This window comes from Bartonella sp. DGB1 (assembly GCF_041345015.1).
In the GTDB taxonomy this organism is placed as follows: domain Bacteria; phylum Pseudomonadota; class Alphaproteobacteria; order Rhizobiales; family Rhizobiaceae; genus DGB1.
In genome coordinates this window covers 1,321,231-1,378,901 of sequence record NZ_CP166769.1, presented here as the reverse complement: position 1 = coordinate 1,378,901, position 57,671 = coordinate 1,321,231, and the positions used below count along the sequence as shown (strand labels likewise).

At 31.7% G+C, this 57,671-nt stretch carries 50 protein-coding genes and 1 pseudogene (2 of these 51 only partly in view); 34 read left to right on the top strand and 17 right to left on the bottom strand.

Features of this window, described 5'->3' with window-relative positions:
- Positions 1 to 1,206 carry the 5' portion of an acetate--CoA ligase gene (gene acs, locus AB6T46_RS06850; protein ID WP_370931393.1) on the bottom strand. 744 nt of this gene lie to the left of the window's left edge, so only the first 1,206 of its 1,950 coding nucleotides appear in the window; it begins with the start codon at positions 1,204 to 1,206; its stop codon lies off the left edge, out of view.
- Positions 1,207 to 1,298: 92 nt separating this feature from the next.
- A complete protein-coding gene (locus AB6T46_RS06845; RefSeq protein WP_370931392.1) occupies positions 1,299 to 1,967 on the bottom strand; it encodes a YggS family pyridoxal phosphate-dependent enzyme in 669 nt (222 codons plus the stop codon).
- Between the two features lie 80 nt (positions 1,968 to 2,047).
- On the opposite strand from AB6T46_RS06845, the gene leuS reads away from it, so the two are divergent.
- The 9 genes and pseudogenes from leuS (at position 2,048) to AB6T46_RS06800 (ending at position 14,912) form a co-directional block, all read left to right on the top strand.
- Positions 2,048 to 4,663, top strand: a complete 2,616-nt coding sequence (gene leuS, locus AB6T46_RS06840; protein ID WP_370931391.1) for a leucine--tRNA ligase — start codon at positions 2,048 to 2,050, stop codon at positions 4,661 to 4,663.
- 14 nt (positions 4,664 to 4,677) lie between these two features.
- Positions 4,678 to 6,915 carry a primosomal protein N' gene (gene priA, locus AB6T46_RS06835; RefSeq protein ID WP_370931390.1) on the top strand — a complete coding sequence of 746 codons (2,238 nt, stop codon included), beginning with the start codon at positions 4,678 to 4,680 and terminating at the stop codon, positions 6,913 to 6,915.
- A 145-nt stretch (positions 6,916 to 7,060) separates the two neighbouring features.
- Positions 7,061 to 7,636: an ATP synthase F1 subunit delta gene (gene atpH / locus AB6T46_RS06830; protein WP_370931389.1), complete on the top strand. Its 576-nt coding sequence runs from the start codon at positions 7,061 to 7,063 to the stop codon at positions 7,634 to 7,636.
- On the top strand, positions 7,636 to 9,165 hold the full coding sequence (atpA, locus tag AB6T46_RS06825) for a F0F1 ATP synthase subunit alpha (protein ID WP_370931388.1): 1,530 nt from the start codon (positions 7,636 to 7,638) through the stop codon (positions 9,163 to 9,165). The genes atpH and atpA overlap by 1 nt, the downstream gene beginning before the upstream one ends.
- Positions 9,166 to 9,182: 17 nt before the next feature.
- Entirely contained in the window at positions 9,183 to 10,097 is a 915-nt protein-coding gene (locus AB6T46_RS06820; RefSeq protein ID WP_370931387.1) for a F0F1 ATP synthase subunit gamma, read from the top strand.
- An 86-nt stretch (positions 10,098 to 10,183) separates the two neighbouring features.
- Positions 10,184 to 11,605, top strand: a pseudogene (gene atpD, locus AB6T46_RS06815) (F0F1 ATP synthase subunit beta); the annotation flags it as partial.
- A 25-nt stretch (positions 11,606 to 11,630) separates the two neighbouring features.
- The gene (gene atpC / locus AB6T46_RS06810) at positions 11,631 to 12,074 is read left to right on the top strand and encodes an ATP synthase F1 subunit epsilon (RefSeq protein WP_370931386.1); all 444 of its coding nucleotides are present in this window, start codon (positions 11,631 to 11,633) and stop codon (positions 12,072 to 12,074) included.
- 619 nt (positions 12,075 to 12,693) lie between these two features.
- Entirely contained in the window at positions 12,694 to 14,229 is a 1,536-nt protein-coding gene (locus AB6T46_RS06805; protein WP_370931385.1) for an MFS transporter, read from the top strand.
- A gap of 2 nt (positions 14,230 to 14,231) precedes the next feature.
- On the top strand, positions 14,232 to 14,912 hold the full coding sequence (locus AB6T46_RS06800) for an HlyD family secretion protein (RefSeq protein ID WP_370931384.1): 681 nt from the start codon (positions 14,232 to 14,234) through the stop codon (positions 14,910 to 14,912).
- Positions 14,913 to 14,939: 27 nt separating this feature from the next.
- Here AB6T46_RS06800 and AB6T46_RS06795 read toward each other — a convergent pair whose 3' ends face one another.
- The 4 genes from AB6T46_RS06795 to tkt are packed head-to-tail and all read right to left on the bottom strand — an operon-like array spanning position 14,940 to position 20,204.
- On the bottom strand, positions 14,940 to 15,947 hold the full coding sequence (locus AB6T46_RS06795; RefSeq protein ID WP_370931383.1) for a class I fructose-bisphosphate aldolase: 1,008 nt from the start codon (positions 15,945 to 15,947) through the stop codon (positions 14,940 to 14,942).
- A 25-nt stretch (positions 15,948 to 15,972) separates the two neighbouring features.
- Positions 15,973 to 17,163, bottom strand: coding sequence for a phosphoglycerate kinase (gene pgk, locus AB6T46_RS06790; RefSeq protein WP_370931382.1), 1,191 nt, complete (start codon positions 17,161 to 17,163; stop codon positions 15,973 to 15,975).
- Positions 17,164 to 17,181: 18 nt separating this feature from the next.
- Positions 17,182 to 18,195 carry a type I glyceraldehyde-3-phosphate dehydrogenase gene (gene gap / locus AB6T46_RS06785; RefSeq protein ID WP_370931381.1) on the bottom strand — a complete coding sequence of 338 codons (1,014 nt, stop codon included), beginning with the start codon at positions 18,193 to 18,195 and terminating at the stop codon, positions 17,182 to 17,184.
- The gene (tkt, locus tag AB6T46_RS06780; protein ID WP_370931380.1) at positions 18,195 to 20,204 is read right to left on the bottom strand and encodes a transketolase; all 2,010 of its coding nucleotides are present in this window, start codon (positions 20,202 to 20,204) and stop codon (positions 18,195 to 18,197) included. The genes gap and tkt overlap by 1 nt, the downstream gene beginning before the upstream one ends.
- 206 nt (positions 20,205 to 20,410) lie before the next feature.
- Here tkt and AB6T46_RS06775 point away from each other — a divergent pair, with 206 nt between their 5' ends.
- Both AB6T46_RS06775 and AB6T46_RS06770 read left to right on the top strand, forming a co-directional pair.
- Entirely contained in the window at positions 20,411 to 20,686 is a 276-nt protein-coding gene (locus tag AB6T46_RS06775) for a DUF4164 family protein (protein WP_370931379.1), read from the top strand.
- Positions 20,687 to 20,704: 18 nt separating this feature from the next.
- The gene (locus tag AB6T46_RS06770; RefSeq protein WP_370931378.1) at positions 20,705 to 21,034 is read left to right on the top strand and encodes a cell division protein ZapA; all 330 of its coding nucleotides are present in this window, start codon (positions 20,705 to 20,707) and stop codon (positions 21,032 to 21,034) included.
- A gap of 1 nt (position 21,035) precedes the next feature.
- Here AB6T46_RS06770 and AB6T46_RS06765 read toward each other — a convergent pair whose 3' ends face one another.
- The 3 genes from AB6T46_RS06765 to AB6T46_RS06755 all read right to left on the bottom strand — a co-directional run bounded on the left by AB6T46_RS06765 (position 21,036) and on the right by AB6T46_RS06755 (position 23,751).
- A complete protein-coding gene (locus tag AB6T46_RS06765; RefSeq protein WP_370931377.1) occupies positions 21,036 to 21,464 on the bottom strand; it encodes a DUF1036 domain-containing protein in 429 nt (142 codons plus the stop codon).
- 468 nt (positions 21,465 to 21,932) lie between these two features.
- A complete protein-coding gene (locus AB6T46_RS06760) occupies positions 21,933 to 22,619 on the bottom strand; it encodes a DUF1013 domain-containing protein (RefSeq protein ID WP_370931376.1) in 687 nt (228 codons plus the stop codon).
- Between the two features lie 133 nt (positions 22,620 to 22,752).
- A complete protein-coding gene (locus AB6T46_RS06755; protein ID WP_370931375.1) occupies positions 22,753 to 23,751 on the bottom strand; it encodes an NAD(P)H-quinone oxidoreductase in 999 nt (332 codons plus the stop codon).
- Between the two features lie 80 nt (positions 23,752 to 23,831).
- Between AB6T46_RS06755 and purE the strand changes: the two genes are divergently transcribed.
- From purE to AB6T46_RS06725, 6 genes are all read left to right on the top strand, one after another.
- Positions 23,832 to 24,335, top strand: coding sequence for a 5-(carboxyamino)imidazole ribonucleotide mutase (purE, locus tag AB6T46_RS06750; protein ID WP_370931374.1), 504 nt, complete (start codon positions 23,832 to 23,834; stop codon positions 24,333 to 24,335).
- A 5-nt stretch (positions 24,336 to 24,340) separates the two neighbouring features.
- Positions 24,341 to 25,405 (top strand): 5-(carboxyamino)imidazole ribonucleotide synthase, encoded by a 1,065-nt coding sequence (locus AB6T46_RS06745; protein ID WP_370931373.1) that lies wholly within the window; start codon positions 24,341 to 24,343, stop codon positions 25,403 to 25,405.
- Between the two features lie 106 nt (positions 25,406 to 25,511).
- Positions 25,512 to 25,637 (top strand): type B 50S ribosomal protein L36, encoded by a 126-nt coding sequence (gene ykgO, locus AB6T46_RS06740; RefSeq protein ID WP_370931372.1) that lies wholly within the window; start codon positions 25,512 to 25,514, stop codon positions 25,635 to 25,637.
- A gap of 384 nt (positions 25,638 to 26,021) precedes the next feature.
- Positions 26,022 to 26,843, top strand: coding sequence for a TIGR00282 family metallophosphoesterase (locus AB6T46_RS06735; protein ID WP_370931371.1), 822 nt, complete (start codon positions 26,022 to 26,024; stop codon positions 26,841 to 26,843).
- 5 nt (positions 26,844 to 26,848) lie between these two features.
- Positions 26,849 to 27,430: a 5-formyltetrahydrofolate cyclo-ligase gene (locus tag AB6T46_RS06730; protein WP_370931370.1), complete on the top strand. Its 582-nt coding sequence runs from the start codon at positions 26,849 to 26,851 to the stop codon at positions 27,428 to 27,430.
- 455 nt (positions 27,431 to 27,885) lie between these two features.
- Entirely contained in the window at positions 27,886 to 28,632 is a 747-nt protein-coding gene (locus AB6T46_RS06725) for a YebC/PmpR family DNA-binding transcriptional regulator (RefSeq protein WP_370931369.1), read from the top strand.
- A 396-nt stretch (positions 28,633 to 29,028) separates the two neighbouring features.
- On the opposite strand, the gene rpmE is transcribed toward AB6T46_RS06725, so the two are convergent.
- A complete protein-coding gene (gene rpmE / locus AB6T46_RS06720; protein WP_370931368.1) occupies positions 29,029 to 29,250 on the bottom strand; it encodes a 50S ribosomal protein L31 in 222 nt (73 codons plus the stop codon).
- A gap of 113 nt (positions 29,251 to 29,363) precedes the next feature.
- On the opposite strand from rpmE, the gene AB6T46_RS06715 reads away from it, so the two are divergent.
- A complete protein-coding gene (locus AB6T46_RS06715; RefSeq protein WP_370931367.1) occupies positions 29,364 to 31,109 on the top strand; it encodes an ABC transporter ATP-binding protein in 1,746 nt (581 codons plus the stop codon).
- A 27-nt stretch (positions 31,110 to 31,136) separates the two neighbouring features.
- Here AB6T46_RS06715 and AB6T46_RS06710 read toward each other — a convergent pair whose 3' ends face one another.
- The 3 genes from AB6T46_RS06710 to AB6T46_RS06700 all read right to left on the bottom strand — a co-directional run bounded on the left by AB6T46_RS06710 (position 31,137) and on the right by AB6T46_RS06700 (position 33,207).
- Positions 31,137 to 31,919 carry an inositol monophosphatase family protein gene (locus AB6T46_RS06710; protein ID WP_370931366.1) on the bottom strand — a complete coding sequence of 261 codons (783 nt, stop codon included), beginning with the start codon at positions 31,917 to 31,919 and terminating at the stop codon, positions 31,137 to 31,139.
- A 20-nt stretch (positions 31,920 to 31,939) separates the two neighbouring features.
- Positions 31,940 to 32,503, bottom strand: coding sequence for an elongation factor P (gene efp / locus AB6T46_RS06705; RefSeq protein ID WP_370931365.1), 564 nt, complete (start codon positions 32,501 to 32,503; stop codon positions 31,940 to 31,942).
- A gap of 62 nt (positions 32,504 to 32,565) precedes the next feature.
- Positions 32,566 to 33,207 carry a thiamine phosphate synthase gene (locus AB6T46_RS06700; RefSeq protein ID WP_370931364.1) on the bottom strand — a complete coding sequence of 214 codons (642 nt, stop codon included), beginning with the start codon at positions 33,205 to 33,207 and terminating at the stop codon, positions 32,566 to 32,568.
- 63 nt (positions 33,208 to 33,270) lie between these two features.
- On the opposite strand from AB6T46_RS06700, the gene AB6T46_RS06695 reads away from it, so the two are divergent.
- From AB6T46_RS06695 to glmM, 12 genes are all read left to right on the top strand, one after another.
- Positions 33,271 to 33,741: a DUF1465 family protein gene (locus AB6T46_RS06695; protein ID WP_370931363.1), complete on the top strand. Its 471-nt coding sequence runs from the start codon at positions 33,271 to 33,273 to the stop codon at positions 33,739 to 33,741.
- A gap of 4 nt (positions 33,742 to 33,745) precedes the next feature.
- Positions 33,746 to 34,249 (top strand): crossover junction endodeoxyribonuclease RuvC, encoded by a 504-nt coding sequence (gene ruvC / locus AB6T46_RS06690; RefSeq protein ID WP_370931362.1) that lies wholly within the window; start codon positions 33,746 to 33,748, stop codon positions 34,247 to 34,249.
- Positions 34,246 to 34,839, top strand: coding sequence for a Holliday junction branch migration protein RuvA (gene ruvA, locus AB6T46_RS06685; protein ID WP_370931361.1), 594 nt, complete (start codon positions 34,246 to 34,248; stop codon positions 34,837 to 34,839). The genes ruvC and ruvA overlap by 4 nt, the downstream gene beginning before the upstream one ends.
- 25 nt (positions 34,840 to 34,864) lie before the next feature.
- Positions 34,865 to 35,896 carry a Holliday junction branch migration DNA helicase RuvB gene (gene ruvB / locus AB6T46_RS06680; RefSeq protein WP_370932061.1) on the top strand — a complete coding sequence of 344 codons (1,032 nt, stop codon included), beginning with the start codon at positions 34,865 to 34,867 and terminating at the stop codon, positions 35,894 to 35,896.
- 112 nt (positions 35,897 to 36,008) lie between these two features.
- The gene (gene tolQ, locus AB6T46_RS06675; protein ID WP_370931360.1) at positions 36,009 to 36,761 is read left to right on the top strand and encodes a protein TolQ; all 753 of its coding nucleotides are present in this window, start codon (positions 36,009 to 36,011) and stop codon (positions 36,759 to 36,761) included.
- A gap of 1 nt (position 36,762) precedes the next feature.
- Entirely contained in the window at positions 36,763 to 37,188 is a 426-nt protein-coding gene (locus AB6T46_RS06670) for an ExbD/TolR family protein (RefSeq protein WP_370931359.1), read from the top strand.
- Between the two features lie 12 nt (positions 37,189 to 37,200).
- On the top strand, positions 37,201 to 38,622 hold the full coding sequence (locus tag AB6T46_RS06665) for a hypothetical protein (RefSeq protein WP_370931358.1): 1,422 nt from the start codon (positions 37,201 to 37,203) through the stop codon (positions 38,620 to 38,622).
- A gap of 86 nt (positions 38,623 to 38,708) precedes the next feature.
- A complete protein-coding gene (locus AB6T46_RS06660; RefSeq protein WP_370931357.1) occupies positions 38,709 to 40,022 on the top strand; it encodes a hypothetical protein in 1,314 nt (437 codons plus the stop codon).
- A 16-nt stretch (positions 40,023 to 40,038) separates the two neighbouring features.
- Positions 40,039 to 40,494: an OmpA family protein gene (locus AB6T46_RS06655; RefSeq protein WP_370931356.1), complete on the top strand. Its 456-nt coding sequence runs from the start codon at positions 40,039 to 40,041 to the stop codon at positions 40,492 to 40,494.
- A complete protein-coding gene (gene tilS / locus AB6T46_RS06650) occupies positions 40,491 to 41,807 on the top strand; it encodes a tRNA lysidine(34) synthetase TilS (RefSeq protein ID WP_370931355.1) in 1,317 nt (438 codons plus the stop codon). Before AB6T46_RS06655 ends, tilS begins: the two co-directional genes overlap by 4 nt.
- Before the next feature lie 75 nt (positions 41,808 to 41,882).
- Entirely contained in the window at positions 41,883 to 43,814 is a 1,932-nt protein-coding gene (ftsH, locus tag AB6T46_RS06645) for an ATP-dependent zinc metalloprotease FtsH (protein WP_370931354.1), read from the top strand.
- Between the two features lie 163 nt (positions 43,815 to 43,977).
- A complete protein-coding gene (gene glmM, locus AB6T46_RS06640; RefSeq protein ID WP_370931353.1) occupies positions 43,978 to 45,345 on the top strand; it encodes a phosphoglucosamine mutase in 1,368 nt (455 codons plus the stop codon).
- 16 nt (positions 45,346 to 45,361) lie between these two features.
- Here glmM and prmC read toward each other — a convergent pair whose 3' ends face one another.
- From prmC to AB6T46_RS06620, 4 genes are all read right to left on the bottom strand, one after another.
- Positions 45,362 to 46,225 (bottom strand): peptide chain release factor N(5)-glutamine methyltransferase, encoded by an 864-nt coding sequence (prmC, locus tag AB6T46_RS06635; RefSeq protein ID WP_370931352.1) that lies wholly within the window; start codon positions 46,223 to 46,225, stop codon positions 45,362 to 45,364.
- Position 46,226: 1 nt separating this feature from the next.
- Entirely contained in the window at positions 46,227 to 47,300 is a 1,074-nt protein-coding gene (gene prfA, locus AB6T46_RS06630) for a peptide chain release factor 1 (RefSeq protein WP_370931351.1), read from the bottom strand.
- 455 nt (positions 47,301 to 47,755) lie between these two features.
- Positions 47,756 to 50,032 carry a phosphoenolpyruvate--protein phosphotransferase gene (gene ptsP, locus AB6T46_RS06625; protein WP_370931350.1) on the bottom strand — a complete coding sequence of 759 codons (2,277 nt, stop codon included), beginning with the start codon at positions 50,030 to 50,032 and terminating at the stop codon, positions 47,756 to 47,758.
- Positions 50,033 to 50,064: 32 nt separating this feature from the next.
- The gene (locus AB6T46_RS06620; RefSeq protein WP_370931349.1) at positions 50,065 to 51,336 is read right to left on the bottom strand and encodes an aspartate kinase; all 1,272 of its coding nucleotides are present in this window, start codon (positions 51,334 to 51,336) and stop codon (positions 50,065 to 50,067) included.
- Between the two features lie 122 nt (positions 51,337 to 51,458).
- Here AB6T46_RS06620 and ubiG point away from each other — a divergent pair, with 122 nt between their 5' ends.
- The 4 genes in view from ubiG to addB are tightly spaced (at most 19 nt apart) and all read left to right on the top strand, a layout consistent with a single transcriptional unit that may run on beyond the window.
- Positions 51,459 to 52,205 (top strand): bifunctional 2-polyprenyl-6-hydroxyphenol methylase/3-demethylubiquinol 3-O-methyltransferase UbiG, encoded by a 747-nt coding sequence (gene ubiG / locus AB6T46_RS06615; protein ID WP_370931348.1) that lies wholly within the window; start codon positions 51,459 to 51,461, stop codon positions 52,203 to 52,205.
- A gap of 8 nt (positions 52,206 to 52,213) precedes the next feature.
- Positions 52,214 to 54,397: an ATP-binding protein gene (locus AB6T46_RS06610; protein WP_370931347.1), complete on the top strand. Its 2,184-nt coding sequence runs from the start codon at positions 52,214 to 52,216 to the stop codon at positions 54,395 to 54,397.
- A complete protein-coding gene (gene tsaE / locus AB6T46_RS06605) occupies positions 54,378 to 54,791 on the top strand; it encodes a tRNA (adenosine(37)-N6)-threonylcarbamoyltransferase complex ATPase subunit type 1 TsaE (RefSeq protein WP_370931346.1) in 414 nt (137 codons plus the stop codon). Before AB6T46_RS06610 ends, tsaE begins: the two co-directional genes overlap by 20 nt.
- Before the next feature lie 19 nt (positions 54,792 to 54,810).
- A protein-coding gene (gene addB / locus AB6T46_RS06600) for a double-strand break repair protein AddB (RefSeq protein WP_370931345.1) crosses the window boundary here: on the top strand, positions 54,811 to 57,671 show its 5' portion. It continues 193 nt past the right edge of the window; the window shows 2,861 of its 3,054 coding nt (coding positions 1-2,861); it begins with the start codon at positions 54,811 to 54,813; its stop codon lies off the right edge, out of view.

Here is a 57,671-nt window from a genome sequence, read left to right as displayed (position 1 = left end):
TTTTTGATAAAACCATTCCCATGCTTCAGGATTAATAGGCTCACCAACAGAGGCTAGAATTTTTAAAGAATCACGAGAGGTGTTTGCAAGAAACTTATCGCCCATGCCCATTAAGGCGCGGATAGCAGTAGGTGCTGTATAAAAGATATTAACTTTATATTTATCAATTATTTGCCAAAAACGACTAGCGTCAGGATATGTTGGAGTGCCTTCAAATATTAAGCTAGTAGCCCCATTTGCAAGAGGACCATAAACTACATAAGAGTGACCTGTAATCCAGCCAATGTCAGCTGTACACCAATAGATATCACCATCATGGTAATCAAACACATATTGATGAGTCATAGAAGCATATACTAGATATCCTGCTGTAGTATGTAATACACCTTTTGGTTTACCAGTTGACCCAGAAGTATATAGAACAAACAATGGATCCTCAGCGTTCATCTCAACAATTTCACAATCGTCTGTTACAGATTTTACCTCTTCATGATACCATCTATCAAGCTGTTGGTTCCAGTCGATAGTTTCATCAGGGCAATTTTTTATTACTATAGTGCGATCAATATGGAAATTTTCATTTTTAGCAATTTCTATAGCTGCATCTAAATTATTTTTGAGAGGGATTTTTTGTCCTCCTCTAATTCCATAATCAGCAGTAATGGCTATTTTAGATTCACAATCTATCATGCGTTTTGCTAAAGAATCTGGTGAGAAACCACCAAATACGACTGAATGTATTGCTCCTATACGAGCACAAGCTAACATTGCATAAACACCTTCTACAATCATTGGTAGATATATTGTTACACAATCACCTTTTTTTACATTATTTTTTTTCAGAACATTAGCAAATTTACAAACTTCTTTATGTAATTCTTTATAAGTGACTTTCTTACTATGCTCGGGGTTATCTCCCTCCCAAATTAGAGCTACTTGGTCACCTCTGGTTTTTAGATGTCGATCTATACAATTGTAAGCTACATTTGTTGTACCATCTTCGTACCATTTTATGGATACATCTCCTTCAAAAGAAGTATTTTTTATTTTAGTATATGGTTTTATCCAGTCAATTCTTTTTCCGTGTTTGCCCCAAAATGTTTCAGGGTCATTGATACTTTCTTTATACCATTGCTCGTAAGTCTCTTTATCAATTAAGGCTTCTTTCTTAATCGATTCAGGTACGGGATAAATCTTGTCAATCATATATATTCCTCCAGAATGTTATACTTCTCCTTCTAATTATAGCTGGTTATTTTTCTTTATTCAAGTTGTAACATAAATTTTGAGAAATCCATTTATCTTTTACCAAAAATTGCAGTACCTATTCTTATATGTGTAGCTCCTGCAGCTATAGCTAGTTCATAGTCTTGTGACATGCCCATTGAAAGATATTCTAGGTTGGTTTTTTTGGCTATTGATGATAACATTTCAAAATGTGGTTTTGGATTTTCTTTTGCTGGTGGTATACACATTAAGCCTTGGATGTTTAATTTATAGTTATTTTTACATTTGTTAATAAAATCTATAGCTGCATCTGGTTTAATGCCGGCTTTTTGTGGTTCTTCACCGGTATTTATTTGTATGTAACAAGGCAGAAATTTTTGTTGTTTGATCATTTCTTGCGCAAGATATTGCGCTATTTTTTCTCTGTCAATAGTTTGAATTACATCAAAATATTTCACAGCTTCAAAAGTTTTATTTGATTGTAATTTACCAATAAAATGTAGTTCTATTTCTGGGTATTTATTTCTTAGTTCTGGATATTTGGTTATTGCTTCTTGAATTTTATTTTCAGCAAAAATCTTCTGACCAGCTAGAATAGCCTCTTCAATAATATGAGGGGGGACAAGTTTGGTTACTGCTATTAATTGTGGTAGTGCTTTGGAGGTGCGATTGGATTGTTGTGCAATAGTTAATATTTTATGCTTTAATGTTAAAATTCTTTGATTAATAGTATTTTCCATGTAATTTAACCTGTGTGATAGCTAGAAATGTAAAACTAGCTATGTTAATATAAATTAACGACAAATGTAAGAGATATCTAATGACAAATGAACGGTATAATTTTAAAATAGTTGAAGAGCGGTGGCAGGCACATTGGGAAAAAAATAAAATCTTTGAAACGGATGTTTCAACTGATAAAAAAAAATATTATGTGCTAGAAATGTTCCCTTATCCGTCAGGAAAAATTCATATAGGACATGTAAGAAATTACTCATTAGGAGATGTGGTAGCTCGTTATAAAAGAGCTAAAGGATATAATGTTATGCATCCTATGGGTTGGGATGCTTTTGGGATGCCAGCAGAAAATGCTGCAATGCAAAATAATAGCCATCCAAAAGAATGGACATATAAAAATATTGAGCTAATGCGCAAACAGTTGAAGTCTATCGGGCTTGCGATTGACTGGAGTAAGGAATTTGCAACTTGCGATGTTGAATATTATCATGCGCAACAAATTATTTTTTTAAAAATGTTTGAGGCTGGTCTGGTGTTTAGATCGACATCAAAAGTTAATTGGGATCCTGTCGATCAAACTGTATTAGCTAATGAACAAGTTGTTGATGGTTGCGGTTGGCGTTCTGGAGCTAAAGTTGAATTAAAAGAGTTAACTCAGTGGTTTTTAAAAATAAGTGATTTTTCAGAAGAATTATTGAAAGGTCTAGATGAGATTAATTCTTGGCCTGAAAAAGTTCGCCTTATGCAACAAAATTGGATAGGTAAATCACAAGGTTTAGAGATTAGATGGCAGTTAACTTCAGATAGTATAGAAAAATTAAATAATAAGATATCAGAAGTTAATATATATACAACAAGAGCTGAGACTATCTTTGGTGCTTCTTTTCTAGCTTTATCTTTTGAACATCCATTAGTTAAGCAATTGGCAACTGAAAATAATGCATTAAGAGATTTTATTGAACAATATCGCCCTAATGCAACCTCTGCTGCTGTTTTAGAAACTGCTGAAAAACATGGGTTTGATTTAGGTCTTTTTGTTTGTCATCCGTTAGATCCTACGAGAAAGATACCTCTATATGCTACTAATTTTGTCTTAATGGATTATGGAACAGGGGCAATTTTTGGGTGTCCAGCTCATGATCAGAGAGATTTAGAGTTTGCGCGCAAATATGATTTACCAGTTACAGTGGTGGTGGAGAGTGATCAAATAGATTCCATAGTTACTGATAAAGCATATCAGGGTGATGGCTATATGATAAATTCTGACTTTTTAAATGGCTTAACAGTAGACCAAGCTAAAGAAGAAGTTAGTTGTAAATTAGAGCAACAAAAATTAGGCGATAAGCCTCAGGCGCAGAGAAAAACTCAATATAGATTAAGAGATTGGGGTATTTCTAGACAAAGATATTGGGGCTGTCCAATACCTATGGTGCATTGTGCTTCATGTGGAGTTGTACCAGTAAATATAACTGACCTACCAGTTGTATTACCTGATAATGTTAGTTTTGATAAGGTTGGTAATCCATTAGATCGTTGCGAATCCTGGCTTAAAACCACTTGTCCTAAATGCGGGGGTGAAGCTAGAAGAGAAAGTGACACTATGGATACTTTTGTTGATTCTTCTTGGTATTATGCTCGTTTTACTTCTGTGGGTAGTAAAGATGCTATTGTTAAAGAAAATGCTAGTAAATGGTTGCCGGTAGATCAATATATAGGTGGTATTGAACATGCTATATTGCATTTGTTATATGCTAGATTTTTTATGCGTGTTTTAAAACAAATTGGATATGTTGACCACAATGAACCTTTTGAAAATTTATTCACTCAAGGGATGGTAGTACATGAAACTTATCGAAATGCTGATGGTTGGATATCACCAGATGAGATAAAAATTATTGAAGAAAATGGTGTTAGAACCGCTACGTTATTGAGTGATAATTCTAAGGTCGATATTGGTTCAGTTGAAAAAATGTCCAAGTCTAAAAAAAATGTCATAAATCCTGATGATATAATTGCGGCTTACGGAGCAGATACTATGCGATGGTTTGTTTTATCTGATTCACCGCCGGAAAGAGATATAGTCTGGAGTGAAAAGGGAATAGAAGGAGCCTTTAGGTATGTGCAACGTTTATGGCGTGTTCTTAGTGAAGTTGCACCATATTTAAAAGGTGTAGAGCCTAAATCTCATAAAAATGGTGAGGCGGGAAAAATATCACAATTAGCTCATAAAAAATTAAAACAAGTAACGGAAGAAATAGAAAAATTAGCTTTTAATTGTGCTATTGCTCAATTATATGATTATTTGAACCAATTTTCTAGCTTTTCCAAAAATATTAAAGATTTTAACATAGAGCAATTACAGTCTGTTCGCCAGGCTTATGAGTTTTTTGTGATGATGATTTCACCATTTATGCCACATCTAGCTGAGGAAGCTTTCTCACTGTTAGATAATGGTAAGACAGTTGTGCAGCAAGAATGGCCTAATTATGATGAGCAATTAGTTGTAGATAATAATGTGATTTTACCTATCCAAATTAATGGTAAAAAAAGAGGTGAAATTTCTGTTAAAATTGACATGGACGCTAAATTATTAGAACAACAAATATTAGCCTTAGATTTTGTAGTTAATTATATTAAAGATAAGAATATTAAAAAGATTGTTATAGTTCCTAATCGTATTGTTAATATAGTGGTTACATGAGCTAAGATTAACTTATGCTAGGTCGCGCGCAAATATCTTTATCGTCATCTATTTATGTTTCTGTTTTATTGCCTCTTCCATTCACACATAATTATACATATGTTGTGCCGGAAGGGGTAACAGTACACATAGGATCCTTGGTTAAAGTCTCTTTTGCTGGTAGAAATTTATGGGGGATGGTGAATGCGTTTGTTTTAGTTTCTGATATAACTTTGGATTTAAATAAAATAAAGCCTATTACTAAAGTTTATAATGATTATATTGTGCCGTTAGAATTTATTAATTTTATGAATTTTATGGCTAATTATAATTTGATTCCCTTAGGTTTGATTTTAAAGATGTTGTTACGCGGATTTGCTCCAGATTCTATCTCTACAAGTAACAAAAATTGGGGTTATCGTTTAAATTATGAAAATTATCAGAAAATATTATCTGACAAAAAAATTAAAATTACCTCGCAAAGGCAGAGAGTCATAGATCGTTTGTTAGACGAAGATGAGATATGGACTGCGTCACAGTTGCAGGATGTTGCTCAAGTTAACAATAACGTAATTAGATCTTTGTTAAAATTAGAAATTTTACAAAAAGCAAAATTCCCTTTTACAGAAAAAAAATGCTTAAATTATGGTGAGAAGGCTCTTACAGCATTAAATGAAGAGCAGAAGTTGGTGGCGGATAAAATTAATGCTCAACTTCCTGAAGGGTTGCATAATGTATTTTTATTGGAAGGGGTTACAGGTTCAGGTAAAACAGAAGTATATTTTGAGGCGGTAGCTACCGTTCTAGAGTTAGGAATGCAGAGTTTAATTTTAGTTCCAGAAATTATGTTAACTCAACAATTTTTAGATCGTTTTGCTAGCAGATTTGGTTTTTATCCAGCACAATGGCATTCTAACATAAGTAAAAGCCAAAAGGAGCATATTTGGCAATCCTTAAGCAGGGGTGAACTAAGGGTTATAGTTGGTGCTAGATCTGCTTTATTTTTACCTTTTAAAAATTTAAACTTAATAGTAGTAGATGAGGAGCATGATGCTAGTTATAAGCAAGAAGAAAATATAATTTATAATGCTAGGGATATGGCCGTAGCTTTAGCTAGTAAGGGTTCTTTTTCAGTTATATTATCTTCTGCGACTCCTTCTATCGAAAGCAAAGTTAATGTATCACGCAATAAATATCAGCATTTATTACTAAAAAAACGTTTTTCTGGGTATAATTTACCGCAAATTAATATAATTGATTTAAAGCAAGAAAAGATTCTTAAAAATAGCTTTTTGTCAGCACCTTTAGTTTCAGCGATGCAGGAGACTTATGCTAAAGGCGAGCAAATTATGTTATTTTTAAATCGTCGTGGTTATGCACCGTTAACATTGTGTCGTAATTGTGGCTATCGTTATGAGTGTCCAAATTGTTCGGCTTGGTTAGTTGAACATAAAAGTAAGAATAATTTTGAATGTCACCATTGTAATTATAGTTTGAGTTATTCAACTATCTGTCCATCTTGCTTGGAAAAAGATAGTTTATTATCTTGTGGTTATGGAGTAGAAAAAATAGCAGAAGAGGTAGTGAAATTATTTCCTTCTGCTCGAATAATGATATTATCAACTGATTTTCAAGGTAGCATTGCACAAATAAGAAAAGAGTTGGACCTTATTACTAAAGGTGAAGTGGATATAGTTATAGGTACTCAGATGATATCTAAAGGACATAATTTCCCTTTAATGAGTTTAGTCGGTGTAATTGATGTTGATATGGGTTTAAATATTAGTGATTTTAGATCTTCAGAAAGAACGATACAATTATTAATGCAGGTGACCGGTCGCGCGGGTAGAGGAGGATTAGCTAGTAAAGGTTTTTTGCAAACTTCTAATAAAGATCATGAAGTAGTAAAGGCTTTATCTAGCGGTAATTTAGCAGAATTTTATCGACAAGAAATAATGATTCGTCAACGTGATGAATTGCCACCGTTTGGTCGTTTAGCTGCTATAATAGTTTCAAGTGAAGATAAAAATCTTGCTTACGATCTAGCTAAAAATATAAAAAGATGTCATGAACCTCAAGAAAATATAAATCTTTTTGGACCTGCGGAGGCTCCTATATTTTGTATAAGGAACAAATATAGATATAGATTATTGTTGCATAGTAAGCTATCGGTTTCTATCCAAAATTATATTAATAAGTTGTTGTCGAAAGTAAATAGGCGAATTAAAGGGGTAGAATTACAAGTGGACATAGATCCGTATAATTTTTTATAAAAAATTAATGTAAAAAATAAAAAAATAATTATTCAAATATTGCTAGATTATGTATGTTGTGTTAAAGAAAGATAAATTCTTGTTACTAGAATAGTTATTGAGTATATTATTCGTATTTGTTAAGATTAACTATAAGGATAGAAATGTGGCACAAAATTCGTTATTAATGTCAGTAGCTGTTTCTCGCTATGCGCGTGTGCTGTTTGAAGTAGCTAAAGCATGTAATGAATTATTTACGGTGGAGAAAATCTTACAAAGTTTCTCCGAATCATTTGCTAAATCTGCTGATTTTAAGAATTTTGTTAATAATCCTAAGATTACACCTGATATTCAACGAAACTTTTTCAAGAGTATTTTGGCGGTTAATGATAATCCTAATAATATAGCAGAAAAAATAGTGCTTAATTATTTTGAGTTATTAATCGCGCAGCATAGATTAAACTTATTCATTGATATATTTGCTAAATTTAAACAGATGGCAGCTCGTTACAATAATATAGTAACTGTAACGGTTACAACAGCTGTAGCTTTGTCTGATGAAGAACGTGAAGAAATAGTAAATATTTTTACGGAGTCTGAAGGTAAAAAAATAGCTTTAGATGAACAAATAAACCCTAAAATATTAGGAGGGGTAATTATAAATATTGGTTCTCGCCAAATAAATACTTCTCTTAGTTATAAATTAAATTCGATTAAACAGGCATTGAAAGAGGTTGGCTGATGGATATAAACCCGTCGGAAATTACTAGAATTTTGAAAAAGAATCTTCAGGATTTTGGTGGAGAAATAGATATTTCTGAAGTAGGAGAAGTACTTTCTGTTGGCGATGGTATTGCTCGTGTCTATGGTTTAGAAGGGGTTCAAGCTGGTGAGATGGTTGAATTCTCAAGCGGCGTTCGCGGTATGGCGTTGAACCTTGAATCTTCAAATGTAGGTGTGGTTGTCTTTGGTAATGATAGAGAAATCCGTGAAGGTGATACGGTAAAACGTACTGGTAATATTGTAGAGGTACCAGTAGGTAAAGCTTTGTTAGGACGTGTTGTTGATGCTTTGGGTAATCCTATTGATGGTAAAGGTCCTATAAATGCTACTGAATATCGTCGCGTAGATGTTAAGGCTCCTGGTATTTTACCAAGAAAATCAGTGCATGAGCCAATGTCTACAGGTTTGAAAGCAATTGATGCTTTAATTCCTATCGGTAGAGGACAGCGTGAGCTAGTAATTGGTGATCGTCAAACAGGTAAAACAGCTATTGTTTTAGATAGTTTTTTAAACCAAAAAACTTTAAATGAAACAGCATCAGAGTCTGAAAAATTATATTGTGTCTATGTAGCGATAGGACAAAAAAGATCCACGGTTGCGCAATTTGTAAAAATATTAGAAGAACGTGGTGCGTTAGAATATTCTATTATTGTTGCTGCTACCGCTTCTGATCCTGCTCCTTTACAATTCTTAGCTCCATTTAGCGGTTGTGCTATGGGTGAATATTTCCGTGATAATGGAATGCATGCTTTGATAGCTTATGATGATCTTTCTAAACAAGCGGTTGCTTATCGTCAGATGTCATTATTGCTACGTCGTCCTCCTGGTCGTGAAGCTTATCCTGGTGATGTTTTTTATCTTCATTCACGTTTATTAGAGCGTGCAGCTAAGTTGAATGAAGATCATGGTGCAGGTTCATTAACAGCGTTACCTATCATTGAAACACAAGCTAATGATGTATCTGCTTACATTCCTACTAACGTTATTTCTATTACAGATGGTCAGATATTTTTAGAAACAAATTTATTCTATCAAGGTATTCGCCCTGCTGTTAACGTGGGTCTGTCGGTTTCTCGTGTAGGTTCAGCGGCTCAGACTAAAGCTATGAAACAAGTGGCTGGGTCAATTAAAGGTGAGTTGGCTCAATATAGAGAGATGGCTGCTTTTTCACAATTTGGTTCTGATTTAGATCCAGTAACACAAAAATTATTAAATAGAGGTGCCCGTTTAACTGAATTGTTAAAACAACCACAATTTTCTCCCTTAAAAATGGAGGAGCAGGTTGCAGTATTATTTGCAGGTGTTAACGGATATCTTGATGTTATTGCAGTTAATGACGTAGAAAGATATGAAAAAGGATTATTAGCTTATTTGCGTAATGAACAGCAGGAACTCCTTTCTGCTATTGCTACTGAAAAGCAATTGTCTGATGTTAATAAGGATAAATTAAAACAAATTCTCGATGATTTTTCTAAGAAATTTGTTTAACTTAAGGGTCTTTAATCATGGCTTCGCTTAAGGAATTAAGAGATAGAATTATTTCTGTTAAAGGCACTCAGAAAATTACACGTGCAATGCAGATGGTCGCCGCGGCAAAGCTACGTAAAGCGAAGGATCGTGCTGAAAATGCACGCCCTTATGCACAGAAAATATATCAATTGGTATCGCAGCTTAGTAGCACTGTCGAAAGTTCAGAAGCGCCAAAATTATTAACGGGAAATGGTAAAGATCAAACTCATTTATTGGTAGTCTGTACTGCTGATAGAGGTTTGTGTGGTCCTTTTAATAGTCAGATAGTTCGTTTTGCAGAACATAAAATTAAGGAATTATTAGCTCAGGGTCGATCTGTTAAAATTATAACAGTTGGTAAAAAAGGTGCTGAGTTACTTAAGAAAAATTATTCTAAGTTAATAATTGAAGAATTAACTTTTAGACAGGTAAAACAGTTGGATTATCAACAAGCTGCTGAAATAACAGCTATTATTGTAAAATTATTTAATAATAATCAGTTTGATGTTTGTCAGTTATTTTATTCACATTTCTATTCTGTTTTACATCAAGAACCTACGGTAATGCCAATTATTCCTCTTGTTAATGATGTTAACTTAGAACAGAAACGAGATAATCAACAGCAATTAGATAAGCAGCAATCGCAAGCGATAAATATTAATTATGAATATGAGCCAAATCCAATAAAAGTATTAAATGATTTAGTGCCACGTAATATTTCAGCACAAATCTTTAGTGCTTTATTAGAAAATGTTGCAGGCGAAATGGGGGCTAAGATGCGTGCAATGGATAATGCTACACGTAATGCTGGTGATATGATAAGTAGATTATCAGTAACTTATAATCGTCAACGACAAGCAAAAATTACAACAGAACTAATAGAGATAATTTCGGGTGCAGAAGCACTTTAAGGAGAAGGTAAGGATCGATGGCACGAGCAGCGACCTCAAATAATATGAATAACGACAAATATTCCACTAATGAATCTATGGTAATTGGTCATATACATCAAGTTATTGGTGCTGTTATTGACGTACAATTCTCAGAAGATAATATGCCGGATATTTTAAACGCTCTAGAAACTGAAAATCAAGGGCAGCGGTTAGTTTTAGAAGTAGCGCAACATTTAGGTGATGGCGTAGTTAGAACTATAGCTATGGATAGTACTGAAGGTTTAGTGCGCGGTCAAAAAGTTTTTGACACTGGTAGTCCTATCAGTGTTCCAGTAGGTGAAGCAACTCTAGGACGTATAATGAATGTTATAGGTGAGCCCGTAGATGATGCTGGTCCTATTAATACAAGTGAAAAAAGAGTTATCCATCAAGAAGCTCCTGCCTATGTAGAACAGGCTACAGATACAGAAATATTAGTAACAGGTATTAAGGTTATTGACTTACTTGCTCCATATTCTAAAGGTGGTAAAGTAGGTTTATTTGGCGGCGCTGGTGTTGGTAAGACAGTGCTTATTATGGAATTAATTAATAATATTGCTAAAGCGCACGGTGGTTACTCAGTATTTGCCGGGGTTGGAGAAAGAACCCGTGAAGGTAATGATTTATATTATGAAATGATTGATTCTAACGTTAATATTGATCCTAAGAGCAATTCAGGTTCAACCGAAGGATCAAAATGTGCTTTGATTTATGGGCAGATGAATGAACCTCCTGGCGCACGTGCGCGTGTTGCATTATCAGGTTTGACTGTAGCTGAATATTTCCGTGATCAAGGACAAGATGTATTATTCTTTGTTGATAATATTTTCCGTTTTACACAAGCTGGTGCTGAAGTATCTGCTTTATTAGGTCGTATTCCTTCTGCTGTGGGTTACCAGCCTACTTTAGCTACAGATATGGGCGCTCTTCAAGAGCGTATCACTACTACTCTTAAAGGATCTATTACGTCTGTACAGGCGATTTATGTTCCTGCTGATGATTTAACTGATCCTGCTCCGGCAGCTTCATTTGCTCATTTGGATTCTATGACTGTTTTATCACGGGCAATAGCGGAAAAAGGTATTTATCCTGCTGTGGATCCATTGGATTCTTCTTCTAGAGCTTTAGATCCATTAGTAATAGGAGAAGAACATTATAATGTAGCTCGTCAGGTTCAGGAAATTTTACAGCGCAATAAAGCTCTTCAAGATATTATTGCTATTTTAGGAATGGATGAATTATCTGAAGAAGATAAATTGATTGTTAGTAGAGCTCGTAGAATTGAAAGATTTTTCTCACAACCATTCCATGTAGCAGAGGTTTTCACTGGTGCGCCAGGCAAATTAGTCTCTTTAGAAGATACAATTCGTGGTTTTAAAGGGCTTTGTGCAGGTGAATATGATCATTTACCAGAGGCTGCTTTTTATATGGTTGGTTCGATTGATGAAGCAATTGAAAAAGCTAAAAAATTGGAGCAAAATATCTAATTTAATTTATATTTAAGGTAGTGCTATGGCAGTTAATGAATTTAAATTTGAACTTATACTTCCAGATGGGATAAAATATTCCAGCGCAGTGTCTAGCGTTATTTTTGCTGGTCAGGAAGGGATGTTAACTGTTATGGCTAATCATACCCCTTTAGTTGTTAGTATTATTCCAGGTGTTTTATCTATTTTTAATATTGATGGTGGTGAAAGTAGATTTTTCTTATATGATGGTGTTGCATATATAACCCCAGACAGCTGTGTTATTTTATCTGAGACAGCTGTGATATTATCAGAGCTTGATCCAAAAGAAATAGAATTTAGAATAGAGAAAGTTCGTCAAGAACTTAGCGAGATGGGTGGTGATGCTCATGATAGATCTGCTACAGAGGATTTTCTACATCAACTTATTACAGTTCATGGTTTTTTTCAAAATGGTGAATATGTATCTAAGTCGACGGACAATAATTAATATTTAAAATCTTAAATAAGACCAACAGTATATAATGTTGGTCTTATCTTTTTTGAATTCTATTACTTTTTTTCATATGTATGGCTAAATATGTACGGCCAAATATTTTTCTTAACGAATCATTAAAATTTATTATCTTATGTAATGTAAGGTAGTTATTTGTCATCCATGCCTAATTATTAGTAAAGATATTCTTATTTTTGTTGTATAGCTAGTTATAATATTTCTATTTACTAAGCTAGAAGATCGTTAAGTTAGATTAAATTAACGATAAAATTAAATATTTCAGTAAATTTTCTCTATTTATAATATAATTTTTGAGTTTAATGATCCTATATAAAATAAATAAGATCTAAATTCACAATAAATAATAGCCTGATTAAGGATATAAAATCTGTTCAATAACGTTGATATAGTTACTAGTTAATAATTATGAATAGTTTGGTTGAATTATAACTATTATTGACAATATTTTATGATTATTATTAATTTATAAGAGGAAAATATTATATTAGCTTATTTAAAACTTAATAATTTAATAACTAATAAATAGATATACTAATAATAGATTAATTTGCTATCATTACATAGTTTGAGATAGTAATTCTGGACAATTAAAATGAAAGATAGAATAACTAATTTAGCAGAAGGGCGCATTTTTAGAAATAATGCGTTACAGTCTTTTGGCTTTATTCTAGCTTCATTATTTTTAACATATGCGCAAAGTTTTAGCATGAACCTTGCTTTAGCTAGTATTCCACAATTGCAAGCTGAATTATCGTTAACAAAGCTAGAGGTGTGGTGGCTTTATGCTGCTTATATGATACCTTTAGTTAGTATGTCATTCTTTTTAATTAAAATTCGTACTCAGTATGGTTTACGTAACTTTTCTGAGGTCGCAATTTTCTTTTTTTTATTTGTTTGTATTTTTAATGTAGTTTCTCCTGGTGTAGGTTATTATCCTTTATTATTGACTAGATTTTTATTAGGTATTGCTGCCGCCCCGATAGCTTCAGTAGCTTTTTTGTATATGATGCAAGCTTTTTCTGAAGAAAAAAAATACACTATTGGTATGAGTTTACAAATGACTCATATTGCTTTAGGTTTACCTTTTGCACGGTTAGTTTCTCCTTATTTATTATCTTTTGGTGGCTATAATAATTTATATTATTTTGAAATTGGTTTAGCTTTCTCCGCTTTAGCTCTTATATATATATTTCCACTTATTCCGATAGACAGACAGCGCGTTATAAGCAGGTGGGATATTATCAATTATTTGATTATTGCGATCGGTTTAGGAGCAAATGCTATAGCTATGATGTTGGGCACATTAGTTTGGTGGACTGATGCATCTTGGATTGGTGTTTTAATTATTATCTCTATTTTTTGTTTTATGCTAGCTATAACTTTAGAGTTATATAGATCTGATCCTTTTATAGATTTAAAATGGTTATTTAGAGCAGAAGTTTTTGATCTTATATTCTTATTGATAGCATTCAGATTATTATTATCTGAACAGTCCTTTTTTGCAGGAAATTTTTTTCTTTTTCTTGGTTTTGCTGATGAGCAATTACATATATTTTATTTTATAATTATTTCCGGTATTTTATTAGGGGGATCTATTTGTGCACTCTTAATGCGTTTAGGGCGTGAAGATATATTTCATATTATAGCTTTATCCTTATTAGCTATAGGTTCTTTTATGGCTAGTTTTTCTACTCGTTTTACGGTTCCTTCTGATTTATATGTTGCTCACTTTTTAATTGCAGTAGGTAGTGCTATGTTTTTACCTCCAACTATGATGAGAGCCTTTGCTATAATAGATGATAAAAATCAGTTACATTTATTAAGCTTTATTGCCGTTTTTTTGATAACCCAAAATACAGGCGGTATTATAAGTGCTGCTTTTTTTAGAAGTTTTGAATTTGTAAGAGAAAAAATAGCTTATTTTACTTTGGTAGAACATTTGCAACCACAATTTAATATTTCACCTGAGCAATTAGTAACGTTAAATGAAGAATTACATTTAGATGCAGGTATTATAGCTTATAATGATATATTTTTATTATATAGTATTTTTTCTGTGGCGATTTTATTATTTTTCATAATAAAAATATCTCTTAAAAAATTTATTTTCTTAAATAGGAAAGGGTAATCATGTTTGTAGATCAAATAAGAGAGAGGGCGACAATAATAATTTGGCTATCTTGTATAGCTGCTATAGGGTTTATTTTGTACGCTTGGAATTTTCTACCTTTATTTAAAAATATAGAATCTAGTAACATGGCTTATATACGTGCTAATCATGTATTAGTTAGTAACTTAGTAGAGGGTGAAATAACTAAAATTCATGTTATTGATTATGAAAAGGTAGAAGAAGGTCAACCTTTGTTTGAGATAATGGATGTTAATACAAAAGCAAAACACATTATTAACGCACCTACATCAGGTCAGGTAGGTTTGATACGTTTATACGAAGGACAATATTTAAATGTAGGCACCACAATGCTGGTAATCATTAAGCCAGAATTTTGGGTAATCGCATCTTTTAAAGAAACACAAATTAATAATATACATATAGGTCAAAAGGCTAAGATTAAGATAGATGCAATAAAAGGGCGGGTTTTTGATGCTATAGTTAGTGAAATTGCTCCTGCAACGGGGATAGAATTTAGTGTAATAAAACCAGAGGATTCTATTGGTAATTTTGTTAAATTAACGCAAAAAATAGCGGTTAGATTAGATTTCGATAAACTTTCAGAAGCAGATGTAAGTAAATTAAAAGCAGGTATGTCTGCAAATGTAGAGATAGACACACGCTCGTATGGATTTAGATAAATAATGCCCTTTATGAAGGGCATTATTTTATTTTCCTAAAGTTGCTAAGGAATTTGCTTTTGCTTTTTGTGTAAAAATTGCTTGTGCTTTAGCAATATTTTCTTTTTTTCCTGCCCATGTATTTAAAGCTGCTGCTTGTAATGCTCTTCCATATGAAAAAGTTAATGGCCAAGGTTTTGGTTGATCAATATTATTAATAGCAGCTAAATGTTTTGTTGCTTCATCGTCTGTTTGTCCACCTGATAAAAAGGCTATACCAGCTAGAGCTGGAGGCACAGTTTCTTTTAAGCATTTAATAGTATATTCTGCTACTTGTTCAATAGTTGCTTTTCTAGCATTTTGTCCGTCTATTATCATATTTGGTTTTAAGATCATTGCATCTAATTTGACTTTGGCAATATTTAGGGCAGCAAATACAGTTAATAATACTTTTTTAGTTACTTGATAACAGGTTTCGATATTGTGGTTAGCTGGTGTTCCATCCATCATAACTTCAGGTTCAACGATGGGTACAATATTTGCTTCTTGGCATAGAGCAGCATAACGAGCTAGGGCGTTAGCATTTTGGATTATTGATCCATCTGATGGAAGGTTGGCTTCAGTATTAATATGAATAACAGCTCTCCATTTAGCAAATCTAGCGCCTAATTTATAATATTCGTTTAGTCTTTCTCTTAAACCATCCAACCCTTCGGTTATTGTTTCATTAGGGAAATTAGCTAAATCTTTTGCACCTGTATCTACTTTAATTCCTATGAAACAGCCTTGATCGGTCAATAATTTAGTTAATGGACTTAAATCTTCAGTAGTTTGTCTTATAGTTTCGTCATATAAAATAACTCCAGAAATATAGTTAGATATAGCTTCTTGATTAGAAAAAAGCATATGACGATAGTCACGTCTACTTTCAGGTGTTGATTCTATATTGATAGCGTTAAATCTCTTGGTAATAGTAGCATTGCTTTCATCCGCGGCTAAAATACCCTTACCTTTGGTGACTAATGCCTTAGCTATTTCTTGAATAGTTTGTGTCATTTTTTACTCCGATTTTCAATTCAATTTAATTTTTTTTTAAAAGTGAAATTGTAGGAAGCTCTTTGCCTTCAAGCCATTCTAAAAAGGCTCCTCCAGCTGTAGATACATAGGTAAAATCCTTAACTACATTTGCGTGTTTAAGGGCACTTAAAGTATCTCCGCCTCCGGCTACAGAAACTAATTTATTTTCTCTAGTTTGAGCCGCTACAAATTTACTTATTATAGTTGTCGCTTTATCAAATGGAGGCATTTCAAATGCTCCTAAGGGACCATTCCATAAAAGGCTTTTAGCATTTTCAATAACATCTTTTATTTTTTCGATCGATGCATCTCCAAGATCAAGAATCATGCCATCTTCTGCAATAGCATCTATTGCATAGGTTTGATGAGGAGAATTTTCTTTAAAATGCCAAGCAACAACGGCATCGATAGGTAAGATTAGGACACAATTATGTTGTTTTGCTAATTCTATAATTTGTCTTGCTTTAGTAATAGCATCGGGCTCTATTAAAGATTTTCCTACATTATATCCTTGAGCTAATAGAAAGTTATTAGCCATAGCACCACCGATAATTAAAGCATTAACTTTTTTTACAAGATTTTCTAGTAGGTCGATTTTTGTGGATACTTTCGCACCACCTACAATAGCTACGACTGGTGTTTGAGGTTTTTCTAAGCCTATTTCTAGTGCATTTAATTCTTTTTCTAAGGCTCTTCCGGCTACCATAGGTAAAAATTCTGCTATACCATATGTAGAAGCATGTTTTCTATGTGCTACTGACAGAGCATCTTGTACTATTAGATCACCTAAAGATGCTAATTTTTGAGCAAAATCTCGGTCGTTTTTCTGTTCTCCTGCATGAAAACGTAAATTTTCTAGTAAGATAATTTCACCATTATGTATATTTTTAACAGCCTCTACTACTTTTGCTCCAATAGAATCTTCTAGAAATTTTACTTTACTGTTCAATATTTGTTCTAAATAATGCCCTATTGGACGTAGCGATAAATTTTTATCAGCTTTTTCAGGTCGACCGAAATGGCTCATTAACACTATTTTAGCGTTATTTTTTTGTAACTCTTGTATAGTTTCTATAGAGCGATCAATTCTAATTGTATCAACAATTTGCCCATTTATTAATGGTACATTTAGATCTAATCTCACTAAAATAGTTTTACCATTGACATTTATATTATCTAAATTTTTAATTTTCATGTCTCACCTAGATTTTGATTAGGAAATAGTTTTAGCCACAGCAATAGTGGTATCCACCATACGGTTAGAAAAACCCCATTCATTATCATACCAGCTTAAGATACGGCACATAGTTTGGTCGATTACTTTAGTTTGATCTAAATGAAAGATTGATGATCTAGGGTCATGATTAAAATCACAAGATACTAAGCTTTCATCACAATATCCTAAGATATTCACTAGATCTCCTTCAGTAGCAGCTTGTTTTATCGCGTTATTAATTTCTTCTACTGTAGTTGGTTTTTTAGAAATGAATTTTAAATCTACAGCAGAAACATTAGGAGTAGGTACTCGCATAGATACACCATCTAGTTTTCCGGCCAATTCAGGTAATACTAAAGATACGGCTTTAGCAGCTCCAGTAGAAGTTGGTATTATAGATAAAGCAGCAGCTCTTGCGCGATAAAGGTCACGATGGTTCTTATCAAGCGTTGGTTGATCACCAGTGTAAGAATGGATAGTCGTCATAAAACCTTTTTCAATACCGACGGTGTCATTTAAGATTTTGGCTACAGGAGCTAGACAATTAGTAGTACAAGAGGCATTTGAGATAATATTATGTGATGCTTTTATATCTCGGTGATTTATACCATAAACGACGGTGATATCGGCTCCTTTTGATGGTGCTGATACAATTACTTTCTTAGCGCCGTTCTTTAAATGTATTGCAGCTTTTTCTGCATCAGTAAAAGCGCCAGTACATTCTAAAACAATATCTACTCCTAATTTTTTCCAGTCAATATTTTGTGGGTTTCGATCAGATAGTTTATGGATTTTATAAGATGCTACGATAAGACTATTATCTTGAATTTCTACATTAGCAGAAAATTTTCCATGTATGGAATCATGACGTAGTAAATGTGCATTAGTCTCTAGTGATCCAGAATCATTAATAGCTACTACTTGGATATCCGTTTGTTTTTGTTCTACGAGAGCTCGTAAAATAGTACGACCAATACGACCAAAACCGTTAATAGCAATACGAATTGTCATTAAATATCTCCGTTATTTACTGTTAATTTATTTTTTACTGCTAGGACTACTTTTTCAGCGGTAATACCAAAATGTTTATATAAGTCCTCAATAGGTGCTGATTCACCAAAATGGTTCATTCCGATGAAGATATCCTCATTATTAATAAAAGTATCCCATCCTTGTCTAATAGCAGCTTCTATAGCTACTTTAATAGGACTATCTCCAATTATTTGTTTCTTATAAGCAACGCTTTGTTGTTGGAAAAGTTCAAAACATGGAGTAGAAACTACACGAGTTGAGATCATTTGTTGCTCTAGAATATTTTGGGCTTCCAAAGCAATTTGTACTTCTGATCCAGTTGCAAAAATAGTTACTTGTGTTTTTTCCGCGAATTCAGAAGGAGATAATTCGTAAGCTCCAAGTGAGCAAAGATTTATTTCTTGATGTGTTTTTCTTACAGTTGGTAAATTTTGTCGGCTTAAAGCTAAGGTAGAAGGAGTGTTTTTATTGGTTAAAGCGGCTTGCCAACATTCTAATGTTTCTATAGCATCTGCGGGTCTGAATAATAGATGATTCGGTATAGCTCTAAGCGAGGCAAGGTGTTCAATCGGTTGATGGGTTGGACCATCTTCTCCTAAGCCTATGGAATCATGTGTCATTACATAAATTACCCTAATTGACATTAGTGATGATAGACGCATAGCAGGACGTACATAATCTGAAAAACATAAGAATGTGCCGCCATAAGGGATAAAGCCTCCATATAAAGCTAAGCCATTCATTATTGCGCCCATGGCATGTTCTCTTATACCATAGTGGATATATCTACCAGAAAAATCATCAGCATTGATAATATTTTGACAATCAGTCAATGTATTATTAGATCCAGTAAGATCTGCTGAGCCGCCAAGGGTTTCGGGTAATAATTTATTTATTATGGATAAAGCTTGTTCAGAGGCTTTACGTGTTGCTATATTAGGTGCAATTTTTACAAGTTCTTTTTTGTAAGCTAATATCTGCTCATTGAAATCTTTAGGGAGGTCTCTTTGTAGACGGCGTTGCAGTTCATTTTTTTGTTCTGTCGATAATTTAGCGAAATTTTCTTCCCAGATTAATTTTTCTTCTTGGAATTTTTTACTGGTATTTCTCCAGGCTTGTAAAATATCATCAGGTATTTTAAAAGCTTCATGTGGCCAATTTAGAGCTTTTCTTGTTTGCTCAATTTCCTTTGCTCCTAAGGGGGAGCCATGAATTTTATTAGTACCGCTTTTGCTAGGAGAACCAAAACCTATAGTAGTTTTACAAGCAATTAAAGTAGGTTTATCGGAAGTTTTTGCTGTAGCAATAGCGTTATAAATTTCTGTATGATTATGACCATCAATCGCTATTACATTCCAGCCACAAGCTTTAAATCTTGCTAACTGATCGGTGGAATCGGATAAAGAGATAGGGCCATCAATGGAAATATTATTATCATCCCAAAAAACAATTAATTTATTTAATTTTAAATGACCTGCAAATGAAATAGCTTCTTGACTGATACCTTCCATAAGGCAGCCATCGCCTACTAATACGTAGGTATTATGGTTGATTAATTGGTCTCCATAACGGGCATTCATTAATCTTTCTGCTAGGGCCATACCTACAGCATTACCTATTCCTTGTCCTAGCGGGCCTGTTGTTGTTTCAATACCAGCTGCATATCCATATTCTGGGTGACCAGCTGTTTTTGCTCCTAATTGACGAAATTTTTTTATTTCTTCAATTGTGATGTCTTCATAGCCAGTTAAATATAATAAGCTATATAATAACATGGATCCATGTCCGGCTGATAAGATAAATCTATCTCTATTAAGCCAATTAGGGTCTTCAGGTATATGACGAAAAAAATTATTGTAAAGAACAGTAGCTATATCCGCTGTGCCCATAGGCAATCCAGGATGACCTGAATTAGCTTTTTCTATGGCATCTATTGATAAAAAACGGATAGCATTTGCCATATTGTTTTCTAAAGTTTTATTTACCATGATAACGTAATATTTCTGTATTTAATAATTAAAAACATTTAATGTAAGTTACAATTAGGAGCTATTAACTATTATACATTAATAGTCAATATCTTATTATATTTAAATATCTAGCTTATTGCATATTTTAATTCTTTTAGCTACAATTTTACTTAATTATAGGGATATATTTTAATTTAACTAACATAATAAGGTACAACATGTCTATGGAAAGTTTAAATATTGATAAAGCAGTAGAAGAATTAGATATATCTATAAAACACTTAGAACATAAGCTTCAGATAAGTTTAGATAAGATAGAATTATCTGCAGATATATCTGAACAATTACAGCGATTGAATATAGATCGTAATAATTTAGCAAATGAATTAGATGAAAGTGCGGATAAAATAGAAAGATTATTAACAGCCAATAATGAAATATCGGTAAAATTGACAAAAATAATAGATAGTTTAAAAATGATTTTACAAGATAAACCATAAAATAATTAAGGAATAAAAATGGCTACGGTAACAGTGACAATTGACGGTAAAATTTACCGTATGGCTTGTGGCGAAGGGCAAGAAAAATATTTATGTATCTTGGCAGAGGAATTTGATAAAAAAATTGCGCAATTAAGAAGTGATATGGGGGAGATAGGCGATTTAAGATTGACTATAATAGCGGGGATAACTTTTATTGATGAATTATCAGAAACCAAAAAACAATTGCAAGAAATAACTGAGGCTTTTGAGAATTTAAAAAATAAGAAGTATGATTTGATCCAAATAAAATTGCAAGAAATGACGGAAAGAATAAGATCTCTATCAGAGAAACTAAATTTAAAATAATTTATAATGTTTCTTTATTCTGGATGTCATTAAGCCTAATGGTCCAACTGGTTTGTTGTTGAGTATCATACTCTTGAAAACCGGCTCTTTGGAACCCTCTTACAAAGCAATTATCAACATTCTCAATAATAAATTTTTCATCACTTATACACATTGGAATAGGACCATTCCATTGGCTGGTCTTATTTTTATTTTCTGCATATAAGTAATAAAATCGATTATCTAGAGGTTCTTCTATTATTGTTTTACATTCATTAGGATCTAAGCTCCACCATCCTTGAGATGTCCAGGTTTGGTCTTTTTTATAGCCTAAAGCAACACCAATTGTCATGCTACTGTCATTACAAATTCTTAATTTTGCCATAGCCGTAGGAGAATAAAAAAAACAGCATAATATGGTTAACAAAAGAATATCTTGCCAAATTTTCATATTTCTCACCTTCAGTAATTAACAATAACAATCCTAGCTACTATTTATTGTATATTATTATAGTCGCTATTATTACATGTTATTTAATTTAGCTCATATTATCTATAGTATTTTTAGTTATTTTGCACAGAATGTAACAATTCATTTATGATCATTTTGCTATATAAGAATATTTCAATAGTTGACCTGATATTTATATATCACTATTCTCCTATAATCATCAATAAATGATAATTATAGGGTTATAGTTATTATTTAGTACATATAATTATAGCTTTACTATACATATTTACTATTTTTAGTTTAATCTGCTTATATATAATGTTCTTAATTATTCTTTATAGAAATAATAATTATTTTGGCATTTGTTATAAAAGCATATTTCTGTAGTCGATAGGCTATATTATATATCACCATCTTTTATAATCAGAACCATAACAATTGAGAATTGCAGTTGTTATAGCACTTTTAGTTGTTATTTTTTAATTTAGCTATCATACTATCTATAGTGCTTTGAGTCATATCTTCACAGAATGTAATATCTGTATTTTTTTTATAATCATTTTGATCCAAAGGTAAATTTTCAGTAGTTGAAGGTGGCAATAGAGTATCACCAGTTTCTGGTATTACTTGGTTTTTTTGCGCTTCTTTGACTTCTCTATCGAGTTCTATTTGAGTAGTAAGACCAAGACCAACAGGATCGATTGCAGTTAAATTAGCACTATTCCAGTGGCTTCTATTTTTAATCTGTTCAATAGTCTTTTTTGTGGTTCCTATCAGACGGGATATCTGTGTTTCTGTTAATTCAGGGTGGTAACGTAATAACCATAAGATGGCATTAGGACGATCATGTCTACGAGATACAGGGGTATAACGTGCTACCTTTTTTTTAGGTGCAGGTATATGAATTTTTGATTCTTGCAGTTGTAAACGATAAGATGGATCTTTTTCACCTTTTTCAAGTTCTGCTCTAGTAAGTTGCCCCATATTTAGAGGATTAGTCCCCTTCATTTTATAAGCACTTTCACCATCTGCTATTGCTTGTACTTCTAGAATATGTAACCCACAAAAATCAGCAATTTGTTCAAAGGTTAACATAGTATTTTCAATAAGCCAAACAGCAGTTGCCTTTGGCATAAGCAGACGCGCACTCATAGATTTATCCTTATTTGTTTAAAGTTAGTAATGCCTTAGATGGTTAACTTATTTTATTTTCATGGAATTATACAACTAATTGTCCATTATAGAGTAATATTGTTTATTTATCAAGAATAACAAATATCAAAAATCAATTAATTTCTAGCATGATTTTACCTATATGGTTACCCCTTTCCATATATTGATGTGCTTCACTTGCTTCGTTAAGAGGAAATATCTTATCAATATATGGAATAATCTTTTTTTGTTTTATTAAGGGTAAAATTTTACTTTTTATCTGTTTGGTAATTAAATATTTAAATTCATTGCTATGATTTCTTAACGTAGAGCCTCTATGTTGGATTCTTTTAGTTAATAAAGTAGCTAGGTTAATTTGAGCTTTATTTCCATTTAAGAAGGCTATTTGCAATATTCTGGCGTCTAAGGCTGCAACTTGATAATTTTTACTAACATAATCACCGCCTACCATATCTAAGATTACATTTACCCCTATGCCATGGGTGTAATTTAATATTTCTTCTACAAAATTTTGTTCTTTGTAGTTAATAGCAAGATCAGCACCAAGTTGTGAACATATTTCGCATTTCTCCTTACTTCCTGCGGTTATTATAACTTTAGCTCCGAATATTTTAGCTAATTGTATTGCTATAGTTCCGATACCAGAGCTACCGCCATGGATTAATATTATTTCGCCTTTTTTTAATTTTCCTAACATGAATATATTATACCAATTAGTATATAATACTTCTGGTAGTGCAGCAGCTTGAAGGTAGGATAAATTTTCTGGTTTAGCTAGGCAACATGCTTCATTAGCAATAGTATAAGTAGCATATCCTCCCCCGGTTAATAGTGCCATAACCGCATCACCGATTTTATATTGACTTACTTGACTGCCAACATCAGCTATGATACCAGCCACTTCTAGCCCTAATATAGGTGAGGCGCCTATAGGTGGAGGATAATAACCCATTCGTTGTAAAATATCAGGTCTATTTATTCCCGCAGCATATGTTTTTATTAATATTTCTTTAGGTTTTAATGGTGGTAATTCTATTTCTGATATATGTAGTACATCAGGAGATCCATATTCTGTATATTTTATAGCTGATATTTTGCTTGGCTTTTTCATAATTCTGTAAATTAACTTTGAGATTAAACTTATATCTGTTAAATATATAGATAAATTTTATTGTTATTAGGTATAATATTATGTCACATAAGTTAAATAATAAGTCAATAGATGTTGCTGTTATTATGGGTAGTCAATCTGATTGGGAGGTTATGAAATATGCAGCTGAACAATTACAGCAGCTAGAAATAAGTTATCAGGCAAGAATAATATCTGCACATAGGACACCAGATAGATTATATGATTTTGCTAAAAATGCTTCTAAAAATGGTATTAAAATTATTATAGCTGGAGCTGGAGGAGCTGCGCATTTGCCTGGTATGGTAGCAGCAATTACTCCTTTACCAGTTTTAGGTGTACCAATGCAAACTAAAGCTTTATCTGGTAAAGATTCGTTATATTCTATAGTTCAGATGCCTGCAGGGGTTCCGGTGGCTACTTTAGCTATTGGAGTAGCCGGAGCTAAAAATGCAGCCTTATTAGCAGCTTCGATATTAGGGTTGAATGATGCTAACGTTGCTCAAAATTTAATTAAATATAGAGAAAATATGTCTGATTCAGTAAAATTATTTCCTGAGGATTAAGAAAGATGCACTTAAAACATATAGGGATTATAGGGGGTGGACAATTAGCACGCATGTTAGCTATGGCAGCTTTGCGTTTAGGCTGTAAAATAACTATAGTTGACCCCCAGGAAAATGCTCCTGCAAAAAATGTAGCCACTGAATATATTTGTGCTAATTATGATGATAGTCATGCTCTGGAAAAATTAGCAAAAAATTGTGATATAATTACTTATGAGTTTGAAAATGTAAGTGTTAAAGCTTTATCAAAAGTATCTTGTCCTATTTATCCATCTGTTCGGGCGTTGGAAATATCTCAAGATAGATATGTTGAAAAAAACTTTTTTAATAGTATAAATGTTAAAACCGCAGATTTTGTAGCAATTGATAGTTTGGAGCAGTTACAAAAAGCATTAATTAAATTTAATGGTGACGCTATTTTAAAAACAAGGCGTTTTGGTTATGATGGTCATGGGCAATATCGGTTCACTAAAGATGCTGTGGAAAATATCGCAGAATTATGGAGCAAGATACAAAATACCCCGTTAATTTTAGAAAAAATCATTCCCTTTAAAAAAGAAATATCAATCATAGCGGCAAGAAATTTATCAGGAGAGATTTCTTTATTCGATATTGCAGAAAATATTCACGAACATGGTATATTGAGAAAATCTAGTGTTCCTGCAAATATAGATGCTGATGTAGTGAAACTAGTAAATGAAATTGCAATAAAACTATTAACAAAATTAAATTATGTTGGAGTTTTAGCAATCGAGTTTTTTTTACTAGAAAATGGTGAATTGCTAGTAAATGAATTTGCTCCTAGAGTCCATAATTCTGGACATTGGACCGAGGCAGCTTGTTGTATATCGCAATTTGAGCAACATATAAGGGCAATTCTTGATTTACCTTTATTGGATCCTGGTAGACATAGTGATTGCGTAATGAAAAATATTTTAGGTGATGAGATAAATCATATTGCTAATATTTTTAAGCAACCAAATATATTTATTAATATATATGGTAAAGAAGAAATAAAGACGAAAAGAAAAATGGGACATTTTACCGAGCTTAAATCACGGTTAAGTTGAATATTAACTTGACAATCAGAGTATTTTTCTTTATTGATTGGGCTAATTTGGTAAATTAATTTTTTCCAGAGTTCTTGTTGTATTAGTTTTAACGTCGGTGATGAACATGAAAATAAAAAATTCTCTTAAAGCACTAAAAACCCGTCATAGGGATAACCGTTTAGTTCGTCGTAAAGGGCGTGTGTATATAATTAATAAGTCAGCCCCTAGATTTAAAGCGCGCCAAGGTTAAATTATTATATTATCAATTAGATTATAGTTTAGTTGATAATATAACAATATGCTTATGTTGTGGGTAATTATTTGTGTTATTTATTTTCCCAGCTAAGGCTGGGTTTTTTTTAATGATTTTATATTAAATATATTATACAATGTAATTGAGCACTCTGCCTTTCTTGACAGACATCTTGAACCCCAAGGACCTTAAGATCTCTATAGGGAACTGTCTCTGGTTTGACCCGTGGGTCTTACTATATGGTGCCCACCTAGCAATAGGTACTATAGGGGTCAAATTTTGTCATCGGTTATGGTGGATGCTCGTTAATTTAATATCTTATCATTAAGTTTTTGATTGTTTTATAATAAAGATTTGTTCAAAATTTAATGTAGGTTAGATATGCGTTTGCTATTTCTTGGAGATATTGTTGGAGAAGATAGCTGTAATGCTGTTTGTGAATTATTAAACAATTTAATCTTTGATTGTAAATTAGATTTTGTTATCGTCAATGGAGAAAATGCTGCTGATGGCTTTGGAATTACAGGTCATATAGCTGATAATTTATTTGATGCTGGAGTAGATGTAATAACTACTGGCAATCATTTTTTTGATAAACATTGTTTATCTCGTTATTTAATGCAAAATGATAAAATTTTACGTCCTGCTAATTATCCTGATACAACTTATGGTAAAGGGAGTGGTTTATATAGGGCAAGAAATGGAGCTAATGTTTTAGTAGCTAATTTAATGGGAAAAATCTATATGTATGGGCAATTAGATGATCCTTTTGCTAAAGCAGAAGAAATTATTAAAAATTGTCCTTTAGGACAATATGCTGATGCTATTATAGTGGATTTTCACGCAGAAGCTACTAGTGAGAAACAATGTTTAGGGCATTATTTGGATGGTCGTATATCTTTATTAGTTGGTACACATACTCACGTTCCTACTGCTGATTATAAAATTATGCCAGCAGGAACAGGATATATTAGTGATCTAGGTATGTGTGGTAACTATGATTCTTCTTTAGGGTTAGACAAGCAGGAGCCCTTAAATAAGTTTTTGGGTAAAAATACTAAGAAATTTGAAGTAGCAATAGGGGAAATAACGATTTGTGGTATTGGTGTAGATATATCTGATTCTAGTGGGTTGGTTGAAAAAATAGAGCCAATTATTATTGGAGGCGCATTAGCACCAAGGTTCCCCTCTTTTTGGAAATAGATATTGTGAATAAATTTATTTTAAGAAAAGAAATATTAAAAAAACGTGATTCTATAGATTCATCTTATAAAAAATTTGCTGCACAAAAATTAGTAGATGTAGGTAAGAGTAATATTTTAAATTCCTTAAAATTATCTTCAAATCCTATGGTGGGTGGTTATTTTCCAATTAAATCTGAAATTGATGTACTACCTTTAATGAAATCTTTATCAGCCGTTGGTGTTTCAATTGCTTTGCCTGTTATGCAAGATAATCTACAAATGTCTTTTTCTCCATATAAATTAGGAGATCAATTAATTAAAGATAAAATGGGGGTTTTAGCTCCAGCCGTACAAAATCATATCAAAAGATTAGATCTATTATTGGTTCCGTTAGTCTCTTTTGACTTATTTGGTGGAAGATTAGGTTATGGTAAAGGTTGTTATGATAGATATTTAGCCAATTTTAGTAAAGAGAATCGTCCTTATTGCGTTGGGGTAGGCTATGATTGTCAGCAATTACCTAAAATAGAATTAGAGCAATATGATATTTTAATGGATGCTATTTTAACTGAAAGTAATTATATTATTGTTAATAAGAATAGTTAGCATAATAGCCGATTATAAAAATTTTTTTTTTGTAGTTTAACATATAAAATAAATTATGTTGAAAGAAATTATTATTAGCTAACTTAATTTAGTAACAAGCTCACTTTAAGGAGTTTCTCTTGTTACAATATAATATAAATAAAAATCCATAGTTAGAAATTAGCTTGTTGTAAGTATATTATGATTATTAATGAGACTATCTTAATAGAGGTAAAGTTAATAACATAATTATAATTAGATCTAGAGAGGGGATTTATCTATAAGTTACTTGTTGTAGATCTGGTAAATTTTTGATTACAGATAGTTTGTGCCTTGAAAATTAAATAGTTTAAAGGTAAATTACACATCAATTAGACTACTCATATATCTAAATTTTTTGCAGGATAGCTTGGTATATATGATATTTTAACCGAAAGTAGTTATATAATTTTTGATGATAATTAAAGGAATTACCTATGGCTGGACATTCACAATTTAAAAATATTATGCACCGTAAAGGTAGACAAGATGCTGTTAAGTCAAAAATATTCTCTAAATTAGGTAGAGAAATCACTGTCGCTGCAAAACATGGATTACCTGATCCTGCTATGAATCCAAGATTGCGTCTCGCTATTATGAATGCTAGATCTCAGTCAATGCCTAAAGATAATATTGAGAGAGCTATTAAAAGAGCTTCTAATAATGATTCAGGAAATTATGAAGAAATACGTTACGAAGGATATGCGCCTGGTGGAGTAGCGGTAATTGTAGAAGCTTTAACCGATAATCGTAACCGTACAGCTTCCAATGTAAGAGCCGCTTTCACTAAATCAGGTGGTTCTTTAGGGGAAACCGGGTCTGTTGCATTTATGTTTAATCGCGTAGGTGAAATTATATATAATAAAGATGTCGCTACTGTAGAAGAAATGATGGATATTGCGATAGAATTGGGCGCTGAAGATGTTTCTTTTGAAGATGAAAAACATATCATTTACTGTGTATTTGAAGATATAAGCGATATTTCTAAAGCTTTGGAAGTAAAATTTGGCGGTGCAGAATCATTGAAAATTATCTGGAAACCAGTCACAACTACTCCAGTAGATGAAGAAAAAGCTACATCTATATTAAAATTAATAAATACATTAGAAGAAGATGACGATGTCCAAAATGTTTACGCTAATTTTGAAATAAGTGATGAGATATTGGAAAAATTATCTAAATAATAGCAATTATTGTAATATTTATTAATTGTTTGTGCTTATATGATTCTGTTAACGCGAGATAGCTATAGTAGTCGCATTTTGTTATATAATTTATGCTTACGCAAATAGCTTGTTGTTATAATAATGTTATTTGATTAGCTTATATGTATTATTATAAGCTAATCAATTAGCTCCACAAATTTGCTATTATGGAGTAGCTATAACAATGGTAATTTTATCATTAGATATCAATATTAGTTACTATAACAATTTTAGATGAAATGCATGTTTAGATGAAATGCATGGAGCGATGCTAAAATAAGATAAAGAAATAACACTAAGAAAATTATATATTGTCTTAGTGTTATTTTAATATGAAATAGTTTCAGATATCAGTGGTAAGATTAAGTTGATCTATTATAGACTTAGATTACCAAAACGATTTTTAAATTTAGATACACGACCGCCACGATCTAGAAGCGTTTGTGAGCCACCAGTCCATGCTGGATGTGATTTAGGATCTATATCTAGGTTAAGGACGTCGCCCTCTTTGCCCCAAGTAGAGCGGGTTAGATATTCAGTTCCGTCAGTCATGACCACTTTAATAGTGTGATAATCTGGATGAATGTTAGTTTTCATGAGATTTTCCTAGATTTATACATTAGCAATTATTGCTTTATGGATTTAACATGATTAGAATGTATTTTCAAGTTATATATAATATCCTTCACCAGATAACAAGAGAATTTTATATGCGGCAGCTTTTTACATCAGTTAAATTTCGTCAATTTATTAGTAGATATGTTTTTATCCACAAAGGTTTATTAGTTGGAGCTATATTGTTTCTAATTTTAGCAGCTGGTTTAACTTTATTATTACCTATGGGCGTTCGTTACGCTATGGATCATATTTTTTCGTTGTCGAAAGATCAGATAATTAATTATTTCTTTTTATTTATGTTTTTTATTTTTTTATGGGCGCTTACTTCGTCTATGCGCGCCTATTTTGTTGGGGCCTTAGGAGAGGCTGTTGTTTTTTCATTGCAAAAAAATCTCTTTAAAAATCTTATTAGTTTGCCTATTGCTTATTTTGATAAACAGCATTCAGGTGATATGGTTTCTTTGATATCCTCAGATAGTGCTCTGATCAAATCTCATATTGCTATTCGTTTTTCGATAATCTTTCGTAATATTATTATGGGTATGGGCGCTTTTATAATGATGTTTATAAGTAACTTTAAATTAGCTTTAATTGTGTCTGTTTGTATACCTATAATTTTAGCTGTTATTATTAGCGTTGGTCGGTTAGTAAGTAAAAAATCTAAGCAAGTACAAGATCATTTAGCTAAAATGAATATATATGCTAGTGAAACTTTATCTGCTATTCGTACAGTTAAATCCTTTACGGCAGAAGCTTATACCCTAAAATATTTTGCTAATTTAGTAAATGTTGTTTTTGCTAAATCTAAGTCAGCTATTTGGATGCGTTCAATCTTATTTGGTGTTATTTTATTTGTTGTATTTATGAGTATTTTAGCTACTTTATGGTTTGGCGCTTTAGATGTTATTAATAATAAAATGACAGCAGGCGAATTTAGCCAATTTGTAATGTATGCTTTGTTAGCTGGTAGTGCTGCGACTCAATTATCTGGTACTGGAACTGCATTATTAGAATTAATTGGGGCTGTAGAGAGAATATGGATTATTATGTCTTATCAACAATTAGAGTCAGTGGTGAATAATGTTGTAACTTCTACGGAGGTTCAGGGTAGTGTCACGTTTGAGAATATTTCTTTCTCTTATCCAATAAGACCAGATGAGGAGATATTAAGTAATTTAAATTTTAAGGTGCAGGCAGGGGAGACAATTGCTTTTGTAGGCGCATCAGGGGCAGGTAAATCTACTATTTTTGCTTTATTGCAACAATTTTATTCTCCTACAAAAGGTAGAATATTTTTTGATCAACAGCAATTAGGTGAACATAATTTGACTTGGTCACGATCACAATTATCAGTTGTATCGCAAAATGTTGATATTTTTTCTGGTACGATAGCAGAAAATATCAGTTTTGGTTTAGAGGATATATCAATGGAGGAAATAGAAAAAGCCTCTAAATTATCTTATGCAGCGGAATTTATTGAAAAATTACCAAATAAATATGATGAACAAATAGGTGAAAGAGGATTGTCTTTATCTGGTGGTCAAAGACAAAGGATAGCGATAGCAAGAGCCTTATTGCGTAATAAACCTATCTTATTATTAGATGAAGCTACTTCAGCGTTAGATGCGGCTAGCGAAGAATTAATTCAATGTGCTTTGGAGAATTTACGAAAAGATCGTACTACTTTTGTGATAGCACATAGATTATCAACAGTAGTAAATGCAGATAGAATCTTTGTGCTAGAGGAGGGTAAAATTTTAGAAGAGGGAACACATAAAGATCTAATTGCAAGAAAAGGATTATATGCTAACTTAGTTAAGTTACAATTCCCTCAATAGAAAATAATTTAATATTATTTTCTATTGTTAAGACCATAATTTTAATAAAGCTTTATGAATATATTCATTGCCGGCTACTAGAGAATTATTAAATAGCACATCTAATCTATTGCTGCGGTCGGTTACAAATCCACCCGCCTCACGAACCATTAATAATCCTGCAGCAATATCCCAAGGTTTTAGGTTGTTTTCCCAATATCCATCAAGTTTACCGGCAGCTACATAAGCAAGATTAAGTGATGCGGCACCTAAATGTCTAATGCTAGCTACTTCTGTCATTAGATTTTTTAGTTCTGAAATATATTGTCCATGATTCGGATGAGCTATAGAAGGTATACCAGTAGCTACAATCGAATCAACTAGAAGCCTACGATTAGCTACGCGTATTCTTCTATCATTGAGAAAAACCCCGCCACCTTTTTCTGCTGTGAATAATTCATCTAGAACAGGGTTATAGATTACAGCGGCTACAATTTGTCCTTGTCGCTCTAATGCTATCGAAATAGCAAAGAAAGGTAGTCCGTGCAGGAAATTAGTTGTACCATCTAGCGGATCAACAATCCAGCGATGTTGTTTGTCTTTACCCGGTATCTCGCCGCGTTCTTCCATAATAAACCCATAATCAGGGCGCGCATATTGTAGTTCTTCAAATATTATTTGCTCAGCTTTTTTATCGGCGTGAGTTACATAGTCTCCAGGGCCTTTTAAGGAGACTTGTAGTTTTTCAATTTCGTTAAAATATCTATTTAAGGCTTTACCTGCTTTTAAAGCAGCTTGAACCATGACATTTAATAAAGCAGAACGGGACATAAAACACCTTGTTAGTTATATTAATCGGCACGACGTAAATAAGTTATTTCATTGGTGTCTATTAGTATTTTTTCTCCGGCTTCAATGAAGGGTGGTACCATGACGCGAATTTTATTTTCTAAGATAGCTGGTTTATATGAAGAAGCTGCTGTTTGACCTTTGACTACTGGATCTGCTTCAATAACAGTCAATATTACTTGATCAGGGAGAGATATACCTATAGGTTTTTCTTGGTAAAATTCTACAGTAACTTTCATATTTTCTTGTAAAAATGCAACACGTTCACCTATAAAATCAGCTTGTAATTCTAATTGTTCATAAGTTTCAGAATCCATAAAAATTATAGAAGATTCTTGAGTATATAAATATATAAAATCTTTTTGTTCAAGTCTTACTTTTTCAACTGTTTCAGCAGAACGGAAACGTTCATTTAATTTAGTACCATTGATTAGATTTTTAAGTTCTACTTGATTATATGCACCACCTTTACCAGGTTTTACAGAGTTAGTTTTTACTGCTACCCATAAACCGCCGTTGTGCTCTATTACATTGCCAGGTTTTATTTCGTTACCGTTAATTTTCATTTTGCGTCCGTTATTCAAATTGATTATTTTGGATTATGTTTAATAACATAATTTATTTTAAATTAATATATATCTTTATAATTTTGTAAGAATTTTTGACATACTTCTATTATTGATTCAATAGGATTATCAAAAAGCATATTTTCTATAGCGATAAAATCAGCGCCAGTTTTTGCAGCTGCTGCTAACGAATCTGGATGGTTACCAGCTTGAATAACACAAGGTATTTCTATTAATTCTGCCCACCATTCACTTAAGGCTATATTTCTAGCATGTGCTTTAGGTTTATTATCATGATTTAATTTACCAAAAAATATAAAATCAGGTTGTTTTTCACCCCATTCTAAAGATTGGTGACGGCTCGTCATATTACCTATACCGATAATATTTTTATCTTTTTGTTTCAATATTTCATATTGGTCAAGATTTTTTTCTAGGTAAATACCATCAGCAGATGTTCTGCCTGCAACACGAGTGTGATCCGCGACGAGAGCCGCTGTATTAAATGATTGAATTAATGGAATTAAATCAGTAATATTTTTTTGGAAAGATATTTCATCGTTAGTTTCTGTGTATAAAATTACACTGGTAAAGGGTAATTTGGTTAATAAATAAGGTAGAATCTCATTTTTTTTCTTAATATCACTATTGATTGTTAAAATAAAAGGGGAGAAAATACTTGAATCTGCGCTAACTTTGTACATAAATAACCTAATAATTATAAATTTCGTTGTTAAGATAAATTATAGATAGTATAAAGTAATTCAATGGTAAAAAAAAATAAAAATTTAGTAGGGTTTGATCAGTTACCCCAGCATATTTTGTCTGTTGTTCATGAATCTTTCTCACGTGAGTTTCCCTCATTATATAATCAAACAATGACAATTATGGCAGAACTACATTCTACTGCTAATCAAAGTAAATATAATTTACCAGATAAGCAAATGACGCAATTTATGCATATGGTTTGTTGGATATTATTGTATAGATCACTATTAGAGGGAGAAATATCCTATCAACAAATGCAAAGTGAGCGAGATAAAATAATGTTAAAACCTCTAATAGCAACAGAAGAGGATAAACAACAATGGAGCTCAATGGCTTTAAGTATAGAAGAGCTTTTTAAAAAAATATGGAGATTTCATAAACAGTTAATAGAGGCAGAGCAACAAATGGAGACTACCGAGAATCCAGTAGCAAAGCAACTAGACAAATTAAAAGAATCATTGCGGAAGTAATAAGATGCGAATATTAGGGATAGATCCAGGTTTACGTAACCTAGGATGGGGCGTGATAGAATCCGTAGCTAATAAATTAAATTATGTTGCTTGTGGTACTATCAAGACTGATCCTGAAGAAAATTTGGCTAATCGTCTCGCATATTTGTATGACAATTTAATTAATTTGTTAGATAAATTTCAACCTGAGGAAGTGTCAGTAGAATATGTTTTTGTAAATAAAGATGCGCAAGCAACCCTAAAATTAGGGCAAGCTAGAGGGATTTGTTTATTAGCACCAGCACAAAGAGGATTGATAATAGCTGAATATGCACCTAATCAGATAAAAAAAACTATTTTAGGTGTAGGGCATGCGGGTAAAGAACAGATACGTTATATGATAAAACATTTATTGCCTAAGGCTGAATTAGGTAATAATGATTCTTCAGACGCTCTAGCTATTGCACTTTGTCATTTTTATCACTTACAATCAGAAAGAGCTTATAAAATAAGAGAACTTATATCATGATTGGAAAATTAACAGGTACCATTGACGTTATATATGATGATTATATTATCTTAGATGTGGCAGGCGTAGGTTATCGAATTTTTTGCTCTAACAAAAGTTTATCCTCATTAGAAGCAAAATCTAAATATAGCTTTTTTATTGAAACTTATATCAGAGAAGATATAATAAGATTATATGGATTTAAAACAAAGTTAGAACAAGATTGGTTTGTCATATTACAAAGTATACCAGGTGTAGGAGCTAAAGTTTCTTTAGCTATTTTGGGCGTATTTGATCCTAATGAATTGGTGAAAATTATTCTTGATAATAATGTTTCTTTTCTTTGTCGCGTTAATGGTATTGGTAAAAAAGTAGCAGAACGTATTATAAATGAATTAAAGCATAAAAAATTTTCTGGTATTTCTAATAATATTGGTCAGCCTATGGTTAATAATAACATTATGGAAGCTATTTCTGCACTAGAGAATTTAGGATATAATAAAACTAATGCTCAAGAAGCTGTAACAAGAGCACAGGAAAAAATTGGTAAAAATGTAGAAACTACAGAATTAATCAAACTATCTTTAAAAGAAATAACTATTAAAGGATAATATGAAAAATCACAATGATAGACTTATGGCTCCGGTTGCGCAAGCTTTTGAAATGGAAACCAATTATTCTTCAGCCTTAAGACCTTCTAGATTAATAGATTTTGTAGGGCAAGAAGGTGCTAGGGAAAATTTAAAGGTTTTTATAGAAGCTGCTAAAACTAGAAATAAAGCTTTGGATCATGTGTTATTAGTTGGCCCTCCTGGATTAGGCAAAACTACTCTAGCTTCTATTGTAGCGCAAGAATTAGGAGTTAACTTTAAATCTACTTCTGGACCAGTAATCGCTAAAGCTGGTGATTTAGCCGCTTTGTTAACTAATCTAGAAAATGGTGATGTTTTATTTATAGATGAAATTCATCGGCTGAGTCCTGCCGTAGAGGAAATTTTATATCCTGCTATGGAAGATTATCAATTAGATTTAATAATAGGAGAAGGTCCTGCGGCTAGGTCAGTAAAAATTGATCTGGCTAATTTTACTTTGATAGCTGCTACTACTAGAATAGGCTTATTATCTACGCCTTTAAGGGATAGATTTGGTATTCCTATCAGGCTTAATTTTTATACGATAAAAGAGTTAGAGCATATTACCACGACTAAAGCAAGGTTGATGGATATGTTTATTGATGAAGCTGGTGCTCATGAAATAGCTCGTAGATCAAGAGGAACACCAAGAATAGCCGGTCGTTTGTTGAGACGTGTATGTGATTTTGCTCTGGTTAAAAATTTTGGTAAAATCACACAAAAAATTGCTAGTGAAGCATTAGATAAATTAGAAGTAGATAAAGCCGGTTTAGATGTATTAGATTGTCGTTATTTAAAATTATTAGCTTTAAATTTTAATAATCGACCAGTAGGTATAGAAACTATAGCAGCGGCCTTATCAGAGCCCCGCGATGCTATAGAGGATATAATAGAGCCTTATTTGTTACAATTAGGATTTTTACAACGTACGGTAAGAGGAAGAATTCTAACTAAAGCAGCTTGGCAACATTTAGGATTAATAGAACCAGAAACACAAAATGATCTTTTTCAAGAAAATGCTAAAGCTAATAGCTAATGTAAATAGCATAGAAATTTAGCTCTTGTTTTTTGAGTTGAGAAATTATAACTTATAATTATGTATGATTTAAGACTTTATTATTAACTATTTCATTATAAAGATTGCTCACATGGAAAATTCATCATCTTCTTTTCTAAATAATTTTTCTACCTTAGAGTTATTTTTACAAGCCAGTTGGCCAGTTAAATTTATTATGTTACTACTGATTGCAACATCTATTTGGAGTTGGACTATTATTTTTGATCGTATTTTCTTCTTGAATAGACAAAAAAAATCTATGCAAATTTTTGAAGATAATTTCTATGGAGGAGCGGCAATTGATAAAATGTATAGAGTGTTTGAAGGTCGTAAAACTATAGGATTAGCCTCGATATTTATGGCTGCTATAAGAGAATGGAAAAGAGCTTTTGCTAGCAATAACGATAAAGTTCCTGTAGATCTAGATGGGCGTTTGAATAGAGTTATAGAATCATCGCTTAATAAAGAAATAGAAAGACTTAATAATAGATTAGCTGTTTTAGCAACTATAGGTTCCGCCGCGCCTTTTGTTGGATTATTAGGAACCGTGATTGGTATTATAGATGCTTTTCAATCAATAGCTATTTCTAAAAATACTAGTTTAGCAGTAGTTGCACCGGGCATAGCAGAAGCTTTACTCGCGACAGCTCTAGGTCTTATTGTGGCTATTCCTGCTGTGGTTGCATATAATAGATTTTCTGAAAAAATATTACATTTAAGTCATAGGTTAGAGATTTTTGCGGATGATTTAGCGATAAATTTATCTCGACAAGCGGTAGAATTATCTATCTTAGATCATAAAAGTAACTTGAGTGAAATAAAAAAATCTTCTGGAGATGAATAATATGAGTTCATCTAATTATAGAAAAAAAAAACGTAGGAAACAGTTTATCAGTGAAATTAACGTTACACCTTTTGTGGATGTTATGCTGGTTTTATTGATTATTTTTATTGTGACTGCTCCGATGTTAGTGACAGGAGTAGAGATTAACTTACCGAAAACTAGCGCGTCTAGTTTACCTGCTGCAGAAAATAAATCTCTTACAATAACTTTGACAGCTGAAGGTCAGATAAATATTGATAATAAAATATTTACTGTGGATGAGCTGCTTGCAAAATTGACCTCATTAAAGAATGATTTAGGTACTGATGCTAGAATATGGGTAAGAAGTGATAAGAATCTTAATTACGGTAAGGTATTAGAAGTTATTGCTGTTTTACAACAAGTAGGCTTTAGTAATGTTGCTTTAGCGAGTTTAACCGCTGATTAATTTAGGGATAAAATGAAACGCCCCTTTTTATATGCTATATTAATTCATATTTTTCTTTTTTTGGCTTTCTTTTTAGGGCATAAAACGCCTTATCAAGAAGTTGATAAGCCGGTTATAACAATAACGTTAGATAATATTATTGAGCAAAAATTAGATAAACCTCTAGAAGATATTGAAATAAAAGATAAGGAAAATGTAGAATTTGTTACGAAAGTTACAGGGGAAAAAGAAATAGAGACTGATATAGAAACTAATACAGAATTAGAAAATGAAGTTATATCTTTTCCAGCGAATATAGAAGAAACTATAGAACAAAAGGATAATAATTCATCTGTTATAGAGAATAAACATCAGCAAAATTCTACAAAAGCAGCAGAAGTTATAGCGGAAAATATAATACAAGAGGAGATGAAAGAATCTATACCAGATGTTAAATCCTCGCCGGTAAATGAAATAGTTGCTGATGAAGTTGCGGATAAGGTGGACTCAATAAATGAGCCAATAGATGGTGAGGAAGAAAATTTAGCTTCAATTAACCACGATAAAGAAAAAGAAGACAACTTTTTAAGAGAATCGATCGCAATAAAAGATTCATCGCCAGAAGTTGAATCGTTGATTACTCAAGCTTATGTTCCTGAGGAGAAAATAAATTTAGATTTAGCAGAGGAAGAGCCTATTAACCTTCAACAATCAGAGCAGAAGGTAATAGATGTGGTTAATAAAGATCTGGCCAAAATAGAAGAACAAATACCTGTACCCGTAGATTTGACTAATAAAGAGCCGGTTAAAAAGGAAGAGCAAATACCTATACCAGTAGATTTAACTAATAAAATGCGGGCTAAAAAGGAAGAGCAAATATCTTCACCAGTAGATTTAACCAATGAAGAGCAAGTGAAAAAGGAAGAAGAAATACCCGTACCGGTAGATTTGACTAATAAAGAGCGAATTAAAACCGAAGAACAAACATCGTTGGTATTAGACGTTGCAGCAATAGAAAAAGAGCTTGAAGAGGTAGACTCTACACCTGTTGAGAATGATAAGAAATCTAGAACAGAAATAAGAAATTCATTAGAAACTGAAAATGTGGAGAGTTTTTTACGGAATATTTCTACAAAACAGTCAGATGATGAGGCGCGTAAACAATTGCATAGAGCAGAGTTAGAAGGTCTCAAGCAATGTTTAGAAACACAATGGCAAATAATCGGCGGTTCTAGAGTGGATGAAGTTGTAATTATTTTTTATTTAAATATGTTTAAAGATGGTACCATTAAAGGTGAACCATTGATTGTGGTAAAAGGAGTACATAAGCGGGTTGACATGTTAGAATCTACAGCAAAAAGAGCTATCATAGCTTGTAGCCCATTTAAATTATCTAGTGAACGTTATGATTTATGGGAAAAAATTCAAATTAATTTTTATCCAAATGGATACTAACTATAATTAATAGTAATTTTCCTTGCTAAAAAGGGTGAATATGCATTATATCTAATTTAAGATTTAGTTATTTTGGAAATTAGTAAATGCAAAATTTTTTAGTTGCTTTTAACCTTGTTAAAAAATATATTTTCATCTGTACGGTGTGTCTGTTTTTTGTTCCTATAAATCCTTATGCTACTTCTATAATTAATATTTCAGGAAAAAATATTGCTCCTATTCGTATAGCTATACCAACTATAGCTTCTGTTGATGACTCTGGCGCAGAAATATATAAATTGATATTTAATAATTTAACTAAAACTAATATGGTTTCTTTTGTTCCAGCTAATAAAATAGAAAATTTATCCATTAATAAAGAACCTAATTTTAATTTATGGAAAACAATAGACGCACAGTTATTAACTGTAATCTCAGTTGACTATTTTGAACAAGATAAATATCAGATTAACGTAAGAATTTGGGATGTCTATCGTAATAAACAGTTAGATGCTCGTCAATTAACTGTTGCCAAGGCCGGCGTGCATCATGTCGCACATATAATATCCGATATGTTATATACTAAAATTTTTAGTTTAAAAAGTAATTTTGATAGTAGAATTGCTTATATAGAAAATCAAGGTACTGTCTATGAACCTAAAAATAAAATAGTTATTATGGATCAAGATGGAAATAATATATGTTATTTACCTACTTCTGAAGATTTGATAGTGTCACCTAAATTATCACCTAAACATAATTTTATCACTTATTTTAAATTTGTTAATAATATAGCCAAATTATATAGTTTAGACTTACAGAATGGTCAAGAAGAACTGTTGTTAGACGATTATGGAATTGGTTTTTCTCAAGCTATCTCTTCTGATAATCAACGTATGTTAGTAAGTATATTTGATGAGTGGAATGGGTCTAATATTTATGAATTAGATTTATTAACTAAACGTAAACGACAATTAACATTTAGTATATATAATGATATTTCTCCATTCTATTCTCCTGATGGTAAATATATTGTTTTTTCGTCTGATCTTAACGGTGGACAAGATCTATATGTGATGAATTCTCATGGTAAAGGACTAACAAGAATATCTAAAAATGCCGGAGAATATTTTAAACCTGTTTGGAGCCCAAATGGAGATCTCATAGCTTTTATATATAAAAATGATATTAATATTGCTTTGGCTACTATGAAACCTAACGGAACAGCAATGAAGATTTTATCAATAGCAGAGCATATTGATGGAGCATCTTTCTCACCGAATGGTCAAGAAATAATATTTACTAAATGGTTAGATGGAACACCACATTTGTATAAAATTGATATTTCTGGTCACAATGAAACGCTTATCAACACGCCAAATGTAGCTCAAGATGCAGATTGGTCTTACTATCTACATTAGCAATTATAGGTTAAATATGTTTAAGAAAAATTACAATATAATAATTAAATTTTTTATTAGTTTATCTTTTTTGACTTTATATGCTTGTGCGAATAAAAATATTAGAAGTTATGAGTTGGGCATTTTGCAACCAACTCAAGAAAAAGTAGCTAATAATATAAAATTTGATAAAAATATATACAGCTTAAGTGAAGAATCAAAGGTAATTTTAGCAAAACAAATAACTTGGTTAGAGCAAAATCTTAATAAGAATATCCTTATTGTAGGTTATGCTGGAAGTCACAATATTAATGATTTTGCAACTTTATTAGGTTATAAAAGAGCTTTAGCCGTGCAGCAATATTTATTAGGACATGAAATTGATTCAAAGCGTTTAAAAATTACTTCTGTTGGTGCTAATTATAGTTGTGAGACTATAAGTAAATGTGGTTCTGGAGGTGGTAAAGTTCTATTAGTGGTTGAAGATAAGTGATAGATTCATTAGATTCCTCAATAAAAAATTTTTTAACTGATAAATTTACTGAACTTCAGTTAAGCTCTATTTCTCTATCTAATAATAAATTTACAGTAGCTGTTTCAGGTGGTGGTGATTCTTTAGCATTATTATTTTTATTATATAATTATTTCAAAAAAAATAACTTATTATCTAATCTTTATGCTGTTACTATTGATCACGATTTACGAGCAGAATCTGCTGATGAAGCTAAATTTGTGGCAGAATTTTGTAAAAGTTACAATATCCATCATAAAATAATTAAGTGGCAAGATACTAAGCCAGAACATTCTTTACCTATGCATGCTAGAACTGCTAGATATACTTTATTAACTGAATATATGAAAGTTATTGGTTCTAAATATTTGTGGGTGGGTCATACTTGGGATGATCAAAAAGAAACTATCTATATGAGACAAATAAGAGGTCAAGGACGCGGTGAAGCTGGTATACCGCCGATATCAATCTTATTTAATAAATTTTTTTTGTTACGTCCATTATTAGATGTTAAACGAGCAGATTTACGTCATTATTTAAAAACAAATAAAATAGTTTGGGTTGATGATCCAACTAATGAAGATCTTGCCTACGAAAGACCAAGAGTAAGAAAATTACTGCAGAATATTAATCCTAATATCAATAGAGTTAATTTACAGTCGGCGGTTACTAGAAGAATCAATTTAAATAAAGAAACTTTGAGCTTATTATCTTCATTTAATATTAGCTGGGATAGCGGTAAATTATTGTTACCTATTGCTTTGCTAGGCGAAGCGCCCTATAAAAAGAAAGTAGCTTTTGCTGTTAATTTATTAGTATCTATAATTGGTGGAAATAGTTATTTATTATCATGGTCTGATCAAGAAAAACTATTTAATAATTTGCTTAAGTTATCTAATGGTAAATCTATAACTATAGCACGTAGTATAATAAAAAAATCTAAATCAGAATTAATTCTATCGAGAGAGAAAAGACATTTAAAATCACAGGTAATTTTGCCAAATAGTCAAAAAATATGGGACAATAGATTTTTAATAAGGAATAAACAAAATTATCAATTGTTAATAGAGCCGGCAAGTTTTTTTGCCGATGGTGTTAAAATTTCTAGTGAATATGGTGTTTTTGAGATACCAGCAGGAAGTTTTTTGAAATATAAAAATTTAGAAGTAGAATATTTATTACAACCATTTTATTTTATGACGAATATTTATGATATTGAAATTTATAAAAAATTATCAGATTTGTTGGGGAAAGAAAACAAATATACTTTTAATAACTTTATTATTGAACAATAAAATCTTGGCAAAAGAGATTTAATTTCTTATGTTAAGAGAGAGAATATATTATTGAAGATGTGAGATAAGTAAAAAATGACATTCAATTACCGTAATTTTGCCTTATGGGCTATCTTTGCTTTATTAGGTTTTATTATTTTCCAATATATTAATGGTGATATTAAACGTGATCAAGTTCCGAATATTCCTTATTCTGAATTTTTAAAGAAGATTGATAATGAGGAAGTAAAAGAAATAAATATGGTAGGGCCAAGAGTTAGTGGTGTTTATCGAAATAATAATAAATTTACTACTTATACTCCAGCCGATGCTAATTTGATTCAGCGTTTAGAAAAGAAAAATGTTATTATAAATGCCGCTGCTCCATCTGAAGGTAATGGTTTTTTAGGTTATTTTTTAACTTGGTTACCATTGTTAATTATTTTAGCCATTTGGATATTCTTTATGCGACAAATGCAAGGGGGCGGTAAGGGTGCTTTAGGATTTGGTAAATCTAAAGCAAAATTATTAAATGAAGCGCATGGAAAAGTTACCTTTGGTGATGTTGCTGGAGTAGATGAGGCAAAAGCAGATCTAGAGGAAATAGTAGATTTTTTAAAGGATCCAAAGAAATTTCAAAAATTGGGTGGTCGTATACCTAGGGGTGTTTTATTAGTTGGTCCTCCAGGAACTGGTAAAACATTATTAGCTCGTGCTGTAGCGGGTGAGGCAAATGTACCTTTTTTTAGTATTTCAGGATCTGATTTCGTTGAAATGTTTGTCGGTGTAGGTGCTAGCCGTGTTAGAGATATGTTTGAACAGGCTAAAAAAAATTCACCTTGTATAATTTTTATTGATGAAATAGACGCCGTTGGTAGACAAAGAGGTGTTGGACTTGGTGGTGGTAATGATGAACGTGAACAAACGTTAAACCAATTATTAGTAGAAATGGATGGTTTTGAAGCTAACCAAAGTATTATTTTAATTGCAGCTACAAATAGACCTGATGTTTTGGATCCAGCTTTATTGAGACCGGGGCGTTTTGACCGTCAAGTAGTTGTACCTAACCCAGATGTTATAGGCAGAGAGCAAATTTTAAAAGTTCATGTTCGTAATGTACCGCTTGCGCCAAATGTAGATTTAAAAATATTAGCACGTGGAACTCCTGGATTTTCAGGAGCGGAATTGATGAATCTAGTCAATGAAGCTGCACTAATGGCTGCTCGTCGTAATAAACGATTAGTTACCATGCAAGAGTTTGAAGATGCTAAAGATAAAGTAATGATGGGTGCAGAGCGTCGTAGTAATGCTATGACACAAGCTGAAAAAGAACTCACTGCTTATCATGAAGCGGGGCATGCAGTAGTGGCTTTACATGTACCACATGCCGATCCTGTACATAAGGCTACTATTATACCTCGTGGTAGAGCTTTAGGTATGGTAATGCAATTACCAGAAGGAGATAGATATTCAGTCAGTTATCGTTGGATGTTATCACGTCTAGTGATAATGATGGGGGGCAGGGTAGCTGAAGAATTGCAATTTGGTAAGGATTTTATTACTTCAGGTGCTTCGTCTGATATTGAACAAGCAACTAAATTAGCGCGTTCTATGGTAATGCGTTGGGGCTTTTCAGATAGTTTAGGACGAGTAGCATATGGAAGATCACCAGAGGAATCTCATTTTGGCTATGATTCGAGTCAGCCTTTATCCGATGATACTGCTAAATTAATTGATAAGGAAATAAGGCGCTTTATTGATGAAGCATATCAAGAGGCTATACGTATTTTAACAGTTCATAGAAAAGAATGGCATGCTATCGCTTTAGGCTTGTTAGAATATGAAACTCTAACTGGTGAAGAAATACAAAAAGTTATGCTAGGGGAAAAGTTAGTTAGAGAAGATAGTCCTTTAGAAGAAAGTAACAATTCAGTAGCTTTACCAAAGTCTAAAAAAAGGACTATAAAAAAAGTAAAAAAATCTAATGATGATGCTGGTGAAGTAGACAATCAAAAAAGTAATTCTTAAACTAATAATAGAATGAACGTTCTATTATTAGTGAGAAATTTGGTTAAGTTAGCAGGAATATTAAATAAGTTAATAATTTGTTCTATAGTGTCAATTATCGTTATTTTATAATTTTTATTGAATAACGATAATTGACTTTAACATTTTGTTATAAGGAGTTTTGTTGATGAGAAAATTATTTGGTACTGATGGTATTAGAGGAAGAGCAAATAGTTATCCCATTACTCCAGATATAGCTATGAAAGTAGGTATGGCTGTTGGTACTATATTGAAACAACAAGCCGGTAAAGATGTAAATGAACCATTAAGAGTGGTTATTGGTAAAGACACACGCTTATCTTGTTATATGTTAGAAAATGCTTTGGTATCTGGTTTTACAGCAGTAGCTGCTGATGTTTTTCTGCTCGGTCCTATTCCTACACCTGCGGTAGCAATGTTATGTAGATCTATGCGCGCTGATGTAGGGGTGATGGTATCTGCATCTCATAATCCTTATTATGACAATGGTATTAAGTTATTTTGTCCTGATGGTTATAAATTCTCTGATGAGTTAGAATTGAAAATAGAAAGATTAATGCAGAGTGATCTAACTAAATATTTTGCAAAAGATGAGTATATTGGTAGAACAAGAAGAGTTAGCGGTGATATTTATAGATATATTGAATTTGCTAAAAGAACTCTAGGTAATATTTCTTTATCAGGATTACGTATAGTCGTGGATTGTGCTAATGGTGCTGGTTATAAAGCGGCTCCTTGTGCATTGTGGGAATTAGGTGCTGAAGTAATAACGATTAATGATCAACCAAATGGCCTTAATATTAATCAGGGTTGTGGTTCTACTAATTTAGATTCTTTGATAAAAAAAGTAAAAGAAACTAGAGCTGATATGGGGATGGCATTAGATGGTGATGCTGATCGTGTAGTAATGGTTGATGAAAATGGTCATATAGTAGATGGAGATCAGTTACTAGCTATTATTGTGCGAAAATGGATGGAAGAGCAAAAATTACGAGGGGGTGGAGTAGTTGCCACTATAATGTCTAATCTTGGTCTAGAGCGTTTTTTAAATGGTAAAGGGCTGGATTTAATTAGAACACAAGTAGGTGATCGTTATGTCGTGGAATATATGCGGAAAAATGGATATAACGTGGGTGGTGAACAATCTGGACATGTAGTATTATCTGATTTTGCGACTACGGGTGATGGTTTGATAGCTGCTTTACAGGTTATTGGTTATGCAAAAGAACAGCAAAAAACTTTAAGTCAATTAGCACATCAATTTGAAAAAGTACCGCAATATTATAAAAATATACCTATTATTAATAAAAATATTATTAATAATGAAAAAGTAAAACAGGTAATAAAAGAGGCAGAAGCTAAGTTACATAATATAGGTCGTTTGGTTATTCGTCCTTCGGGCACTGAACCGCTCATTAGAATCATGGGAGAAGGTGATGACAGAGATCTAATAAAAACAATAATTGATAATTTAGAAGATGTAATTAAAAGTAATAATCTAAATAAAAATTAATTTATTAGTGATTTGTTTAATCATTCTGAAATAATAAAGCTCTAGTTATCCCCGCTAGATCTTTGTTATATTGTAAAAAGTTGAAATTCTCATTAGTAAAAATTTTAATTATATCCGTAGCTTGTCCTTTACCTATTTCTACAGCTATATATCCATTATTAGCTAAAAAATCTTTAGCTTGCTTAGCAATATTTTTGTAGAATTTTAATCCATCTTCGCCGCCAAATAAAGCTATATGCGGGTCAAAATTTTTAACTTTATTATCAAGGTTATTCATATCATCTTGACTTAAATAAGGTGGATTAGAGATAATTAAGTTAAATTTACCAGTTAGATTGTTAAATAAATCGCTATTAATTAAGGTAAGGCGATCATTAACTTGATGAGTAATAGCATTATCAAGAGTGATTTTTAATGCTTCTGCGGAAATATCTACCGCTGTCATTTCCAAGTGAGGAAATTCAGCTAAGAGAGTTACAGTTATGATGCCACTTCCACATCCTATGTCTAGAGCAGTAAGATGGTTCTGTTTGACTAATATGGGTCTTACTAATTCTATCAGAGCAATAGTATCATCTCGTGGTTCTAAAATATTGTTAGAAAATTTAAATTCTCTTCCATAAAAATCTTTACAGCCTATAATACGATATATAGGCTCCTGGTTAATTAATCGTTCAAGATAATCATTCAGTAGTTGTACTTTATCGTTTGCGATAATTTTATCAGGATTAAGAAAAATTTCTTGCCAGTGAATTTTGCAGACAAATGCTAATAATAATCTACCTTCCAGATAAATAATATTTCTATTATCATCGTTACATAGAATTTCAAGTTTTAATTTGCTCTGTTGCCATAATTTTGATAAGGAAATCCCGTTCAATTCATTGATCCATTTCAGCTAATAACTTACTTTGTTGATCTGTTATCAAGGCGGAGATTAACTCATTCAGATCGCCCTCTAATATTTTATCTAATTTATATAAGGTTAAATTAATGCGATGATCAGTTACGCGACCTTGTGGAAAATTGTAAGTACGAATACGTTCTGAACGATCTCCAGAGCCTACTTGTCCTTTTCTATGAGCTGATCTTTCTGCTTCTGCTTGTTGCCTTTGCATGTCGTAAAGTCTAGATCTTAAGACTTGCATCGCACGTTCACGGTTTTGATGTTGTGATTTTTCTGCTTGTACAACTATAATACCAGTAGGAATGTGAGTTATTCTTACAGCAGAATCTGTAGTGTTAACATGTTGTCCACCAGCACCAGAGGCTCTCATAGTATCTATTCTTATATCTTCATTTTTTATTTCAATATCTATTTCCTCAGCTTCTGGTAATACAGCCACGGTTGCGGCAGAGGTATGAATGCGCCCGGAAGCCTCAGTATCTGGAACTCTCTGAACTCGATGTACACCCGATTCAAATTTTAAATAGGAAAAAACAGACTTACCAGATATTGATGCTATTATTTCTTTAAAGCCTCCTGCATCTCCTTCACTGGTAGATACAATTTCTACTTTCCATTTTTTGGAAGCGGCATATTTTTCATACATACGGAACAAGTCTCCGGCAAATAAAGCCGCTTCTAGTCCACCTGTTCCAGCGCGTATTTCTAAGATAACATTTTTACTATCAGATTCGTCCTTAGGTAGCATGAGAAGTTTGATCTGTTGAGCTAATTCTTCTATTTGTGTTTGTAGCGCTAACTTTTCTTCTTGAGCCATTATTTTCATATCACTATCGGCATTAGTATCTTTTAGTAATTGCTCAATATCATTAAGTTCATGGTTAGCTTTTTTCCAATTACGGATAGCCATAACAAGCTCTTGTAGTTCTGCATAGTCAGAAGCCAGTGAAGCATAAGTTGAAGGGTCGATATCTTGTGTTAGTTGATGTTCTATGGTTTGAAATCTTTTTTCAACTTGTTCTAGACGTGTTAATGAAAATGTTATCATTTTAAAACCTTTAATTTACTCTTTTATAGCTTAACTTTATTATCTTTTGCAAATGTTTCTAACTATTCTCATAAAGAAGCTGTGACAATTAGTTTATGAATTATTTTTATAAATTTATTTGCAGTTGTTTAGCATTTAAAGATATTAATATATTTTTATGTACCAAAATTTATGGCGTTTACTGAAAATTGTTTAATTTTATCACAACATGGTTGCTATTAATGTATGACTTGTCATTTCACTACCTAAACTAACAGTTTTTTATACGTTCCTTGTTTGAATAATGGTTAACAAACAGCGAGGAAGTAATGAGATAAAGAATTAAAATTATTACGTAATAACTTATTATAATTGCCATTTGCCATAAGATTGAAATAGATCGTTAGATCTAATTTTTCAGTTTGTGGTAGACATGTTATAAAAATGTTATCATGTTAAAGCCTTTAATTTATCCTTTATAACTCAACTTTATTATCTTTTGCAAATTTTTCTAACCATTCTCTTGAAGAAGCTGTAGTAATTGGTTGCTGAATTATTTTTATAAATTCTGCTTGTAGCTGTTTCGCATTTAAAGAAATTAACATATTTTTTACAGCACCAAAATTCATAGCGTTTACTGAAAATTGTTTCAAGCCTAACCCTATAAGAGCCATCGCCATTAATGGATCGCTCGCCATTTCACCACATAAACTGACAGTTTTTTTATGGCGTTCTCCTGCTTGAATAATATTTAACAAACAGCGTAGAAAAGAACCAGATAAAGGATCAAAATAATCACTTAATAATTTATTACAACGATCAGCGGCCACAAAAAATTGAAATAGATCATTAGATCCAATAGATACAAAATCTACAGCATTAAATAATTCATCTAATTGCCACAATAATGAGGGGACTTCTATCATGGAACCTAAATATAATTTTTTAGGTGTCTTATAACCAAAGTTATTTAAGTAAGCTAATTCTTTATCTACCAAGGCTTTTAACGCTTTTAGTTCAAAAACTTCAGATATAAGCGGAAACATGATATGTAAATCTATTTCATTACTAGCCCGTAACAGTGCTCTTAATTGATTACGTAATAAAGCAGGGCGTTGTAATGCAAGCCTAGTAGCACGCCAGCCTAATGCGGGGTTTTGCTCCAGTGACTTATTAGGGAAATATGATAAATGTTTATCACTTCCTACATCTAAAGTTCTAAAAATTACAGGTTTACCTTTAGCCTGATTTATTATAGATCGATAAAATTGTTCTTGAGTTTCTAACCTAGGTAAGTGATTAGCCATCATAAAGTGGAGCTCAGTACGTAATAACCCTATACCAGCTGCTCCAGTTTCTTCAAGATGTTTAAGATCAACAGATAAACCAGCATTTAGAAATAATTTAATTTCAACACCATCTTTGGTAATAGTAGCTGTATCTTTTTGTTGTCGATAAGATAAAACCTTAGCTTGATTAAGCTGATCTTTAATTTTGTATTTTTGCTCTAATTCTTCACTTGGTCTTAAATGTAATTCACCTAGATCGCCATCTAGTATAATTTTATTACCATTGGCTGCTAGCTCAGTAATATTATCTATTTGACCAATTACAGGAATTCCTAAAGATTTCGCTACTATAGTAACGTGGCTATGTCGGCTACCATCTTCTAAAACTAATCCAGTGAGATGACCATTAGGATAGTCTAATAATTGTGCTGCTGAAAGTGACCTAGCTATTAAAATAGAGCCTTTAGGTAAATTTTTAGCTTCTATTTGCGTATTTTTACCCATTAATATTCTTAGTAGGCGATTACATAAATCTTCAAAGTCAGAAAATCTTTCTTTAAGATATGGTGTTTGAATACGTTGGAAACGTGCTTTAATTTCGTTTCTTTCTTTCTCTACAGATGCTTCTGCACTAAAACCTTGCTGTATAGATGCTTCAATTCTATTAATCCAGCCTTTATCGTAAGCAAACATTTTGTAGGTTTCAAGAATATCTTTAGATTCTTCTGTATTCACTATATCTATGCGGTTAAGCATATTATTTATTAATAGTCTTGTTTCTTCTAAAGCTGTCTGTAGTCTTATTAACTCTTGTTCAACATTGTCATTTAAGATCTTATCTATAACTATTATTGGTTCTTGTAAAATTACTGAACCAATCGCTAAACCTTTATTTAAAGATACGCCAGCTAAAGATAAAGGCTGAAAAAGATCATAAGCAAAACGGCTTTGTTCAAAAAAGGGTAATTCACCAGCTCTCATTAATTCAGATAAAACTATAGCGCTAGTTTTTAGAGCATTTAACTCTTCATCAGAATATAATTTTTGTTCTTTACTCTGAATAGCTAATACACCAAAACATCTACCCATGCGTAAAATAGGCACACCTAAAAAGGCGGATAGATCATCTTCATTAGTTTCTTTAACGTAATAAAAGTTAGGGTGATCTGGCGCATGTTTTAAATTTAAGATACGGTTAGAGGCCGCAATTGTTCCTATTAAACCTTGTCCTAGAACTAAACGAACTTTATGAACAGCCTCCTGATTTAAACCTTTAGTAGCATATAATTGTAGCGAATCATCAGCTTGTAATATATATATAGAACAAATATCCGTGTTTAAAAACGAAGCTATTTTTTCTACGATATCATTAAGCCGTTGTTGTGGATGATGATTTTCAGTTAAAGAAAGACGTAAATTAGTTAGTAAAGCTTTGGCTTTGGGATCAACTAAATTATCTAGCATTGATTTTCCCCCATAGTAAATTAGTTAAATAACTAAGGTTCTATTTCGTGGTCTGATTGGTATAATTCGTAAACATTATGTAAAGTTCTAACTGCTAATTCTGTATAAGCACTATCAATTAAAATAGAAACTTTAATTTCCGAGGTGGTTATTGCTCTAATATTAATAGATTTTTCTGCTAAAGCTTTAAAAGCTGTAGCAGCAACCCCTGCATGACTACGCATTCCAATACCAATAACAGATATTTTAGTTAAACCAGATTCATATTGAAAACTATCATAACCAATATGCTGTTTGTTTTTTTCAACTATTTTTACAGCTCTATCTAGGTCAGTAGATGATAATGTGAATGTCATATCAGTCTTAGAACCATCTTCTGATATATTTTGTACGATCATATCGACATTAATGTTAAGTTCAGCTAAAGGGGCAAAAATAGCAGCCGATACCCCAGGGCGATCATTTACACGTCTTAAAGAAATTTGTGCCTCGTCTTTTGTAAAGGCAATTCCGGTTACTGTTTGTTGTTCCATGATTTCATCCTCATTGCAAATTAATGTCCCTAATGAATAATTAGGATCTTTTAATGCTGGGTTGTCAGGGTCATCAAAGCTAGATCGGACAAAAATTCTTACACCATGTAACATGGCTATTTCCACGGATCTTACTTGTAATACCTTTGCACCTAATGATGCTAATTCTAGCATTTCTTCAAATGATACTTTTGATAATCGTCTTGCTTTTGGTTCAATGCGAGGATCAGTAGTATATACTCCATCGACATCAGTATATATATCACATCTATCTGCTTTAATAGCACAGGCTAAAGCTACAGCACTGGTATCTGAGCCGCCTCTACCTAAGGTGGTGATACGTTGATTCTCGCTTACTCCTTGAAAGCCAGCTAAAACAGCTATCTGATTTTGATCAAATCGTTTAATTATTTTATCACCAGCAATAGATTGAATGCGAGCAGAAGTGTGCGCATTACTAGTATTAACTGGTAATTGCCAACCTAACCAAGAGCGGGCATTTATACCAATAGATTGTAAGGCAACAGCTAATAAGCCGGCGGTTATTTGTTCACCAGAGGAAACGATAACGTCATATTCTTTAGCATCATGTATATAGGAAATTTCTTTAGTCCAATTTACTAATTGATTAGTTGTTCCAGACATAGCAGAAACGACAACCGCTACTTGATTACCAAGTTCCACTTCACGTTTAATGTGTTTTGCTACATTTTTAATGCAATTGATATTGGCTACAGAAGTTCCACCAAATTTCATTACAATACGTGCCATGACTATCATCCTATAATAATTCTTTACTATTTAATAAACAATTATGCGTAGACTTGCAACTGTTCTTATGCTTGCATCTAGTAAGAAGTCAAGATATAAACAATCATAAAGGAGTTTTGATAATGACAGGCAAAAAATATACTACAATTGATGAGGCTGAAGTTAAAAAATTTTCTGATATGGCAGATGATTGGTGGAATCCTAATGGAAAATTTAAGCCTTTGCATAAATTTAACCCTATAAGATTGACATATTTAAAAAATAAAATTTGTGAAATTTTTAATAGAGACCCATTACAGCAAAAACCATTAACTAATATATCAATTTTAGATATTGGTTGTGGAGGAGGATTATTAGCTGAACCTCTAGTTAGATTAGGCGCAACTGTCACTGCTATTGATGCTTCAAAAAATAATATTGAGGTGGCTAAAGTTCATGCTAAGCAAATGGGTTTAAATATTGACTATCAACATATAACTGCAGAGGAATTACTGCAAAATAAGCAAAAATTTGATGTAGTCTTAGCAATGGAAATAGTAGAACATGTATCAGATGTTACCTTATTCACTGAGACAATCATAAAATTAGTAAATGAAGATGGGCTTTTATTTATGGCAACCATTAATAGGACAATAAAAGCGTGGTTGCTTGCAATTGTAGCTGCCGAATATATCCTTAGATGGTTACCTATTGGAACTCATAATTATGAAAAATTAGTAAAACCTCAAGAATTAATTGAAATATTAGCTAAAACAAATATGAAATTATTAGAACAACGTGGTTTTTCTTATAATCCTATCAAAGATATATGGAAAATCTCACAGGATTTAGAAGTAAATTATATACTTTTAGCACGTAAAATTAAGTAGAGGAAATTATGCTAATTATTTTTTTTATATTAGTATTTATAACTTTATATTTTGGTAGAAAATATAAAAAATTACTTAATATAATTAATGTGAGTCAAAACTTATTTTTACAAAAGGCAGAATTAATCTTAATCTGGAATAAAATACCTAGCTTAAATGAGAAACCTTATATTTTTGGAAAGTATAATGATAGTTTAAAGGGGCTACAGACAGATATATTGCAGATTTGGCAAAATAATAAAAAAAATTTTGATGTAGAATTTATTTGGAAACAAACGGAATTTAATTTATCTTTTCGAAAGCATAGAGGAATCTTTTGTTTTTATTTATCACCAAAACAGTCAGAGGTTAATTTTAATAATAATAATTTTTATAAAATATTTGAGGAATTATGTTATAATTTACCTTTAGCGGTATGGATAGGAAAAAATAATAAAATAGCTTGGGCTAATAATTATTATAAAAAAATAGCGCATAAAGCAGATAGCGGAGTAAATATTATTGACCTTTGGGGCGATAAAATTAAACAAGCTCTGCAGCAAAATAATAATTTTAACAATAAAATAATAAATGTTATTGCAGGTGAGAGAAAAACTTTTGATGTAGCAGTAAATTATCTAGATGATGGTTTGTCAGTAGGTCATGCTTTAGATATAACTCAGCAAGAGATATTAGCTAAAAAATTACATAGTCAAAATAAAGATAGATTTAATATATTAGATCAATTATCCACTGCTATAGCTATTTTTGATGAACAACAAAAATTAATTTTTTATAATCATGCATTCGCTCAGGTTTGGCAATTAGATATTTCCTTTTTAGAGACGTTACCTGATGCTAATCAATTATTAGATAATTTATTATTACAAGAAAAATTATCTTCTCCTATCCAATGGAGACAATTGTTAGAGCCTAGTAGAAATATTGATTTATCTAATGATACAAAAGAAGATATTTGGAATTTTCCAGATGGAAGAATTTTGCGAGTAGTTAATCAACGTAGTATAACAGGAGAAAATATTTGGCTGTTTGATAATCTAACGCAACAATTAGAAATAGAAATGCAATATAATGATCTAATAAAAGCTCAGGGCGAAACTTTAGATAATTTAACTGAAGGAATTGTAGTATTTGCAGCTGATGGTTTATTAAAATTAGCGAATAATAAATTTGCTGAAATTTGGAAATTAGATGAAAATTTATCTATAGAGGGAGTACATATTACCGAAATAGCAAAAGTCTGTAATGAAAAATATAATATAGATATTTGGGAAGAATTGATAAAATATATTGTAGGTGGAAATTATATCAGAGAGATAAAAAAATATCGTTTAGAATTAACCAATAATTTAGTATATGATATATCTATAGTACCATTACCAAATGGACAAACTATGATAACTTTTGTTGATATAACTGATTCTATTAACATAGAGCGAGCGCTACAAGAGAAAAATAACGCATTACAATCAGCCGATAGATTACGTAATGATTTTGTACATCATGTTTCTTATGAATTAAGGAGTCCTTTAACTAATATTATTGGATTTAGTGAAATGTTAGAAAAGATGACAGATCCGCTAACAGAGAAACAGAAAAAATATTTAGATTATATAAAAGTTTCTTCAGATGAATTATTAAATTTAGTAAATGATATACTAGATTTAGCTAGAATTGATGCGGGTTTATTACAATTAGATTTAGAGGAAGTTAGTATTTTAACTTTAATTAAACAAGTGAATGAAAGATTAAAGGTAAAATTAACAGAAAAAAATATCAACTTAATTATTGAAACCAAAAAGCAAAATATTTTAGCGAAAATAGATAAAAAAAGATATCAGCAAATAATTTTAGCTTTACTAACTAATGCTATCAGTCATTCCTCTGAGCATAGTAAAATAATTATTACGATTGATAAAAATGACGGTAATTTAATTTTAAAAATTACTGATAATGGTTCAGGTATATTAACTGAACATAAAGAAGAGATATTTAAACCATTTCAAAGTTATGGTCGTTATGCTGGTTCAGGTCTTGGGTTAACTATTGTAAATACTTTAGTAAAGTTACATGGAGGACAAGTCATTATACAAGATGCTAAACCGAAAGGAACTAGCTTTATTTGTGTAATACCAGATGCTGATCAACAAAAGAAAGAAATAAATACTGAAAATGAAATATCAATTATATAGTGAAGAAAATACCAAAGAATTAGCACAAAATATTGCTAAAGATTTACAAGCAGGTGATTTTATTTTTTTGTCAGGTGATTTAGGCAGTGGTAAAACAACTTTTAGTCGTTATCTTATTCAAAATATAGCTAATGATACCACTATAGAAGTAGTAAGCCCTACTTTTCCTATTATACAATATTATGATAATTTACCTCAGCCTATTATACATGCAGACTTTTATAGATTAGAGCATGAAGATGAAATAGAAGAATTAGGCTTAGATAGTTATTTATTAGATGCTATTTTTATTATAGAGTGGCCAGAAATTGGGCAAAAAATATTACCTTTACCAAAATATCATCTGAATTTTAAGTTACATAATAATTCCCGTTATGTAACTATACTAAAATAATTATATAGGGGGCAGATTAATGTTAAAAAAACAAAAAGTTTTTTCTATCCCATTTGGGGTAGATTTTTTATCTCAGCTAGCTGATTCTCTTATAAATAATGAAATTATCGATGGTGTTGGAGAATTATTTAAGGATCCGATTAAAGTATCTGATATTACTATTTATTTACCGACGCATAGAGCTGTGCGGCAATTAAAAGAAATATTCATTCAAAAAAATATTGGAGGTAGTAGCTTTTTACCAAATATTAGAGCACTTACTGATATTGATGATAATTTAATATTTTTTAGTGACGATCAATCTGAAGTTTTACAGTTACCGCCTGTTATAGAAAATCAAGAAAGGTTAATTGAATTAGCAAAATTGATTCATCATTGGTATATTAATTTACCTGATACAATTAAACAATTATATGGTTCAAAAGAATTATTTTTGCCGAGTAATTTTGCTGATTGCATCTTAATTGCTAGAGATTTAGCTGAATTTTTAGATCTGATTCAAAGCTATGAGATAGAGTGGGATAATTTAGAAAATATTAATTTAGGTTTAAGTAGCGAATGGTGGAATTTAACTTGGGAATTTTTGTCGATTATTAGTAAATATTTTCCAGCAATATTAGCAGAAAAAAATCGTTTAGATCCTATAGATTGGCGTTTAAAATTATTAGAACTTGAACGTAAAAGATTAACTACTATTGGAAAAAATAATATAGTTATTGCTGCTGGTTTTATGAGTTTATTTCCGGCTTTAGATCGTTTTTTAAAAGATATTTCTTGTTTGCCTAATGGAGCAGTTATATTACCTGCTATGGATAATAATTTAGATGATTATTCATGGGAGAAATTAAATCATACTGATACAGATAACCCTGCAGTTTTTTGTCATCCGCAAAAATCTATTTATCAATTATTAACTAATTTAAATATGCTTAGAGCAGATGTAGTTGAGTTAGGGCTAACTTCTAAGCAATTATTAAAAAGAAGTAAGATTGTTACAGAAATTTTTCGTCCTTCTGATACTACTGAACTTTGGCGTGATCTTGATAAAACAACAATGAATATTGCTGTAAATGATATCGCTATGCTAGAGGCGCCTAATGAGACAGAAGAAGCCGCCGCAATAAGTTTGATTTTGCGTGAATTATTAGAAGATCCTAAAAAAAAGGTAGCATTGGTTTGTAATGATATAAATTTAATTCGTTACGTAGCTGGTCATTTACGTAAATTTAATGTTATTGCGGATAATGCGATAGGGCAATATTTGTCTGATAGTCCTCAAGGTATTTTTGTTAATTTGTTATTAGAATTTATTTTTAATCAGCAAAAAATAATAGATTTTTTAGCCTTATGTAAACATCCTTTTTTTCATTTGGGTGAAGAAAGAAGTAAAATAAGACCTAAAATTGCTATTTTAGAAATAGCTTTATTTAGAGAATATTTATGGCAAAATGATTTGGAAAAATATATTAAATATTTAGAAGAACATTTGAAGAATAGTGACAATGAAGCTGAAAGAGCATCGCTAGAGTTATTAAAAAAAATCTATAATATTATTTTACCATTGATTAATTTTGTCAATAATATTGAGCAAAAAACTATCGCTGAAATGACTAAAATTACCATTCAGGTAGTTGAAGAGCTTATAAAAGATTCTGCTAATAATATGGAGCATTTTTATGGAAATGAATCAGGAGAGGAATTTATAAGTTTCTTTAAAAAATTATTATTAGAGAAAACCACTATCAATATTAAGTCTAATGAGTGGGGTCAAGTAATAGCAGCTTTATGGGCGGATATTAAAGTTAAACCAAAATCTGGTGGTCATCCACGTTTATATATTTGGGATAATTTAGAATCACGCTTACAATTTGTTGATGCAGTAGTAATAGCTGGTATGAATGAAACTATTTGGCCTTCAGTAGTAAAGAATGGATCTTTTTTATCTAGAGTAATGAAAATGGCCATAAATTTACCACCACCAGAACAAGATATTGGTATTGTTGCTCATGACTTACAAATGTTATTGGCTACACCACAAGTTTATTTAACTAGATCATTAAGATATAAAAATGAGATAAAAATAGCTTCACGATGGTGGCAAAGGTTAGAAGCAGTAGTAGGTGAGAATATTGCTAAACAGCTAAAGCAAAAGGGTGATATATATTTATATTGGGTTAAACAATTAAATATAAGTGAGAAAATACCTCGTGTTTTAGCACCAGCACCTTGTCCTGATGTTGCTGTACGACCAAAGGATTTTTCTGTTACAGAAATTGAAATATTAAGAGATAATCCTTATGCTATATATTGTAAAAAAATATTAAAATTAAAGCCTTTGCCGCCCTTAAGGCAGAAATTTGAAGCAAGAGATAGAGGAATTTTAATGCATAAAATTTTTGCTATTTTTTGTGAAAATCATCATATAATTGATAAACAGCAAGCTTTATCAGAATTATTAAATATCGCTAGAATAGAATTTGCAAAAGAAGATTTACCTGCAGATTTAGCCTTTATTTGGTGGGATGCTTTTGAAAATATAGCTAATGATTTTTTAAGTTGGCATAATGAACAGCCTAATATAAAAATATTTTTAGAAAAACAATCAAAAAAAGTACCTATTGCTAATACTAATGTAAGTCTATCTTGTAGAGTAGATCGTTTAGATATATGTAACGATAATTTTGCAGTAATAATAGATCTAAAAACAGGCACATCTATCTCTATGGACAAGGTAGGAAAGTTAGAATATCCACAATTATTATTAGAAGCATTAATTGCACTTCAACAGGGATTTCCAGAGGTGAAAATTGATAAAATATTAGATGTGGTTTATCTTTTTTGGTCAGTAAAAGGTGAGTTTTCAGTAACTTCTTTTGTGAA

Excerpts from the sequence above, each read along its gene's own strand:
- AB6T46_RS06845 (WP_370931392.1), bottom strand. The coding sequence starts at position 1,967 with ATGGAAAATACTATTAATCAAAGAATTTTAACATTAAAGCATAAAATA.
- leuS (WP_370931391.1), top strand. The coding sequence starts at position 2,048 with ATGACAAATGAACGGTATAATTTTAAAATAGTTGAAGAGCGGTGGCAG.
- priA (WP_370931390.1), top strand. The coding sequence starts at position 4,678 with ATGCTAGGTCGCGCGCAAATATCTTTATCGTCATCTATTTATGTTTCT.
- atpA (WP_370931388.1), top strand. The coding sequence starts at position 7,636 with ATGGATATAAACCCGTCGGAAATTACTAGAATTTTGAAAAAGAATCTT.
- AB6T46_RS06820 (WP_370931387.1), top strand. The coding sequence starts at position 9,183 with ATGGCTTCGCTTAAGGAATTAAGAGATAGAATTATTTCTGTTAAAGGC.
- atpC (WP_370931386.1), top strand. The coding sequence starts at position 11,631 with ATGGCAGTTAATGAATTTAAATTTGAACTTATACTTCCAGATGGGATA.
- AB6T46_RS06805 (WP_370931385.1), top strand. The coding sequence starts at position 12,694 with ATGAAAGATAGAATAACTAATTTAGCAGAAGGGCGCATTTTTAGAAAT.
- AB6T46_RS06800 (WP_370931384.1), top strand. The coding sequence starts at position 14,232 with ATGTTTGTAGATCAAATAAGAGAGAGGGCGACAATAATAATTTGGCTA.
- AB6T46_RS06795 (WP_370931383.1), bottom strand. The coding sequence starts at position 15,947 with ATGACACAAACTATTCAAGAAATAGCTAAGGCATTAGTCACCAAAGGT.
- pgk (WP_370931382.1), bottom strand. The coding sequence starts at position 17,163 with ATGAAAATTAAAAATTTAGATAATATAAATGTCAATGGTAAAACTATT.
- gap (WP_370931381.1), bottom strand. The coding sequence starts at position 18,195 with ATGACAATTCGTATTGCTATTAACGGTTTTGGTCGTATTGGTCGTACT.
- tkt (WP_370931380.1), bottom strand. The coding sequence starts at position 20,204 with ATGGTAAATAAAACTTTAGAAAACAATATGGCAAATGCTATCCGTTTT.
- AB6T46_RS06775 (WP_370931379.1), top strand. The coding sequence starts at position 20,411 with ATGGAAAGTTTAAATATTGATAAAGCAGTAGAAGAATTAGATATATCT.
- AB6T46_RS06770 (WP_370931378.1), top strand. The coding sequence starts at position 20,705 with ATGGCTACGGTAACAGTGACAATTGACGGTAAAATTTACCGTATGGCT.
- AB6T46_RS06765 (WP_370931377.1), bottom strand. The coding sequence starts at position 21,464 with ATGAAAATTTGGCAAGATATTCTTTTGTTAACCATATTATGCTGTTTT.
- AB6T46_RS06760 (WP_370931376.1), bottom strand. The coding sequence starts at position 22,619 with ATGAGTGCGCGTCTGCTTATGCCAAAGGCAACTGCTGTTTGGCTTATT.
- AB6T46_RS06755 (WP_370931375.1), bottom strand. The coding sequence starts at position 23,751 with ATGAAAAAGCCAAGCAAAATATCAGCTATAAAATATACAGAATATGGA.
- purE (WP_370931374.1), top strand. The coding sequence starts at position 23,832 with ATGTCACATAAGTTAAATAATAAGTCAATAGATGTTGCTGTTATTATG.
- AB6T46_RS06745 (WP_370931373.1), top strand. The coding sequence starts at position 24,341 with ATGCACTTAAAACATATAGGGATTATAGGGGGTGGACAATTAGCACGC.
- ykgO (WP_370931372.1), top strand. The coding sequence starts at position 25,512 with ATGAAAATAAAAAATTCTCTTAAAGCACTAAAAACCCGTCATAGGGAT.
- AB6T46_RS06735 (WP_370931371.1), top strand. The coding sequence starts at position 26,022 with ATGCGTTTGCTATTTCTTGGAGATATTGTTGGAGAAGATAGCTGTAAT.
- AB6T46_RS06725 (WP_370931369.1), top strand. The coding sequence starts at position 27,886 with ATGGCTGGACATTCACAATTTAAAAATATTATGCACCGTAAAGGTAGA.
- rpmE (WP_370931368.1), bottom strand. The coding sequence starts at position 29,250 with ATGAAAACTAACATTCATCCAGATTATCACACTATTAAAGTGGTCATG.
- AB6T46_RS06715 (WP_370931367.1), top strand. The coding sequence starts at position 29,364 with ATGCGGCAGCTTTTTACATCAGTTAAATTTCGTCAATTTATTAGTAGA.
- AB6T46_RS06710 (WP_370931366.1), bottom strand. The coding sequence starts at position 31,919 with ATGTCCCGTTCTGCTTTATTAAATGTCATGGTTCAAGCTGCTTTAAAA.
- efp (WP_370931365.1), bottom strand. The coding sequence starts at position 32,503 with ATGAAAATTAACGGTAACGAAATAAAACCTGGCAATGTAATAGAGCAC.
- AB6T46_RS06700 (WP_370931364.1), bottom strand. The coding sequence starts at position 33,207 with ATGTACAAAGTTAGCGCAGATTCAAGTATTTTCTCCCCTTTTATTTTA.
- AB6T46_RS06695 (WP_370931363.1), top strand. The coding sequence starts at position 33,271 with ATGGTAAAAAAAAATAAAAATTTAGTAGGGTTTGATCAGTTACCCCAG.
- ruvC (WP_370931362.1), top strand. The coding sequence starts at position 33,746 with ATGCGAATATTAGGGATAGATCCAGGTTTACGTAACCTAGGATGGGGC.
- ruvA (WP_370931361.1), top strand. The coding sequence starts at position 34,246 with ATGATTGGAAAATTAACAGGTACCATTGACGTTATATATGATGATTAT.
- ruvB (WP_370932061.1), top strand. The coding sequence starts at position 34,865 with ATGGCTCCGGTTGCGCAAGCTTTTGAAATGGAAACCAATTATTCTTCA.
- tolQ (WP_370931360.1), top strand. The coding sequence starts at position 36,009 with ATGGAAAATTCATCATCTTCTTTTCTAAATAATTTTTCTACCTTAGAG.
- AB6T46_RS06670 (WP_370931359.1), top strand. The coding sequence starts at position 36,763 with ATGAGTTCATCTAATTATAGAAAAAAAAAACGTAGGAAACAGTTTATC.
- AB6T46_RS06665 (WP_370931358.1), top strand. The coding sequence starts at position 37,201 with ATGAAACGCCCCTTTTTATATGCTATATTAATTCATATTTTTCTTTTT.
- AB6T46_RS06660 (WP_370931357.1), top strand. The coding sequence starts at position 38,709 with ATGCAAAATTTTTTAGTTGCTTTTAACCTTGTTAAAAAATATATTTTC.
- AB6T46_RS06655 (WP_370931356.1), top strand. The coding sequence starts at position 40,039 with ATGTTTAAGAAAAATTACAATATAATAATTAAATTTTTTATTAGTTTA.
- ftsH (WP_370931354.1), top strand. The coding sequence starts at position 41,883 with ATGACATTCAATTACCGTAATTTTGCCTTATGGGCTATCTTTGCTTTA.
- prfA (WP_370931351.1), bottom strand. The coding sequence starts at position 47,300 with ATGATAACATTTTCATTAACACGTCTAGAACAAGTTGAAAAAAGATTT.
- ptsP (WP_370931350.1), bottom strand. The coding sequence starts at position 50,032 with ATGCTAGATAATTTAGTTGATCCCAAAGCCAAAGCTTTACTAACTAAT.
- AB6T46_RS06620 (WP_370931349.1), bottom strand. The coding sequence starts at position 51,336 with ATGGCACGTATTGTAATGAAATTTGGTGGAACTTCTGTAGCCAATATC.
- ubiG (WP_370931348.1), top strand. The coding sequence starts at position 51,459 with ATGACAGGCAAAAAATATACTACAATTGATGAGGCTGAAGTTAAAAAA.
- AB6T46_RS06610 (WP_370931347.1), top strand. The coding sequence starts at position 52,214 with ATGCTAATTATTTTTTTTATATTAGTATTTATAACTTTATATTTTGGT.
- tsaE (WP_370931346.1), top strand. The coding sequence starts at position 54,378 with ATGAAATATCAATTATATAGTGAAGAAAATACCAAAGAATTAGCACAA.